The organism is Pectobacterium carotovorum (assembly GCF_900129615.1).
Taxonomy (GTDB): domain Bacteria; phylum Pseudomonadota; class Gammaproteobacteria; order Enterobacterales; family Enterobacteriaceae; genus Pectobacterium; species Pectobacterium carotovorum.
The window spans coordinates 57,672-115,342 of sequence record NZ_FQWI01000011.1; the positions used below are offsets into that span (position 1 = coordinate 57,672).

Below are 57,671 nucleotides of genomic sequence, written 5' to 3' on the forward strand. Positions count from 1 at the left end.
TGGACAGATCGGCAGTGTTAGGCAGAACAGTAGAATGAGCGGGAACCAGGAGGACGTCATCAAACGTCAGTGCTTCTTTAGCGATACGTAGCATGGGCAATATCTCACCAAGGTGGATGTAAGAATAGATAAAATATTGCCGTGGCATTATACAGAGCGTAATCGGTTGCCTCCAGCATTATTTTACTAAAATGCTTGATTACCTGTTTCAGGTAGGTAGTATCGATCAATTAAGTGACTGTTTTAAAATTTGATCTGGCTCACAATGTCTCAATTTCCCTCCTCTGCAATTTTTACCGTTAGCCGCCTGAATCAGACGGTTAGACAACTGTTGGAAATGGAAATGGGCCAGATTTGGCTCTCCGGCGAAATCTCCAACCTTTCTCAGCCCTCATCCGGCCATTGGTATTTCACGCTGAAAGACGAACGTGCACAGGTGCGCTGCGCGATGTTTCGTACCAGCAACCGTAAAGTAACGTTCCGCCCGCAAAACGGTCAGCAAGTGCTGATTCGGGCGAGCATTACGCTCTACGAACCCCGTGGTGACTATCAGCTGCTGGCGGAAAGCATGCAGCCCGCTGGCGATGGCCTGCTACAGCAGCAGTTTGAGCAGCTCAAACAGCGTCTCGCCGCCGAAGGGCTGTTCGACCAACAGTTTAAGCAAGTACTCCCCTCTCCTGCCAAACAGGTCGGCGTGATTACATCAGCCAGCGGTGCCGCCCTGCACGATATCTTGCAGGTGTTACAGCGCCGCGATCCGTCACTGCCGGTGATCGTGTATCCCACGTCGGTGCAAGGTGCGGAAGCACCGCTACAGATTGTTCGCGCTATTGAGCTGGCTAACCAGCGGGATGAGTGTGACGTGTTAATCGTCGGGCGCGGCGGCGGTTCGCTGGAAGATCTGTGGAGCTTTAATGACGAACGGGTAGCCCGCGCGATTTTCGCCAGCCGCATTCCTATCGTCAGCGCCGTCGGCCATGAAACCGATGTCACCATCGCCGATTTCGTGGGTGACCTGCGCGCGCCAACGCCGTCCGCTGCTGCCGAGTTAGTAAGTCGTAACCAACTTGAGCTATTGCGTCAGATACAGTCCCAGCGTCAGCGTCTGGAAATGGCGATGGATTATTACCTTGCCCAGCGCAATCGGGACTTTACCCGTCTGCACCACCGCTTACAGCAGCAGCATCCGCAGCTGCGGCTGGCGCGTCAGCAGGCACAGCTGGTTAAACTGCGTCAGCGGCTGGATGATGCTATGCAGCAGCAGCTACGGCAGACCTCGCGCCGAAGTGAACGCTTACAACAGCGCCTGATGCAACAGCAGCCGCAGACCCGGATTCATCGTGCACAGCAGCGTTTGCAACAGCTTAGCTATCAGATGCAGAGCGCGGTGGAACGTCAGTTGAATCAGAACAAGCAGAAGCTAGGCATCGCCTGTTCAAGGCTGGAAGGCGTTAGCCCGCTGGCGACGCTGGCGCGCGGCTATAACGTCACCACAGCCCCGGACGGTAAGGTGCTGAAAAACGTCGCACAAATCACCCCCGGTGAAACACTGAAAACCCGCTTGCAGGACGGCTGGGTGGAAAGCCAGGTCACGACGCTGGTTCCAAATCCAGATTCCGCGAAAAAGCAGCGAAAACCCTCATCCCGGACGCCAAAATAACGCGATCGGCATAAAATGCGTGAATGGGGATTTGTCCTAAAACAACGGCGATCCCCCATTCTTGCCCCCGGCATCTGAACTATACTCATTCCCAGCTCACTAATTTATATTCACCGTTTTCACTGCATGGGTTACCAGCCTCCACGTGGTGAAATGAAGTGGATAAAGACAGTGAGCTTTGTTGATCGTCTGTGTTACCCCTGATGAGCGTTTTCAAGGAGATGAGGTATGAAGTCCAGACCGATTTGTAGTGTGATCCCCCCTTACATTTTGCATCGTATTATCGCAAACGGCACAGACGAGCAGCGCCACTGCGCGCAACAGACGCTGATGCACGTTCAGTCATTAATGGTCAGCCACAATCCGCGCCCGGAACCTCATGAGAAATTACCCGCCGGGCAGGCAAATCGCAGCATTCATGATGCCGAACAGCAACAACAATTGCCCGGAAAGCTGGTACGCGCTGAAGGTCAACCCAGCAACGGTGATATCGCCGTCGATGAGGCCTATAACTATCTGGGCGTCACTTACGACTTCTTCTGGAAGATTTTTCAACGTAACTCACTGGACGCCGAAGGGCTGCCGCTGGCTGGCACAGTCCATTACGGTCAGGATTACCAAAATGCCTTCTGGAACGGGCAGCAGATGGTGTTCGGAGATGGCGACGGCAAAATCTTTAATCGCTTCACGATTGCGCTTGATGTGGTCGCACATGAACTCACTCACGGCATCACCGAAAACGAAGCGGGACTGATCTATTTCCGCCAGTCCGGTGCGCTCAATGAATCGCTGTCCGATGTCTTTGGCTCCATGGTCAAGCAGTATCATTTGGGGCAAACCGCTGAGCAGGCCGATTGGCTTATCGGTGCCGAGCTTCTGGCTGACGGTATTCACGGCATGGGGCTGCGGTCGATGTCCCATCCTGGCACAGCGTATGATGATGAACTGCTCGGTATCGACCCCCAGCCCTCTCACATGAACGAGTATGTGAACACGCGTGAAGACAACGGCGGCGTACACTTGAATTCAGGCATCCCCAACCGGGCATTCTATTTGGCGGCCATTGCGCTGAGCGGCCATTCATGGGAAAAAGCGGGTCGCATCTGGTACGACACACTGTGTGATAAAACGCTGCCGCAAAATGCGGATTTCGAAATCTTCGCGCGCCATACCATTCAACATGCCGCTAAGCGTTTTAACCACACTGTTGCTGACATCGTCATGCAGTCGTGGGAAACCGTGGGCGTGGAGGTTCGGCAGGAGTTCCTATGAAGACGCTGCCGGCGCTCAACGACGATGCCATCATTGAGCTAGCGCGTGAAGGGGGATTTGCCTTTATCCCTAAGCTGGCGGGGCCGCGACGCTTCGCGCTCGCCAGCGTACCGCCATCCGAACGGGAGCGGATTTGTAACGCGATCCGCAATGCCTTTCCTCAGGCTCGCGAACCCGGCCAACCAGACGGCCCCGGGCGCGGCGACCAGTTCTATTACCGCATCCACATCAGCTACTGCCAACCGCAGCAGAATCACTATACCGATGTCATCCTGCTGATCCCCGAAGACCGCGCGCCACCGGAGCTGACCGAGCTATGGCGCAACGGCGTACAGGACTCATAACGAATTTAATCGGCAGGCGCGTAGCTGAACACGACTTGCCGTTTGGAAATCATCCCGTGCTGCTGACAGAAGTAATCCACCGCACCACAGGCTTTCAATTCCTGAAGCAAGTGCTTACATTCAGGGCACGCAGCCTCACGCAGATAATCCTGCTGGCAGGCAGTACACTGAAACCGCGCACCGCTTTTCCAGGCCAGAGGATGACCACAGTTCAGGCAATTTGCTTCCATATTTATCCTCTCGTTTCACCACGTTCAGACAACACATTTCTGTCCAATTCCGGCAGCATAACCACACTTTCCTGCTCGTTGGCGTCAGTGCGGGAAATCACCAACACGGCAACCTCATCACTGGGATTATAGGGCAAATGCGGGACGTTCTCAGGGATATAGAGGAAATTGCCTTCGGGTAATTCAATCATGTTTTCAAGCTGTTCCCCGTAATACACACAGGAAATACCGCTTAGCGCGTAAATTGCTGTTTCATGATGTTCGTGCTTATGCGCCTTTCCTTGCGAACGCGGCGGAATCCAGGCCAACTGCATATGAAGATGTTGGGCACCCACCGTCTCGCGTGAAATTCCAACCGAGTAAACCAATCCTTGCTTGCCCTGATGCTGGGTCTGCGGGGCAATCCGCTGGCAATATACGCCCCGTTCAGAATGATTTGTTTTCATCACTGCACCTCTGGCAAAAGACTGTCCAAGAGTACGCTAGCAAATTCTTGTTCTGTCAGCCAAAAGGCAAGACGTAAGACTCTGTCACTTACTGCAACAGGAGCCAACAGCGCTAAATCACGCCCAGTGAACGTAAACCATAGAGCCCCAGCGCGATCATAAAGAATGCCCCCACCGTAGTCAGCCCGATAATATTGGCGGCCAGCGTGGCGTTTCCCCCCATGGCTCTCGTCATTGCATAGCTGCCAGCTGCGGTGGGCGTTGAGGAAAATAGAAAAATAATTCCCAGCTCAACGCCGCGGAAACCAACAAGCCATCCACCCAGCGTGAGCAACCCCGGTACAACGAATATTTTCGCCACAGAAGAAAGCACAGCCACATTGGACGAGCGGAACATGCTGCGCCACTCCAGGCTGGCTCCAGCACAGAGTAACGCCAGCGGCAGTGCCATTGAGGAAATAAAGCCACCGGTTTGCTTAATAACGTTCGGCATCGGCAGTTGGCTTTGCCCATAGGCCGCACCAAGAAGCAGGCCAATAATCAGCGGGTTTGTCACAATCCCCCGCAACAGTTGGCTTACTGGGATCTTCTGTTCGGGCGATTGCCGCTGCAAGCTGCGCGTCAAGGTAATGACAGACAGCGCGTTAAACATAATGACCGTCACCATCAGATATAATGAGCCAACAGCAATGCCTTCATCGCCATAGGCACTCATCGCAAAAGCCAGCCCCATCACGCCAGTATTCGACCGGAACCCGCCTTGTACGAAGATGCCACGCTCCTTCGGATCCTTGACTAGCCTCGTCGCCGCAATCTCCAAAAGCAGAAACGTTGCCAATGTTCCGACTGTGCCATAAACCACCAGCGGCCACTGGCTTGCAAAAGATTGCTGATTACCTGCAACACTAAAAAACAGCAGACAGGGAAGAGAAACGTTGAATACGACCCGCATTGCCGTATCACAAAATGCATCATTAAGCAGATTGAGCTTGCGCAACGCAACGCCCATAAACAACATCAGCAAATTGGGCATCGTGACGTTGAACGCAAAACTCCAGGTTTCCCAGGACATGGCTTTCCTTGGTTATTATTGGTTTCTTCTCTGACAAAACGGGGCGAATATCGCTATTCGCCCCGTTAATACATCACTTACTTTTTTTAAGGTGTGACATCAAACGCTTACGCTTGCGTAGCTGGTTTGGCGTCAGCGTGTTGCGCTTGTCCGCAAAGGGGTTTTCCCCTTCTTTAAACTGAATACGAATCGGCGTACCCATCACTTCCAGCGAACGACGATAGTAGTTCATCAGGTAGCGCTTGTAGGAATCCGGCAGGTCTTTCACCTGATTCCCGTGGATCACCACAATCGGCGGGTTATAACCACCGGCGTGCGCATATTTCAGCTTCACGCGGCGACCGCGCACCAGCGGCGGCTGGTGATCGTCTGATGCCATTTGCATGATACGGGTCAACATCGCCGTACTGACGCGACGAGTCGCGCACGAATAGGCTTCGGTTACCGACTCAAACAGGTTACCCACGCCGCTACCGTGTAGCGCAGAAATAAAGTGAATGCGGGCAAAATCGATAAAGCCGAGGCGCATATCCAGCGTTTCTTTCACCTGCTCACGCGCTTCCTGCGACATGCCATCCCACTTGTTCACCACAATCACCAGTGAGCGCCCACTATTGAGGATAAAGCCCAACAGCGAGAGATCCTGATCGGAAATGCCTTCGCGCGCATCAATAACCAGCAGCACTACGTTGGCATCTTCAATCGCCTGCAATGTCTTGATAACAGAGAATTTTTCTACCGTTTCCGTTACTTTGCCGCGCTTACGCACCCCGGCGGTATCAATCAGAACGTATTCACGTTCGTCACGCACCATCGGGATGTAGATACTGTCACGCGTCGTACCGGGCATGTCGAACACCACTACGCGCTCTTCACCCAAAATACGGTTAGTCAGCGTGGATTTACCCACATTCGGACGCCCGACAATCGCCAGTTTGATCGGCAAATCTTCAGGATTAAAATCGTCCTCTGCTTCTTCTTCGCTGGCCTGCTCTTCCGCTTCTAACGCTGCCCAGTAAGCCGCGTTCTCTTCTTCTTCGGTTAGTTCGACCGGCTCTTCTGTTTCATCCTGTACAAACGGCAGCAGAACCGTTTCCAGCAGCGATGTTACGCCACGGCCATGAGACGCCGCGATCGCGTACACTTCGCCCATTCCGAGCGAGTAGAAATCCGCCGTGACCATATCCGGGTCAAGGCCATCGGTTTTGTTAGCGACCAGCACGGTCGTCTTTTCGCGGCTGCGCAAATGTTTAGCAATGCCTTCATCCGCAGGCATCAGCCCCGCGCGTGCATCCACCATGAACAGCACGATATCCGCTTCTTCAATCGCGACCAGCGATTGACCCGCCATGCGCGTTTCCACGCCGTCTTCTGTACCGTCGATCCCACCAGTATCGACGATAATAAATTCATGCCCTTCCACTTCTGCACGACCATACTTGCGGTCACGAGTCAGCCCAGGGAAATCCGCCACTAATGCATCACGGGTGCGCGTTAAGCGGTTAAATAGCGTGGATTTCCCCACATTCGGGCGCCCGACCAGCGCGACGACAGGTATCATTGTTACAACCTCATTACTTATATTTCAATACGTTACAGCGAAATACTCGCTGACGATAAAAAGACGAAACGGCCCCTGATAGTGTCAGGAGCCGTTATACGAGCACACCCAAAAATGCCGTGCTCCAAATCAATACGGTTACTTAGCGAGTGAACGCGTAGACATCACCGTTTTTCGCCTGAATCAGCAGCTTGTCGCTGGCAACCACAGGTTTGCTCAGGAAGCCCGAGCTATCCACTTTTTGCTGCGCCACGAAGCGACCATCCGCCGTATTCAGCCAATGCAGATACCCTTCGGTATCGCCGACAACCAAATAACCATTATACAGCGCCGGAGCCGTTAAGTTACGGTGCAACAGATCGCTTTGACGCCACAGGCTCACGCCGCCGTTGGTGTTCAACGCAACAACGCGATCGTCCTGATCGACCAGATAGATGCGGTCGCCGTCAATGATGAAATCATGCACTGAACCCAGTTCACGCTTCCACAGAACCTGACCAGAACGCAGATCCAGCGCGGTCATGTTGCCATTATAACCCAGCGCATAAACCACTTCGCCCGCTACTACTGGCGTGGTGTCGACGTCGTTCAGACGATCGATTTCAGTGGCGCCACTCGGCTGTGAAATACGCTGTTGCCAAATGAGCTGGCCCTGATTGATCATCACGGCGTTCACACGGCCGTTATCACCACCCACAATCGCCGCACCAAATGCGGTTGTCGGGGCAGATTCGCCGCGCAGAGACAGCGTCGGCATATCCAGATTGACGCTCCACTTGATTGCGCCATCCGCTTCATTCAATGCCTGCAACATGCCGTTGCTGGTGTGAATCAGCACCACGCCGTCGCTGACGACAGGGCGAGACAACGCTTCACCAGCCACTTTAGTCTGCCATACCGGCGCACCATCTTCCGCATTCAGCGCATAGACCTGCGCCCTTTCGCTGCCGACATAGACATGGTTACCAGAAACCGTTACGCCGCCAGACAGCAGCGCTGGATTATTGCGGGAGAAGAAATTGGTCTTCTCTGACAGATCCGCGCGCCAAATTTCTTTGCCGTCACTCAGATCCATCGCTTTTACGGTACCGCGACGATCAGCCGCAAAAACGCGGTTATCCTGCCATGCGGGGTGAAGATTGGAATAAAACTCGCCAATACCACTCCCAACCGAGCTGTTCCACACCTTGGTTGGCGTGAACTGGTTTTCCACCTGCGGCAGTGGAGACATAGTGACAACATCTTCTTCGCTGTTAAACAGCGAGCATCCGCTCAGCAGGGCAACAGAAACCAGTCCTACCAAAAGTGTTTTACGCAATTGCATGGAATTCCTCTTAGCTGGACAGGTTATTCAGTTTCATACGCAGTAACGCTTGCTGTGCCTGCGATGGATTGGAAGACAACCCTTTGTTGTAGGCATCACGCGCAGCCTGATTATCCCCTTTGCTTACCAGAATATCACCACGCACTTCCGCAGCCTGTGACGCCCAGCCTTCCAGCTTGATGGCATCCAACGTTTTCAGCGCGTCATCCGCTTTGTTTTCCTGTAGCTGAACCCGCGCCAGACGCAGATTCACCACGGCCAGCAGATCGGCATCTTTAGTCTGAGACTGCGCCTGTACCAGCTGCTGTGCTGCTTTAGCAAAATCTTTCTGATCAACGTAATGACGAGCCAGTTCCAGAGAAGCCAGCGCGCCATAGGTATTCTTATTCTCAGCCGTAAATTTCTCGGTTGCCGTAATCGCGTCGGCTTTGCCTTCGGCCAATTGCTCCGTCACCTGCTGATAAGATGAAGATGCCGCCATCACGCTGTCATTTTGGTGGCTTTGCCAGAAACGCCAGCCAACCAGTGCGCCAACGCCTAACACAACACCGACAACTAACGCCTTTCCGTTCTCCGCGAGGAAACGACGTAGTGCATCAACCTGTTCATTCTCTGTGGTATAGACTTCCACGGTGTCTCTCTCCTCAATCCAGTAACGTTGCCAGCCGCGATGCGACGTCGGCCTGTGCCAATGTATCCTGCTCGCCATTGCTCAGGTTTTTAACCACAACCTGACCGGCCGCCACTTCATTTTCGCCTAATACCAATGCGACGCGTGCGCCCCATTTATCAGCACGGGCGAATTGTTTCTTAAAGTTGCCACCGCCGTAGTTGGTCATCAGTTTCAACTGCGGCAGCGCGTCACGTAATTTCTCCGCCAGCTGCATTGCCGCAACCTGCGTTCCTGTACCGGAAGAAATCAGATAAACATCCACATTCGGCTGTGCTTTGAAATCTGGATTGACAGACTGCACCAGCAGCACCAAACGCTCCAAACCCATCGCAAAACCAACCGCTGGCGTCGCGTGCCCGCCAAGCTGTTCCACCATACCATCATAACGCCCACCGGCACAGACCGTGCCCTGCGCGCCCAGACTGGTCGTCACCCACTCAAATACGGTGCGGTTATAGTAATCCAAACCGCGAACCAGACGTGGATTAACGGTATATGGGATACCGGACTGCGTTAAAAGTTCACCCAGCGCTTCAAAGTGTGCACGCGATTCGTCATCCAGGTAGTCCGTCAGCACTGGCGCGTCATTCAGCAACACCTGAATCTGCGGATTTTTTGTATCCAGAACGCGCAGCGGGTTGGTGTACATCCGACGCAGGCAGTCTTCATCCAGCTGATCTTTATGCTGTTCGAGGAACGCCACCAGCGCTTCGCGATAGCGCGCACGCGCGTCTAATGAACCAATCGAGTTCAGTTCCAGCTTGACATGATCGGCGATGCCCAGCACACGCCACCAGCGGGCCGTCATCAGGATCAGTTCGGCATCAATATCTGGCCCTTGCAGACCAAACACTTCACAGCCCAACTGATGGAACTGACGATAGCGCCCTTTCTGCGGACGCTCGTAGCGGAACATCGGGCCGACATACCACAGCCGCTGTTCCTGATTATAGAGAATACCGTGCTCAATACCGGCGCGGACACAGCCTGCCGTCCCTTCCGGGCGCAGAGTCAGGCTATCGCCATTGCGATCGTCAAAGGTATACATCTCTTTTTCGACGACATCGGTCACTTCACCGATAGCGCGCTTAAACAGCGGCGTTTGCTCGACAATCGGCAAACGAATTTCATTATAGCCGTAGCCGCTGAGCACCTGTTTCAGGCTGTTTTCAATACGCTGCCACAATGCCGTTTCGGCTGGCAGGTAATCGTTCATGCCACGGATGGCTTGAATATTTTTTGCCACGTCAGTTCTCTATGCGTTTTTCAAAAAATAAACCCGATTATAGAGGGATTGTCGTCGCATCTTCAATGCAGGGCCTCCCCATCGGGTTCAGGAATCGTGAATTAGTCGGGTGACGGCAGACCGTCACGCCGTCAGAGTTACTTATCTACCAGATTGACGGTAATACGCTGATTTTCGTCCATCATGGAGGCTTTCGCGCGGATCTTGGCTTCTAACTGATCGATCATCTGTTCGTTATCGAAGCGCTCTCTCTGCCGCACGCCGTCTTCATAGAAGCCGCTCTTATTGTGTCCACCCGTGACACCAATGGTCGACACCAGCGCTTCACCGGGGCCATTCACCACGCAGCCAATAATCGAGACATCCATCGGCGTGATAAGATCTTCCAGCCGTTGTTCCAGTGCGTTCACCGTACCGATCACGTCAAATTCCTGGCGAGAGCAGGTCGGGCAAGCAATGAAGTTGATTCCGCGCGCACGAATGCGCAGTGACTTCAGGATATCGAAGCCAACTTTCACTTCTTCAACCGGATCGGCCGCCAGCGAGATGCGCAGCGTGTCGCCAATACCTTCAGACAGCAGCAGACCGAGGCCGATAGCAGATTTCACCGCACCGCTACGTGCACCACCCGCTTCGGTGATGCCGAGGTGCAACGGCTGATCGATACGCGCAGCCAGCAGACGATAGGATTGCACCGCGAGAAAAACATCCGAAGCTTTGACGCTGACTTTAAACTGATCGAAGTTCAGGCGGTCAAGAATATCGACATGGCGCATCGCTGATTCCAGCAGCGCTTCCGGCGTTGGTTCACCGTATTTTTCCTGCAAATCTTTTTCCAGCGAACCGCCGTTAACGCCAATGCGGATCGGGATATTATTGTAACGCGCACAGTCGACAACCGAGCGAATACGCTCTTCATTACCAATATTGCCGGGGTTGATGCGCAGACAGTCGACGCCGTATTCTGCGACTTTCAGCGCAATGCGGTAGTCAAAATGAATGTCGGCGACGAGCGGGACATTCACCTGCTGTTTGATAAGCTTAAAGGCTTCGGCCGCGTCCATTGTTGGCACAGAAACGCGGACGATATCGACGCCAACGCGTTCCAGTGCTCTGATTTGGTTGACGGTAGCTTCAACGTCGGTGGTTCGGGTGTTGGTCATAGATTGCACCGCAATCGGTGCGCCATCACCAACAGGCACCTTGCCGACGTAAATCCGTGTTGATTTTCGACGGGTTATGGGTGCAGCGTTATGCATTACTTCATCTCCAACATTGCAGTCTTACTTAAACAACACGTTATTCGGCCGTTAGCGTCAGGCGTGCAACCTGACTGCTGCGCACGAATTGGCTTAAATCGACTGGCTTGCCTTGAAATTGAATTTGTACCGCAGCAGGCGCACCAATTTTGAGTTTATAGGGTGACTGACCATCAAGGTTCAGTGTGCCGCCATTGCGCTGCATGCCGCTGAACAGTTTCTTACCGCTGGCATCCGTGACTTCCAGCCAGCAATCGGCCGTGAAGGTCATCGCCAATGCATGAGCCGCAGAGACGGGATTAGCTTCCGCTACCGTACCCGCAGCGGGTGCGACAGCCCCAGCCCCCAACAGAACATTACCCGCAGTTTGTGGCTGTGCGGCGTTCGCGTGTGAAGGTGATTGGCTGGACGGTGCAGCAGACGGTGTAGAAACAGAAGAAGGTGTTGAAGGTGTCTCTGTTCCAGTGGCAGAAAGGTCGACTGGCGTAGAAGCCGGAGCCGGAGCAGAACCCGGTGTCGCCGTTTCCTGCGCGGTGCCGTTCTCCATTAGCGGAACGGACTGCCCTTCCGTTTGTGCCTGTATCGAGCTGGCGTGATCGACCATGCTGTTGATTTCCGCCTGCTGAGCCTGATGGTTTTGCCACCACCATGCGCCCGTTAGCCCCAGAACAACCAGCACAACCAGCCAGGTGATTGTCATCAACCATCCATCACGCTTTTTGCGGCTTTTTTTCAGCGAAAAACTCTGCATCGGCGAAACTGAGATCGTTTTAGGTATGGCCTGCTTATCCACAGAGGGAAGCAGTTCATCTTCGGGTAAATGAACCAGCTTGGCATAAGAACGGATATAGCCGCGCAGAAAAGTCGGCGCTAAATCGGCAGGCGTCGTACCGTCTTCAATATCGCGAACGGTGGTGATTTTAAGGCACAAACGCTCAGCAATAGTTTGCTGAGTTAGCCCAAGGCGTTCACGCGCCTCACGCAGACGTTCGCCGGGTAGTTTTGCTTCTGTTGTATCTTGGGTGGCTTCAGTATTCATTAGCTAAGAAATGCTGGTACTGTTTAGATTGTGGAAAACTTCGCGCCAGCACGTTGCCATAACGTTCTTTATCGCCATCATGGCCCGCTAACGCGGCGAAACGAATCTGTAACCATAAGCTTTCGGCACTGGCCGGAAGAATATGCTGATAAACATCAAGCAGCAGCCGCGCTTGCTCATTTTTCCCGGCAGCAAACTGTTTGTTTGCTTCCGCCAGCAAGGCACTGCCTTTCGTCGGGTCATACTTCAGCGCCCGACTTAATAAATTGCGCGCGTCTTCAGTCTGTCCGGCATTGAAAAAGCAGTATCCCGCATTTTCCAACGCATCAGCAACCTGACTGTAATCAGGAAGTTGTGCAGCCGCACTAAACTGTCGCTGAGCCGCTACATACTGCCCTAAACTACACAGAAACGCACCGTAATTATTCATGACGCTGCCATTTTCCGGCGCCATGTTCAACACATGCTGATAACGCTGTTCAGCCAGACGGTTTTCACCTATCCGCTGCTCGTAAAGCGCCATCCCCAATTGTGTTCGATAATCCTGCGGAGCAATCGCTACCGCCTTCTCAAGATTCTGCCGAGCCGAATCCAGATTATTGTGCGCCAGATAGGTCAACCCCAACTGCAAGCGGGTTTGGGCGACCGCTGGATTTGTCGTCTCTTGAGGCGATTTCACACACCCCACCAGCAACAACACCGCGAACAGGCCACTCAGCCAATGCGTTCCCTGTGATAAAGACATTCCCTGCACTAAAGAAAATCTCTGTGATAGTGGCTTTGCCATCCCTGTTCCCTCGCCTTGTCGTCTTTGCCAGACATCCTGACCAGCGAGGTTACCTGAATATGAACAGGGTGGCAGTTGGACCTGACAACAACGCGGCGCGCCTCGCAATTTGCTTACTTTTGCCCTGCAAATTAGCCCAGCGGATGACGTCGGGCTAGCGCTTCCACGTTAACCCGCGACCATTTGCTATCAGACCGCTTTCACCGTGATAGGTTCACCGGCCATTTTCTTCTTCAGCGTACGTTTGGTTCTGTCTACGACTTCACCCGCCAACTGACCGCAGGCAGCATCAATGTCATCCCCACGGGTTTTACGTACGATCGTCGTGAAGCCATACTCCATCAGTACCTTGGAGAAACGGTCAACGCGGCTGTTTGAGCTGCGGCCATACGGTGCGCCCGGGAACGGGTTCCACGGAATCAGGTTGATCTTGCACGGCGTATCTTTCAGACACTCAGCCAGTTGATGCGCATGTTCGGTGCCGTCATTGATATGATCCAACATCACATACTCAACGGTAACACGTCCCTGATTTGCATTGGATTTCTCCAGATAGCGACGTACCGCGCTCAGGAACGTCTCGATATTGTACTTTTTGTTGATCGGCATGATTTCGTTGCGGATGTCGTCGGTCGGCGCATGCAGAGAAATCGCCAGCGCAACATCGATCATATCGCCCAGTTTATCCAACGCAGGCACCACGCCTGACGTGGACAGCGTCACACGGCGCTTGGATAAACCAAAGCCGAAGTCATCCAGCATGATTTCCATCGCTGGCACCACGTTAGTCAGGTTCAGCAGCGGTTCGCCCATACCCATCATCACGACGTTAGTGATTGGACGCTGGCCGGTAACTTTAAACGCACCGATAATCTTCGCCGCACGCCACACCTGACCGATGATTTCCGATACGCGCAGGTTACGGTTAAAGCCCTGCTGCGCTGTTGAACAGAATTTGCACTCCAGCGCACAGCCTACCTGAGACGACACACACAGCGTGGCGCGATCTTCTTCTGGAATATAAACCGTTTCAACCCGTTGACCGCCCACCAGAATCGCCCACTTGATGGTGCCATCGGAAGAGCGCTGCTCGTCCACCACTTCAGGGGCGCGAATTTCAGCGATCTCCTGCAATTTGCTGCGGAAGACTTTGTTAATATCCGTCATCTGTTTGAAGTCATCACAGCAGTAGTGATAAATCCACTTCATGACCTGATCGGCGCGGAACGGTTTCTCTCCCATCGACATGAAGAGGTCACGCATTTGCTGGCGGTTAAGATCCAACAGGTTGATTTTTTCCGCACTGGCTTTGACGGATTGAGAGGCATCAGCAGACGCCGGAGAGAATTCGGACACGGTTTGCTCGGATACGGTAGTTTTAGATGCGGTAGTGTTAGATGCCGTCGTTTCAGACACGACGGTTTCAGACGCGATTTGCTTAGACATTGTCAATCCTGGCCTCGTTATTACACGTTATGGCGCTAAAAAGAAGGTTGAATTCGATGGTTATGACCAAAGAAACGCCCCGGATAAGTGCAGGCTCATCCGGGGCGCAGCATTGTACAAAGTTTAAAACAGGTAAGCTACCATCACCGCTTTTTTTCTGTGTCATTACTTCGACACTGCACACTCACGCAACGAAAAAGAAGCAACATCACACGCGCTAACCTGTTTATCACACGCAACATTACGCGCGCGCGCAGATTTCGTCATCGCTGAAGAAATAAGCGATTTCACGCTGAGCGGATTCGATAGAATCAGAACCGTGTACCGCGTTCGCCGTGAAGCTGTCCGCGTAATCAGCACGCAGCGTTCCCGCCAATGCGTTTGCTGGGTTAGTAGCACCCATGATGTCACGGTTACGTTGGACGGCGTTTTCACTTTCCAGCACCTGCACCATGATCGGGCCAGACATCATGAATTCGACCAGGCCATCAAAGAACGGCTTGCCTTTATGCTCAGCGTAAAAGCCTTCCGCTTGCTCACGGCTCAGACGCAGCATTTTAGCCGCAACAATGGTAAAACCTGCGCTTTCAAAGCGTGCGTAAATCGCACCGATGGCATTTTTAGCAACCGCATTAGGTTTTACGATGGAGAAGGTACGTTCTATCGTCATATTGACCTCATTAACTAAACTGTCAGATTACAGCCGGATTATAAGAATTGTATCAACCCTAAATAATTCGAGTTGCAGGCAGGCGGCAACCGCAGGACAAATTCGTCAGGAACGAATTTGACCAGCCACCGGCTGGCCTTCGGTGAGAGACAGGATGTCTCTCATTTCATCCCAGGGAGCTTACACCAGTAAGTGACTGGGGTGAGTAAGAGAAGCCAACGCACATGCAGCTTGAAGTATGACGGGTATACCCGGCCAGTGAAAGTGGCGCAGATTATAAGGGTAGCGGCCTTTGTTGCCTACCAAGGAGATAACATTTTATTAAAAAAAACATTACCTCTCCCCTTCTCTTCATTAACGATTACGCCTCGTACTTTTTCGTTTCCCACCGCCCAGTACTGAATGTAACAAATCATCGGCGATCACAGTTCTGAAGGTTACTTGTAACGTTATAGGTTATTTGTTTTTAAAACAATAAGATAACTGGAATCTCTTTGTCATTCACTGCTAGCCTTGCTGCTGTACCCACCATAATGGCCAGTAAGAGGGCTGATAATGAAAAGAGCGGTCAATGCATTGCAAAATTTCGGCAAGTCCCTGTATGGGCCGGTGCTGATACTCCCGATTGTCGGGTTATTCATCGCATTTGGGAATGTGTTCGGTAACGGCAATTTAGCGGGCTATGTCCCTTTACTTAATCACCCCTTGATTCAGGATTTTGGCCAACTGGTTTCAAAATCTGCCGTGGCGATTCTGGCTAATTTGGCGCTGGTGTTCGCTGTCGGGATCCCGATCGGACTGGCGAAACGCGATAAGGGCTATGCTGCGCTGATTGGTCTGGTGATGTTTATCATCTTTATTAATGCCATGAACATCACGCTGCAATTGCAGGGCAAGCTCGTGCCTGCCGCAGAAATGCGTCCCGCCGGGCAAGGCATGGTGCTGGGCGTTCAGGTGCTCGAAATGGGCGTTTTCGCCGGTATCCTGATCGGTGGATTCGCAGGCTATCTTTATAACCGCTATTCCAGTAAACAGTTTAACGGCGTGATGGCGATCTATTCCGGCCACTGCTTCGTCGCCATTCTGGTGATTCCGCTGGCGATTGCGCTGGGCTTTGCGATGAGCACCCTGTGGCCGTTTGCTCAGCACGGCATTACCTGGCTGGCCTTCGCTATCAAAGGCGCGGGCCCTGTTGGCATCGCGATATATGGATTTCTCGAACGCGTGCTGATCCCCACCGGGCTGCATCATCTGGTCTATACCCCGTTCCTGTACACCGAACTGGGCGGAACCGCAGAGGTGTGCGGCAAGCTGTATCAGGGCGCACGCAACATCTATTTTGCTGAAATGGCCTGTCAGGACGTCAAACAGCTGAGTTCCACCGTGGTCTGGGATGCGCGCGGTATCAGTAAAATGTTTGGTCTGACGGCCGCTGCGCTGGCGATGTACGTGACAGCAAAGCCAGAAAAACGGCTGGCCGCCAAAGCCATTCTGATTCCGGCCGCGTTTACCTCTTTCTTACTGGGCGTCACCGAACCGCTGGAGTTTTCCTTCCTGTTCGTCGCGCCCATGCTGTTTGCCGTCCACGCCGTACTGACCGGCATAGGGATGATGCTGTTCTCCATCATGGGCGTGCATGCGATTGGTGCCAACGGCGTCATCGACTTCTTGCTTTATAACCTGCCGCTGGGCATCGAGAAATCCAACTGGCCGATGTACATCGTGGTTGGGCTGACGATGTCGGTGATTTACTTCTTCGTCTTCCGCTTCCTGATTCTGTACTTCGACATGCCAACACCAGGGCGTGAAACCGATGAGGAAGAGACGCGGCTTTATTCCAAAACCGAATATCAGTCCAAGACAGAGAATCCGGCAAAAACGCAGGACGCGGTGAAAGGCGATGCCCAACTTGTTGGCGCCACCATCATCGCCGGGCTGGGTGGTAAACCCAATATCGAGGTGGTGGATAACTGCTACACCCGCCTGCGGGTCACGCTCATCGACCCCGCTTTGGTAGACGAACAACAGCTTAAGAACACCGGTGCGAAAGCCGTTATCCGACAGGGTAACAACGTACAGGTGGTTTACGGACTTCACGTCAAAACGATACGCGAAGCAGTTGAAAACGCGCTTTAACAGGAGACTGACCATGACGAAACCCCCATTTATTCTGACGATTGCCGGTGGCGGCAGCACCTATACCCCAGGCATCGTAAAAAGTCTGATGGTACGTCTTGCGGATTTCCCGCTGGCAGAGATTCGTTTGTATGACATCGACGGCCAGCGGCAGGACACCATCGCACCGGTGGTGGAAAAGGTGATTCGCGACCACAGTGACAGCATTGTCTTTACCGTCACAACCGACGCAGAAACCGCATTTACCGGCGCTCACTTTGTCTTTGCCCAGATGCGCGTCGGCCAGTACAAAATGCGCGAGCAGGATGAAAAAATCCCATTACGCCACGGCGTCGTCGGGCAGGAAACCTGTGGTCCCGGCGGGCTGGCCTACGGCCTGCGTACCATTCTGCCGATGGCTGAGTTGATCGATCTGGTTGAGCGCTATGCGCATAAAGAAGCGTGGATCGTCAATTACTCCAACCCCGCCGCAATTGTTGCCGAAGGCGTGCGCCGTCTGCGTCCTAACGCCCGCGTGCTGAATATCTGCGACATGCCGGTTGCCGCGATGCGTAACATTGCGGCCGTGCTCGGTGTCGATCGTCACGACATCACGGTGGACTATTTCGGGCTGAATCACTTCGGCTGGTTTACCCGCGTGCTGGTCGATGGCGTCGATCGTATGCCAGAGCTGCGCGAGCACATCGCCCGCTACGGCCTGTTGACCGCCGATGCTGCCGATACCGATCCGCAGCACGCTGATCCGTCATGGGTGAAAACCTGGCGCAACATCAAACCGATCATGGATCATTTCCCGGAATTCGTGCCGAATCCGTATTTGCAGTACTACCTGATGCCGAACCAGATCGTCGAGCATCAGGATCCTGACTACACGCGCGCCAATGAAGTGATGGACGGGCGTGAGAAGAAGCTGTTTGCGGCGGCGGCCAGCTACAAGGAAACCGGTATTCTGTCGGATGCGTTCCACGTTGGCGTGCACGGCTCGTTCATCGTTGATGTCGCCTGCTCGCTGGCGTTCGATCTGCGCCAGCGCCATCTGGTCATCGTCGAAAACCAAGGCGCTATCGCCAATCTGCCTTACGATGCGATGGTGGAAGTCCCGGCTTATATCACCGCCCAAGGGCCAGAGCCGGTGCGGATGGGGAATGTTCCGCAGTTCCATCGCGCCTTGCTGGAACAGCAGTTAGCGTCTGAGCAATTACTGGTTGAAGCCACGCTGGAAGGTAGCTACGAGAAGGCCTTACAGGCATTTACCCTGAACCGTACCGTGCCAACCATGCAGCACGCCAAAGCCATTCTGGACGAGATGATTGAAGCCAATCAGGATTACTGGCCGCAATTAAAACAAGCATATAGAGACGGTATCGCCCAATAATCCGCTACTTGTCGGATTAGGGAAAATCGCTGACAATGAATCTATCATTGCACATCAATGATAGATTCTGGGTCGAATTCGTCGGCCCCAACGTGGAGGATCTATGTCAGCATCGTCTTCTGATTTGCCCGTTTCTCATGAGCGGTTTGTCTCCGCAGACTGGCTTGCCAGCCACCTGAATGACAGCAGCATCACGCTCATTGACGCCCGCATGCTGCCTCCGGGCAACAGCACCCGTGATATTCACGCTGAATACCGCGCCGGTCATCTGCCTGGCGCGGTTTTTTTTGATATTGAAACGCTATCCGATCACAGCACCGACCTGCCACATATGATGCCAACGCGCGAAGACTTCGCACGCGCAATGGGCGAGTTGGGGATCGATAACCAGCAGCATCTGGTGATTTACGATGAAGGCAACCTCTTCTCCGCACCGCGTGCGTGGTGGATGCTGCACACCTTCGGCGCGACATCCCTTTCAATCCTGAGCGGGGGTCTGGCGGGCTGGACAGCACAGAACCTACCGCTGGAACAGGGCGATGTGACACCAAAGCCAACGACGTTCCACGCTACGCTGGATGAAAACGCCATTCGCTCACGCGATGAAGTGCTTTCCATCTGTCGGGATAAATCAGAACAGATTGTCGATGCCCGCCCCGCTCCGCGTTTTAATGCTGAAGTGGATGAACCGCGCCCCGGCCTGCATCGCGGCCATATTCCCAACAGCCTGAACGTGCCGTGGACCGATTTAGTGAGTCATGGGGCGTTAAAGCCCAATACCGAATTGGCAACCATTCTTCATAAACACGGCGTGGATTTCACTCGTCCCATCGTCGCCAGCTGCGGCTCCGGCGTAACGGCATCTGTCGTCGTGCTGGCTCTGACGCAGTTAAATGTCCCGAATGTGACGCTGTACGATGGTTCGTGGAGCGATTGGGGTAGCCGCGATGATGTCCCTATTGCGCGTGATTAATCCCGCTCGGTGTTTTACCGCCTGTTGGTCAGGAGTAGTGGGTGGATAATCGGCTGGCATCCTTAATGCAGCACGGTCAGGCGCTGACGCGCGCGGAATACCGCGTGCTGGCTTTTATCGCCGACCATTCATCGCTGATAGGCAAAATCACGGTGCGGGAGTTGGCGCAGAAAACCTATGTGTCCACGGCAACGATCATGCGGCTATGCCAGAAAATCGGCTTTAGCGGCTACAGTGAATTCATTTATCACTGCAAAACGCTGCTCACGGATAATCCGCGTCTTGCCCCCTCGCCTGTCGTTACGCCCAATGACGCTTCGCTTCCTGATGCTTTCCAGCATTTTATCGACAATTATCAGCGCACATTTGCCTACATTAGCCATCAGGATAGAGCCGCTTTCAGCGCTATCCTGCGGCAGGAAAGCCACTTTTTCCTGTACGGCGCGGGGTTTTCCCATCTGTTTGCCGAATATTTGGCGAAGAAACTGCAGGTGCTGGGGAAAGATGCCTTCTCCTCTGGGTTAGGAGATAGCCGAGGCATTTTTCTCAATAACGCGCCGAAATATCAGGTGTTTATCGCCATCTCTCGCAGTGGGGAAACTGAACAGGTATTGGATAAGGCGCGTATCGCCAAAAACATTGGCATGAAGGTGATCGCATTTACCCGCGCGTCGTTGAATTCGTTAGGCGAGTTAGCCGATTTGCACTTCCGGCTCTACGATGATGCGGTTCACTATGCGGCAGAAGCCGGTGAGATTAGCTCATTTGAATCGAATCTGGTGATGCTGATTGATTTACTGCTGTTGCAGGCAACAGCGGAAAAATCGTAATCCGCCGTTGCCTATATCAAATTGCCACCCGGTATCAGGCGTTGCCAGTGGCCTTAAACTCCCTCAGGAAACTCCCCCACTTGCGCTCGTAGAACGGCGTGGTGTGCTTAATCATGTAGTGGCTGATTCCCGACTCACCTTCTTTCACCAGACACAGGTCGACAGGACGCTCGTCCGGCAATGTATCGCTGGCGACGCTGCCCGCTTCACGGATGATGGTTTCTTCATCCTGATCGGCATCAATACCAATCAGCAGGTGCGGTTGCTCTTCACCCGGCTCCTGAATCTGTGCCAAAAACGCCCGTTTTACATGGCGATGTTTGGTAAACAGCTGCGTTAGAGAATCAATCATCTGCGCGGGCATCTCGGCTGGCTGACTCAGTATGACCTGCATTTCTTCTTCAACAACGCGTTGCTGAACAAAGCCGTTACCTTCACCAGACAGAATATGTTCAATTTCCTGTGGCAAAAACTCTTTACCGTACGGCAGCTTAGGATTGAGGAACAGCGTGACGCCCTGCGTCATTTCAAACAGCGAACGCGTCGGTAGCGCCAGAAAAGGCGCTTCTTCCGTAATCACGCTCTGTAATGCTTCCAGAGAAGAGAAGAAAGGAATAGCGGATGAACCATCGTCTTTTTCCCAGTGTTGGATGTTCACATTACTGCCCGCATGCAACACCACCTCACCGGATTCATCCCCGTCATCGGTAGTGCCCAGCACAAACACCGTGGCTTCCATCAGTTCACTGAAAAACTCAGGACGATGCGCGGGTTCCGTTGCAGCCAGAATCAACACTTCTTCCAGTTTATTACGTGGCGAAAACTCCATACTTCCCTCAACATGATTACGTTAAAAACCGACGCTTTAAGACCTGAACCGACTATTTGGCGTTGCTCAGCAGGAGGTTAGCCAGCGTGCGTACGCCGAGCCCCGTTGCGCCCGTCGCCCACTGATCTACCGCGCCTTTACGGTACGTCGCGGAACAGTCAATGTGCAGCCAGCCCTGCTGGTAATTTTTCACAAAGTGCGACAGGAAAGCCGCTGCCGTACTGGCACCAGCAGTGTGTGCACCACTGGCAATATTGTTCAGATCCGCAAAGCTGGACGGCAGATGGCTGCGATGGAACTCTTCCAACGGCAGACGCCAGAACGGTTCGTTTTCTTCTTTCGCACTTTCCTGCAATGCTGCCACCAGCTCATCATCGAAGCTGAACAGCGCGTGATAGTCATTGCCCAGTGCCGTTTTTGCCGCGCCCGTCAGCGTTGCGCAGTCGATGATCCACTGTGGATTCTGCTCGGAAGCATCGATCAGGCCATCCGCCAGCACCAAACGCCCTTCCGCGTCGGTGTTCATGACTTCAACCGTTTTACCGTTGCGGTAGCGAATGATGTCGCCCAGTCGGAATGCATTGCCGCTCACCATGTTGTCCGCGCAGCACAGGTACAGCTTCACACGCTGTTGCAAACCACGCGCCGCCGCCAGCGCCAGTGCGCCCGTCAGGGTGGCCGCACCACCCATGTCCGATTTCATGGAATCCATAGAGCTGCTGGGTTTCAGGCTGTAGCCGCCGGTATCAAACGTAATACCTTTACCTACCAGACAGGCGAACACTGGCGCATCCGGGTTGCCCGTTGGGTTATAGTCCAGCGCCAGCAGCACCGGCTGACGTTCAGAACCGCGCCCCACCGTGTGCAGACCGGCATAATTCTGTTCACGCAGATCTTCACCTTTGGTGATGCGGTAGCTGACGGCATCACAGGCTACATCACACAGCAGGTCGACTGCGCGGGTCGCCAGTTGCTCTGGCCCCAAATCTTCAGCAGGCAGGTTGATGGTGTCACGCACCCAGTCCACAATCTTCAGGCGAGCGTTCAGCTCTTGCTTGTCGGCGTCGTTCAGTTCCGCCCATTCAACCGTTCTTTGCCCTTTCGGCCCGCGATATCCCTGCCAGAATGCCCAGCTGTTTGCCAGATCCCAGCCTTCACCCGCTAACTTAACGTGTTTAATCCCCTGCCCATCAATTTTACGGGCAGCACGTTGGATCACCGCTAGTGCAGCTTTGCCATTCAGGGACGCCCCTGCATGAATGGTAAAACCCTGCTCATTCACACTCAGCGTCGCTTTTTCTCCCCAGCGCGCGTCAGCAGGTTGAGTGGAGAGTGAAATCAGCATGGTATTGTTCGTCATAGTGCTTCTCCGATAATAGGTATTCCTGCCACTTTTCATGTTTGCAGGTGATGTTCATATTTGCAGACATTCTGCTTATCAATGCGTGTTTATAAACGCTCTCGCTTATAAATACTCAGTTTGCAGATAAATAAACGGTGCATCATGACATGCAAATGTTACGAATTTTGGCACGAGAATAAAACGGGCCACCAAAGGCAGCCCCGTAATCTTTCTATTCTGCTTCATCTAACCAGACCAACAGGATCGCTTCCAGAATTTTTTCATTGGAAGCGTCCGGCCGATCGTCAAATTCATCCAATTCGCAGATCCACTGGTGCATGTCCGTGAAACGTACGGTTTTCGGATCGAGATCGGGAAACTGGTCGTAAAGCGCTTCACCGATAGCCCGGCTGTCTGTCCATTTTAATCCCATCGCGGTTTCTCCTTATTCAGATCAATGCTCGCGTGCGTGGTTGATCGTATAGCGCGGGATCTCGACAACCAGATCGTCCCCGGCGATACGCGCCTGACAGCCCAGACGGCTTTCCGGCTCCAGACCCCAGGCCTTATCCAGCATGTCGTCTTCTTCTTCCGTACTTTCCACCAACGAATCAAAACCTTCGCGCACGATGCAGTGGCAAGTGGTGCAGGCACAGGATTTCTCGCAGGCGTGTTCAACGTCAATACCGTTACGCAGGGCGACTTCCAAAATGCTTTCACCGCGTTCCGCTTCCAAAACCGCCCCTTCAGGGCACAGATCCTGATGCGGTAAAAAAACTATTTTAGGCATGTTACACCTCATCCACAGAATGGCCTGCCAACGCGCGACGGATAGAGGCATCCATGCGACGAGCGGCGAATTCCTGGGTTTGTTGATCGACTGTTTTAATCGCGGCTTCAATTGCCACGGGATCGCTTCCCTGCATCATCGTATGCAGGTGTTCAGATGCCGCGACAATGATGCCTTTTTCGTCATGGTTCAATAATTCTGCGTCGGCCATCAGCGCACTTTGCAAGCTTTCCAGCACGCGTGCCGCCTCCACTTTTTGCTCTGCCAGCCGACGCGCGCCGACATCTTCCTTCGCATTCAGCATCGAGTCGGTGATCATCGTGGCAATTTCCGTATCGCTCAAACCGTATGACGGTTTAACCTGAATGGATGCCTCAACGCCCGTCGATTTCTCCATCGCCGTCACGCTCAGCAAGCCATCCGCATCGACCTGAAAGGTCACGCGAATGTGAGCCCCACCAGCCGGCAGCGGCGGCAGGCCGCGCAGTGAGAAGCGTGCAAGCGAGCGGCAATCCGCCACCATTTCGCGTTCGCCCTGCAAGACGTGGATCATCATGCCGCTCTGGCCGTCTTTGAAGGTGGTGAATTCCTGTGCGCGGGCAACCGGGATCGTGGTATTGCGCGGAATGATTTTTTCCACCAGCCCCCCCATCGTCTCCAGCCCCAGCGACAAGGGGATCACATCCAGCAGCAGCATGTCGCTGTCTGGCTTGTTACCCACCAGAATATCCGCCTGAATCGCCGCGCCAATAGCCACAACCTTGTCCGGATCGATCGACGTCAGCGGCGTGCGGCCAAAAAACGTTCCTACTTGATCACGCACCAGCGGAACACGCGTCGATCCGCCCACCATCACGACTTCCAGCACGTCTTCTGCCGTCAGCCCTGCATCTTTCAGCGTACGACGGCAGGACAACAGTGTGCGTTTCACCAGCGGAGCAATCAGTGCATCAAGATGTTCACGGGTGATATCTCCCTGCCAGCCTGCGATATCCACGCGTACCGTCTCGGCGCTGCTTAGCGCAATCTTGGCTTTCACCGCCGCATCACGAAAGGCATGATCCAACTGGTGATCGTCACGATCGTGAATGCCCGCCTGCTCACGCAGCCACTCCGCCAGCAAATGATCGAAATCATCACCGCCCAGCGCAGAATCGCCGCCCGTCGCCAGCACTTCAAAGACGCCACGGCTCAGGCGCAGAATGGAAATATCAAAGGTACCGCCGCCCAGATCGTAAATGGCGATCACACCCTCTTTACCGGAATCCAGCCCATAGGCAATCGCGGCCGCAGTCGGCTCGTTCAGTAGGCGTAAGACGTGCAGCCCAGCAAGACGTGCCGCATCTTTGGTGCCCTGACGCTGTGCGTCATCGAAATAAGCGGGAACGGTAATCACCACGCCATCAGGCACGCCGCCTAACGCCGCTTCCGCACGCGCAGCCAGCGCAGACAAAATATCCGCCGATACCTGTACAGGATTGAGGTTGCCAGCCGACGTCTGAATCAGCGGCAGGCCATTATCGCTGGCATGAAAGCGATAGGGTAAATGCGGGTAACGCTGCTGAATATCGTCCAGAGAACGCCCCATCAGGCGTTTAACTGAACTGACGGTATTTTCCAGATCGTGGGCAGCATTGTCGCGCGCGTGCCAGCCGACGCTGTGGCCATCGTGACGATAGTGGACAACCGACGGCAGCAGGTCGCGTCCGTCGCTATCCGCCAGCGTCTGCGCTTCGCCGCTGCGTACGGTAGCAACAAGAGAATGGGTCGTGCCTAAATCAATACCGACAGCCAGACGGCGCTGATGCGGTGCGGCGCTAAGGCCAGGCTCACTAATTTGTAATAAGGCCATATTGAGCTTCCATCAATTGGCTGGCGAAAAAACCGGCATGGTAATCACCATCGGGTTTCCCGCCGGATTAACCAGTTATCTGTCCAGCAATTGTTCTTCGAGTTCTTCAACCTGTTGCTGGAGCTTGTCTAAAAAGCGTAGCTTGCGCACGGTATCCGCAGCGTCTGTCCACGTCTCATTATCGAGTTCATCACGCATATGCGAACGGCGCTTAACGATCGTTGCCTGCAACCGCTCCGCGAAGGCCGTCAGCGCATCATCCGCATCGGATCGCTGAGAGATCGCCTCCAGTTCTTCACGCAGTTCCAGCTGTTCCATCAGGAAAGCCGTGTCCTTCATCGTATGCTGTTCGTTGTTCACATCAAAACCGTGCAGCGACAGCATATACTCCGCGCGTTTCAGCGGATGCTTGAGCGACTGATAGGCATTATTGATCGTCGCCGCCTGCTGCACCGCCAGCATGCGCTCGCGCTCTGGGCTGGCAGCATAACGGTCAGGATGGAACTGCCGCTGCAAATCCTGAAAACGGGATGCAAGCAGGCCGCCATCCACATCATAGCGAATGGGCAGCCCGAATAACGTAAAGTAATCCATAGTGGTACTCTGGGAGTTCTGGGTAGCAACGCAGGCCATTAACCGATCGCACGTTCACTACCCAAGAGGGGTCAGACGTTGAAACTTTCGCCGCAACCACATTCGCCGGAAATGTTCGGATTATTGAACTTAAAGCCTTCGTTCAGCCCTTCTTTGACGAAATCCAATTCTGTTCCGTCAAGATAGACCAGACTTTTGCCGTCCACGATGACCTTGACGCCTTTGTCTTCAAAGACCGTATCACCGTCGTTCAAATCATCAACAAACTCCAGCACATACGCCATACCGGAACAGCCGGATGTCCGTACGCCAAGACGCAGCCCAAGGCCTTTGCCCCGGTTTGCGATGAAAGCGCTCACGCGTTGTGCCGCGCTTTCGCTCAGAGAAATCGACATACTGTTACCTCGATCGTTCGCCACCTCGACGGAATCAGGCACCCAGAGAAACGGTGCCCCGACGAGTTCAGCCGCAGAGATTACTGCGCGTCGCGTTTACTTTTGTAATCCGCAATCGCTGCCTTGATAGCGTCTTCCGCCAGAATGGAGCAGTGAATCTTCACTGGCGGTAACTCAAGCTCTTCGGCAATCTGCGTGTTCTTAATCGCTTCAGCTTCATTCAGCGATTTGCCTTTTACCCACTCAGTGACCAGCGAGCTGGAGGCAATGGCAGAACCACAACCGTATGTCTTGAAGCGGGCATCTTCGATGATACCCTCATTGTTGACTTTTATCTGCAACTTCATCACATCGCCGCACGCTGGCGCGCCGACCATGCCGCTACCGATAGACGGATCGGCGTTGTCAAACGAACCCACATTGCGTGGATTTTCATAGTGATCAATTACTTTTTCGCTGTAAGCCATGATAGTCGTCCCCGAACTGGTGAATTAATGATGCGCCCACTCGATGCTGCTGATATCCACGCCCTGCTTGAACATTTCCCACAGCGGAGAAAGATCGCGCAGACGGCCAATAGATTTACGTACCAGCTCGATGGTGTAGTCGATCTCTTCTTCGGTGGTGAAACGCCCCAGCGAGAAACGGATCGAGCTATGTGCCAGCTCATCATTCATACCCAGCGCACGTAACACGTAGGAGGGCTCCAGACTAGCCGACGTACAGGCAGAACCGGACGACACAGCCAGATCCTTGAGCGCCATAATCAACGATTCACCTTCAACATAGTTGAAGCTGACGTTCAGGATGTTAGGCACGCCCTGTTCAATGTCACCATTCAGGTAGACTTCTTCAATATCATTAATACCGTTCCACAGACGATCGCGCAGCGTACGCAGGCGCTCCATTTCTGCGGTCATCTCTTCTTTCGCAATACGGTAGGCTTCACCCATACCGACAATTTGGTGCACAGGCAGAGTGCCAGAACGCATACCGCGCTCATGGCCGCCGCCGTGCATCTGCGCTTCGAGACGAATACGGGGTTTACGACGAACATACAGTGCCCCGATTCCCTTCGGCCCATAGATTTTATGGCCGGAGAAAGACATCAGATCCACTTTTAACTGGTTGAGATCGATAGGCAGCTTGCCTACGCTCTGCGTGGCATCGACATGGAACACAATACCGCGGCTACGGCACATGTCACCGATAGCAGCGATATCCTGCACAACGCCGATTTCATTGTTGACGTGCATGATGGAAACCAGAATGGTGTCCTCACGCATTGCCGCTTCGAGTTCAGCCAGATCGATAATACCGTTACGCTGCGGGGCCAGATAAGTCACCTCAAAGCCTTCGCGTTCGAGTTGACGACAGGTATCCAGCACGGCTTTGTGTTCGGTCTTACTGGTGATAATGTGCTTGCCCTTCTTCTGATAGAAGTTGGCAACACCTTTAATGGCGAGGTTATCGGCTTCGGTCGCGCCTGACGTGAAGACGATCTCACGCGGGTCGGCACCAACCAGTTCAGCAATTTGGTTACGGGCGATATCAACCGCCTCTTCCGCCTGCCAGCCAAAACGGTGGGAACGGGAAGCCGGATTACCGAACGTACCGTCCAACGTCAAACATTGCATCATTTTCTCAGCGACGCGCGGGTCAACCGGCGTGGTAGCTGAGTAGTCGAGATAGATAGGTAACTTCATTGCTCATAAACTCCGTACATCACTTCAAAACGTACAATGCGTTTTGTTTTATTGACAGGCTGTTTATACCCGCAACCTCTCGGGCCAATGCAAAAAATCTGACGATGTTATAGTCGGAACACATTATCGTCAGAACACGCCGTGATAGTCGGACTAACGCCAACGCCACATTGGGTAATGTGGTCAGGATTATGCGGCTATCGGAAAGGCAAAACGTGACGAGTAAGGGTGCTCGTCACGTTGAAGGTGTATCAGGCGCGCAGGTTAACGTTAATCGTTTCCTGGATACGTCCATTGGCGGTGCGGCGCGTGTCAGCATCCTGACGATCCGCCACATCCAGCACTTCCTTATTGTTCACCAGCTCATCCAGCGTGATGTTATTCAGGAAGTCGGTAATACGGTCACTCAGATCGCGCCACAGCGTGTGCGTCAGGCAGCGATCGCCACCCTGGCAGCCTTCGCGGCCCTGGCAACGCGTTGCATCAACGGATTCATCGACGGCCGAAATGACCATACCAACAGCGATTTCATTCGCATTTTTACCCAGCAGGTAACCGCCGCCTGGGCCACGAACGCTGGCAACCAGTCCGTTCTTGCGCAGACGCGAAAACAGCTGCTCCAGGTAAGACAGTGAAATACCCTGGCGTTCAGAAATATCCGCCAATGGAACGGGTCCTTCCTGGGAGTGCAGAGCCACATCGAGCATGGCGGTAACGGCGTAACGGCCTTTGGATGTCAGTCTCATGATAGTGGTACCTGTAGATAAAACATGTATTATGAAAACATGTATTGGCAGAACATACCGCGAGTCTGACATTCCTGAGTGTTTTAGTCAACTATTTAACCAAGTAAAACACTCAAGTATTATTCATCGTGTGTTTTCTGTACCGAGCTCAGTATCCCACGCAAGATATTCAGTTCCTGACTTTCAGGCCTGGCACGGGTAAACAGGCGGCGCAGTTTGTTCATCACCTGCCCTTGATGTGCTGGTCGGATAAATCCGGTTTGCAGCAGCGTCTGTTCAAGATGCTGATAAAACCGCTCCAGATCGTCGACCAGCGGGTACGGCGACTCTTCGTGTTCCGGCTGCCCAGCTTGTAAGCGATCCAAATGTGCGATGCGTACTTCATAAGCAATGATCTGTACCGCCATCGCCAGATTGAGCGAGCTGTATTCCGGGTTCGCAGGAATCGCCACGTGATAATGGCATTTCTGAAGCTCTTCATTCGTCAGCCCCACACGTTCACGCCCAAACACCAACGCGACCGGCGCGTGTTCTGCTTCCTGCGCGCTACGAACGCCGCACTCACGCGGTTCCAGCATCGGCCAGGGTAAGGTTCGAGAACGTGCGCTGGTGCCAACGACCAGACCACACCCTTCGAGCGCCTGATCGAACGAATCCACAATGGTGGCATTGCCGATAACATCGCTGGCGCCTGCCGCCAACGCAATTGCCTGCGAATCAGGCTTCACCAATGGGTTGACCAAATAAAGTTTGCTTAATCCCATGGTTTTCATCGCCCTGGCCACTGACCCCATATTGCCAGTGTGCGACGTTTCAACCAGAACAATGCGAATATTGTCTAACATATGTACTCTATTGTGCGAAAGGAAGTCGTGCGAAAAGGAAACCGCCGTACTCTAACACAAACTTCGCTATTTGACTTTTCTCCTGCTATACTCTGCGCCGCTTTCCGTTCTTTAACATTCCAGTGGACCGATACCATGCATCCGATGCTCAACATCGCTATACGCGCTGCGCGTAAAGCCGGTAATTTAATTGCCAAAAACTATGAAACGCCAGACGCCGTCGAAGCTAGCCAGAAAGGCAGCAACGATTTTGTGACCAACGTTGATCGGGATGCAGAACGTCTGATCGTTGAAGTCATCCGTAAGTCTTACCCACAGCACACCATTATTGGTGAAGAGTGTGGCGAGCTGGTTGGCGAAGATCCGGCAGTACAATGGGTTATCGATCCTCTGGATGGCACCACCAACTTCATCAAACGTTTACCCCACTTCGCTGTTTCTATCGCGGTCCGCATTAAAGGCCGTACCGAAGTTGCCGTCGTTTACGATCCTATGCGTAATGAACTGTTTACCGCGACCCGTGGTCAAGGCGCACAGCTGAACGGCTACCGTCTGCGCAGCAGCACTGCCCGCGATCTGGAAGGCACCGTACTGGCAACAGGTTTCCCTTTCAAATTAAAACAACACAGCAAAAGCTATATCAACGTCATCGGTGCGCTGTTCACCCACTGTGCGGATTTCCGCCGTACGGGTTCTGCTGCACTGGATCTGGCCTATGTGGCCGCGGGTCGCGTTGACGGTTTCTTTGAAATCGGCCTGAAGCCATGGGATTTTGCCGGTGGCGAACTGCTGGTACGTGAAGCTGGCGGGATCGTGACGGACTTCGTTGGCGGCCATAACTATCTGACATCCGGCAATCTGGTTGCAGGTAACCCGCGCGTGGTGAAATCCATTCTGGGCACCATCCGTGAAGAACTGAGCGACGCGCTGAAACGCTAATTCCGACCCACTCCGGCCCACCCCCATAAAAACGACATTGGGCCGGAGTTGTTATTTTTCTTTACATATGAATCCTGTATACGCATTGTTTATCCTTATACGATAATAATTATCAAACTCATTACACCGATAAATCGTGAATTAGGATCGCCACCATGTTAAGAAAATCAGTAAGATCACTCTTTCTGACCGCACTACTCACCACCCCGCTTTTCAGCTACGCCACCCAATATCCTCTTACTGTCACCGATTTCGACGGAAGAAGTGTCACCATTAAACAAGAGCCACAGCGCATCATTCTGCAAGATGGGCGCGATATTATGACGATGGCATTGCTTGATCGCGATAATCCCTTTCAGCGTCTGGTCGCCTGGAACAATCTGGCGAAAAAACAGGACACCGCAACCTGGGATATGCTGAAAGGAAAATGGCCTCAGTCCGTTGGCATTCTGGATATGGGCTTCAGTGACAAAGGCAATGTCGATCTGGAAAGCGTACTGTCAAAACAGCCGGATCTGATGATTGCCCAGCTGCGAGCAAAAGCAGCACTGAAGGAAAGCGGTGTGATCGACAAGCTCAGCGCGCTGAATATTCCCGTGCTGTTCGTCGATTATGAAGTGAATCCGGCTAAAGATACCGCTCCCAGCGTCGACCTGTTGGGAAAAGTTCTGAACCGTGAAGCCAATGCCAAAGCGTATACCGATTTCTATCGTCAACACTTCGATGCTATTCAGCAGAAAACCGCTGCAATCACTCCGAAACCTAACGTCTTTATTGAACCGATTGCTGGCAACTCAGACTCCTGCTGCTTCACACACAGCAACAGCGGCTGGGGCGGATTGATTGAAGCGGTCGGCGCGAAAAATATTGGTTCGGATTTACTGCCAGGCGCGTCAGGCTTTGTCTCGCTGGAAAAAATTATCAGCATGAAACCTGATGTCTACATTATGACAGGCTCTAAGCGTGGTAACAGTCAGGTACTGCCGTTAGGCTATGGTGCCAGCGTAGAAGACGTTCGTAATCAGGCCACTACGCTGCTAAACCGCACTGGCATCAGCCAAATTCCGGCGGTTCAGGCGAAACACGTTTACGGCGTTTACCACCATTTCTACAACCATCCTTACAACATTGTTGGTATGGAATATCTGGCAAAGGACATTTATCCTCAGGCGTTTTCCAGCTTGAATCCTGATGACACGTATCACCATATCATTCAGAATTTTACCTCGCTGCCTGACAGTGACTTTATCTTTGCCTGGAAACAAGGTGAGTAATTTTTCATGAGTACAACCACTGAACCGGGTATCCGCAATACTGCCGCGGATGCCAACACCATTATGGACAACTATCGCGGCATTATTCGACGCCGCGTGGGTGTTATGGCGATACTGCTGTTGATCATCATCGGCTCGTTGTTGCTGGATTTCACGATGGGGCCTTCAGGGCTGACGCTTGATGTGCTTTGGCAGACGCTGACCGATCCGGCCAGCGCCGATGCCGGTACGCGCGTGATCGTCTGGGATATTCGTCTGCCTTACGCACTGATGGCTATCGTGGTCGGACTGTCACTTGGTCTGGCCGGTGCAGAAATGCAAACGATCCTGAACAACCCGCTGGCCAGTCCGTTTACGCTCGGCGTTTCTTCCGCCGCCGCATTCGGCGCCGCGCTGGCTATCGTCCTTGGTATCGGCATCCCCGGTATTCCGGCTCAGTGGTTTATCTCTGCAAACGCCTTTATCTTTGCGCTGCTGGCAGCGTTGCTGCTTGATGGCATTACGCGCTGGACGCAGGTCGCGACCTCCGGCGTCGTGCTGTTCGGTATCGCGCTGGTGTTCACCTTCAACGCGCTGGTATCCATGCTCCAGTTCATCGCCAACGAAGACACGCTGCAAGGTCTGGTGTTCTGGACGATGGGCAGTCTGGCTCGTGCCTCGTGGGAAAAATTAGGCATCCTGCTGCTGGTGCTGGCTATCGTGATGCCAATTTCACTGATGAGCTCATGGAAGCTGACCGCCCTGCGGTTGGGTGAAGATCGCGCCGTTAGTTTTGGCATTAACGTCCGCCGCCTGCGTCTGGCGACGCTGCTGCGCATCAGTATTTTGTCCGCCATTTCGGTCGCGTTTGTTGGCCCCATCGGCTTTATCGGTCTGGTTGCTCCGCATATCGCACGTATGATCTTCGGTGAAGACCACCGCTTCTATCTGCCTGCCAGTGCGTTAACTGGCGCGCTGGTGCTGTCGATGGCATCCGTTGCCTCGAAAAATCTCATCCCCGGCGTCATTATCCCGGTCGGGATCGTCACATCACTGGTTGGCGTCCCCTTCTTCCTGAGTATCATCCTGCGCCACAGAGGAAACGTATGAACCAGCAAACCTCTTCTGGATTACGCCTTTCCCATTTTCGCGCCGGTTACCCCAAGCGTCAGGTGATTCGCGATCTGTCCGTCCCGCAGCTACCGCGCGGGAAAATTACCGTGCTGCTCGGCCCCAACGGCAGCGGTAAATCAACGCTGTTGCGTGCAATGGCAGGTCTGAATGCTTCCGAAGGCGAGCTGTGGTTGGATGACACCAATCTGATGACATTGCCTTTTGCTCAGCGGGCGGAAAAAGTCGTTTATTTGCCGCAATCCCTGCCTGCGGGCGTTCACCTGCACGTGCTGGAATCGATTATCGTCGCACAGCGCGCGTCCGGCGGCATGCACAACGCCGAAAAGCAGGATGAAGTGATGAGCCTGCTGCGTCAGTTAGGCATTGAACATCTGGCGTTGAGCTATCTCGATCAGCTCTCCGGCGGACAGAAACAGCTGGTGGGGTTAGCACAATCGCTGATCCGCCAACCTTCGCTGCTCCTGTTGGACGAACCGCTTAGCGCACTCGATCTGAACTATCAGTTCCACGTGATGGATTTGGTACGCAAGGAAACGCGCAAGCGCAACATCATCACCGTCGTGGTGGTGCATGACATCAATATCGCGCTGCGTCATGGCGACCATGTATTGATGCTGCAAAACGGTAATTTGATTGCCAATGGCGCACCGGCCGAGGTGATTAGCCCTGAAAGCCTGTCAGCGGTCTATGGCGTACGCGGACGCATCGAGCGCTGTTCGCAGGGCGTGCCGCAGGTGATTATCGACGGGCTGGTCAGCGAACCGACCATCTAAGTCTTTCTCTATACGACTAGACGGTGAGTCCCCTCACCGTCTTACCTTACCAAACGCGACAACGCGGATTCACCACGCCAGAACCCTTTTCACGCCGTACGCACAGCGCTTAATATTGCCGTTATTCAACACAAACGCTCAGAGGCAAGCATATCGCGCATGTTCGTCAGCATGTTCTCGAACAAACGCAATGCCAAACCCACGCTGTTTACGTTGTAGTAGAGCGCTGCGTCATAATGCTTCAGATAATGTTCAAACTCTGGTTTATCGAGCAGTTTATAAATTGCAGTAAATCGCAAAATAAGGTGACTGCAATTATTGAGATAGAGATCAAGCGTGCGGTAATCGCTTTTCATTAGCTGAGTAAGCAACGCGGTCATATGCTCGAATTCCGTCAGTAGCGACGCATAATCCCCCAGGTTTTCCGCACTGTGCTCAGTCGATTCCATACCGTATCTCCCTTGGCTTTCGCCACTGGTCAATCGAGCCTATAGCCGCATGCCGCCTCACTGCGCAGCACGCGGCGCGATAGGTTAGAAACGCTGCCAGTCCCCTTCATCCTGAGCAACAGCGCTTTTTTTCCTCACGGGAGCAAGACGCGGCGCGGATATTCCAGGTAGCGCGGATACAGAAGCGGAAGCCAGCGCCAGAGGAGTAACCTGCCCCACAATGAACTGCCCCACCAGTTGGCTCAGCGTACTTGCCTGTTCCTGCAACGACTGCGACGCCGCAGACGCCTCTTCCACCAATGAAGCATTTTGCTGAGTCACATCATCCATCTGGTTAACGGCCTGATGCACCTGGCTGATACCCTGGCTTTGTTCCTCAGTCGCCGCCGCGATTTCATTGACTAAATCCGTCACCTGCTGGATCGCATCCTTCATCGCTGACATGTTTTTCCCTACATCGCTGGCTTGATCAACACCCGCCGACACCAGCGAGTTTGAGGCATCAATCAAATCCTTGATTTCACGCGCCGCCGTAGACGACCGCTGTGCCAGCGTGCGCACCTCTCCCGCGACCACCGCAAAACCACGCCCCTGCTCACCGGCACGAGCGGCTTCTACTGCCGCATTCAAGGCAAGGATATTGGTCTGAAACGCGATGCCTTCGATGAGCGCAATGATCTCGGTGATCTTGCCAGAGCTGGTGCGAATGTGTTCCATCGTATTCAGCATCGTATTGACGGAATCGGCACTATTGATGGAGATCTTGCTGGCATTGCCTGCCAGCAGACTCGCCTGTTGCGTGTTCTCCGCATTCTGGCGCACTGTCTCACTGATTTCCGTCATACTGGCCGCCGTTTGTTCCAGCGAAGCAGCCTGTTCCTCGGTGCGGGATGACAGATCTTCATTCCCCGCCGCAATTTGCGTCGCCGCGCTGCTCACCGACTGCGATGAAGCACTCACCGAAGCCAGCGCTGAGGATACCCGCTGCATCAAGCTGTTAAAGGCACGGGCGGTATTTCCCACTTCATCCTTACGTCGATCGTCCGCTTGAATCGTCAGGTCGAGATGGGTACTCACGCTTTCCATCGTTTGACTCATGTTATTCAAACTTTTTCTAATGCCCAGAATGGTTCTCACCGCGAAAAAGCCGATCAGCAACACGATCAATAACGTACCGGACAACAGGCCAAACCACGTTTGTTCATAGATCTGTTTATTCACCTGACGTAGATCGTCGCCCATTTTAACATTCAGATCGAATTGCTTACGGTAATTGGCGAGCAGATCACGAACGACCTTTCCCGGACCGTCCATTCCCTGAAGCAGGCCGAGTGCAACGTCATTCTGGTTCGCTCTTGATGCGTTCAGAAAAATGGGCAGAGAGGTCTGTAGTTTTTTGGTCAGGTCAATCGCTGTATTGGTCAGTTGGCGATCTTCCTCACTGGAAGCATTATTTTTCAGGTAATACTCATTGAGTGCCTGCATCTCTTCGATATTTTTACTAATGTCTTGCTCAATTGCAGGTAATTTACGGTCATCATCCGTCGTCTGATGACGATACAAAAACATCACCAGCGAATTGCTTTTATCTACTAAGTTGTTCAAATCTTTGATGCTCGGAATCGCATTATCCTGAACATATTCGAAACGAGACTGGAACCCTGATAACAATGATAAAGTAACAATAACTAATGAAATAAGTGCCAGCGACATTAGCGAAAACGTCAACAGCAGGCGTTGCGTGATATTCATAACCGCTCCATTTTTTGAATTTTTATACCGTATTTTTTTCCTGATTCCGGTATGTCAAATAAACCGAATCTCCCTCCATACATGGCGTTTTGCATAAAAATCAGACATACCTTTACCACGTTCAATTATCGCCACAGAAGCGGGTAGCTTGATAGCATCGATCATTAAAATCACTTAATAATCTCAAAACAATAGCCAAAAACTATCAAAGTAAGATAATCGATCGTCATAAACATCTAACGATCCTGTAATGAGGTTGTAGGAAGGGAAACGTTTGCTTTGTTTTCCGGCAGGACAAAGAATGCGGTGAAATAAACATCGCCAGTGCTGATGTTGATAGACGATAGAATCAGCGAAAAAAGCACAAAAAAAAGCACTGACCGATGAGATTCAGTGCTTTTCTATTATCTGGTTTACTGCATTATCTGGTTTACTGTCCGACAGAATTATTTCTTCGCTGGCAGGGTAACCCAATAACCTGGCTGATAAGGCAGCGGCAGGAACTTCTCATGGAAGGTACGGAACGTTGCATCAGGATCGATATCCTTAAACAGTTCCGGGTGCATCCATTTTGCTAATACCTGAATCGCCACAAACTGATACGGGCTGTCATAGAACTGATGCCAGATGGCATGCGCATTGCCATCGGTTGCTACCGGCAAGGTTTTGAATGCTGAGCGTTCCATCAGTTTTTGCAAGCGTTGCAGCGCTTCCTTCTGATCGGCTCCCGGTCCAACGCCAACCCAGCCATTCGCCGTGTTGTAGTTTTTCCAGTTAGCTCCAGTCACCACCACCACATCCGGGCGAGAGCTGATAATCTGCTCGGGATTCAGCGTACCAAACGTGCCGGGGATGATGTTCTTGGCAATGTTGTCACCGCCAGCGGCCTCAACCATGCGGCCAAAGTTCTCATCACCAAATGACATACAGCACTCTTCGTCATAGCCGCCAGCACGGTCAATCATCACTTTCGGACGTGGCCCCTGATAGTTCTTCAACCGATCGGTGACAAGCTCAATCTGCTCACGACGGAACTTAATGATCTCTTCCGCACGCTGTGGTTTGCCGACCAGTTGGCCCATGATGTGAATGCTTTTTTCTGCGTTCTCAAACGGCTTCTCGCGGAAATCGATGAACACCACCGGAATACCCAGCGAACTGAGCTTCTCAATCAACTTGCCTTCATCCGTCGCCGCTTTTGATTCCAGATTCATCAGTACCAAATCCGGCTTCAGCGTCAATGCCTGCTCGACGTTGAAAGTGCCGTCTTTCGCTCCGCCAAAGGTCGGCAGCTTTTTGATTTCCGGGTATTGCTTTTCGTAAGCCAGATAGCCGTCGTAATCCGCTTTTGGCAGATCGTCACGCCAGCCAACTACGCGCTGGAACGGTGCCTCGGTATCAAAGGCAGCCAGCAGATAAATCTGTCGACCTTCCCCTAAGATAATCCGCTTCACTTCGGATTTGATTTCTACCTTCCTGCCACTAACGTCTTCAATAACAATCGGGTTAGCGCTGGCGACAACGCTCGCACTCAGCCCCAACAGAGCAACGACTGAAAACAGCCATTTCTTCATTATTATTCCCTTCTGCGATTATGGTTATAAATGATAATAGTTATCATTACTGAAATAATATCCTGCCGTGATTAACAGAAGCAATGGGTTTTTAACGCAGCGTTAATAAAAGGTAAAATTAGCCGGAGAATGGCCGAATGCCGCCCATCATCGCGGGCTGTGCACTGAGATAAAGCAGGACGCCGGAGCCAACTAAAATCAGCCCACCAGCAAAAGCCAGAAGAGAAAAAGCCGCACGTTGCCACACGGGCGAGGCACGGTTTGCACCTAAGCGCTCAACCACGCGACGGCAGTAAAAAACCAACACGGCCAGTGCCGAGATCGTGATTGCCGTTCCGGCAGCCATCACCAGCGCAGAGGCCACGCCCCACCAATACACGCCGATCACTTTAGAGAAAAGCAGCACCAGAATAGCACCTGAGCACGGGCGCATCCCCATCGCCAGCACAATCATCAGCCGCGTACGCCAGCTGCTATCGCGCTCAAGTTCCTCATTGCTCGGGAGATGGCGGTGCCCGCAGCCACAGTCGGCATCGTGCTGATGAGGAGAAGAGGAAAGCATAGGCATCGGGCGAAGCGCCATACGTCTATCGGTCGGTACGTTAAGCTGGGTTGCATTCAAAGAATCTACGTGCAAAGGCGTCACGCGCAAAATCGTCGCGGGCTTAGGCTGCCGAACAAGGACGATATACAGCTGTTTCAACGCGCGGAAACAGAGCAGTAGCCCCAGTCCCGCAACGAGCACGAAGCTCCCCTTTTCCATCCAGAAACTGCTGTTATGCAACGTTCGACTCGACAGTTGCAAAATCCCTAATACCACGGTCACCAGCGCGACTGCCATCAGCCCCTGAACCAGCGACGCGGCAAGCGTCAACTTCAGGCTGCTTTTCAGCTTCGACGGATGTGTCACCAGATAGGTCATGATGACGACTTTACCGTGCCCCGGCCCGACGGCATGAAGCACGCCATAGACCAGACTGAACATCATCAGGCTCAGCCCCGCCTGATGCGGCTGCTGTTCCACCATCTGCAACAGATGCGACATCTGCTGATGCAGCGATTTCTGCCAGATCGCGCTTTGCAGCACGATTTGCGGCCAGTATCCGACGATGTAATGCAGCGCTGAGGCCAGCAGTGCCAAAAACAGCCACAGCGGCCACAGATCGCGCAATCGGCTCAACAACGGGCGCTGACGCGGCAGCGAGCCGAGGTTCACTGACATTGCAACGTCACCCGCTGTGCAAACTGTTTCCCCAGCTCCATGTCTTCATCCGGCGCATCGTTCTTATCCAACGACAGCGCATAGGATTGCAGTTCAGCATTAGGTTCCGGCGTGACGAGCGAGGTTTTACAACGTGAAGCCAGCGCAGGTGCGAGCGTAACGGCCTTGTCATTCTGGTAGGACATATCGACAAAGTAGGTAGGGTCATAAGTAGAAATCAGCAAAGGCTTGCCGGCCAGCGGCTGTGGATGCGCCAGCGGCAGCACAAACTCCAGTACCGCCTGATTGCCTTTGCGGGAAAGATGATACTCCGTTGGCATCGGTGCATATTTCACGGGCTGACCATCACGATAAATATCGGTGAAATAGTGCTGCCCTAACACATTCGCCATCACTTCCGCCGCCAGCTTTTTCCAGACTTCAGAGTCCTTCTTCGCCTTCCCTGCGTCATACAACAGGTCGGCAGACGTGATGGGATCCATCGTCCACAGCATACGTAAACCGGTGATGTTGTCGTTCTTGCTCTCAACTGTCGTCTGCATATCAATAAAACTGTGTGGGTGAGCGAAAACGGGCTGGCCGAATGCCAAACCTGTCATCAGCAACGTTATCCGTCCGCACCACCGTTTCAAAGCGTTATAATGTAACATTATTTTTACCACACTACGTTATCTTGACAGTACACGCCATTTCTTACGCCTTTTCGACAGCAGTATGGTGGCTGACAGAAGGCCGAATAAACAGGGCCGGAACCGCCAGCAGCGCCATCACCCAGAACGTACCGCCCTGTAGGTGTTCGAACAGGAAACCGGACACCATCGTCATCACCGCGATACTCCCGCCCATTGCCAGAGCAGAATACACCGCCTGTAGCCGCAGAATGTCACCACCGGTACGTGCAGCGATAAAGCGCATGGCCGCCAGATGGCACACGGTGAACGTACCGCAGTGCAATATCTGTATCACAATCAGCCACGGCAGAGCCACTGTCGCGCCCATCAAGCCCCAGCGCACCACGCCACATGCGGCCGAGAGCAAAAGAAGCTGTCTCGCACTCCAGCGTCGGAACAGGCGCTGGCTGAAAGTAAAGATGACAATCTCCGCAACCACGCCTAACGACCAGAGATAGCCGATAATCGAGGCGGAATAGCCCGAATCCTGCCAATAAATGACGCTGAAACCATAGTAAGCCGCGTGTGCCCCTTGCAGCAGCGACACGCAAAGCAGGAAGCGCCATACCGCCGGTTCGGCCAGCAATCGTTTCCACGGCGTGACGCTAACCGACTGGGCTGTCGACGTTGCCGCTTGCGGCATCACGCTGGGACGAAGCAGCATGCCTAATAGCATCACAACCAGCCCTGCGCTGAGGATTGCCAGAATCGCCGGATGTCCCCAGATAGCGACCAGTTCACCCGTTGCAGCAGAAGCGATAACAAACGCTATCGAGCCCCAGACACGCACCTTGCCATAATCCATCACGACCTGCCGCTGCCAGGTCGCGGCCAATGCATCGGTCAGCGGCACCAGCGGTGCGAAAAACAGGTTAAACCCGATCATCACTATCATCAGCCACAGCCAGGCATTCCCCAGCCAGAAACCGACGGCCAGCGCCAGTGACAGCAACGCCAGCCCACGTAATACCGTAATTAATTTGGACGGATCTTTCACGCTGGGCGTGATGACCAGACTGCCGACGAAGCGCGCCACCAGCCCCGCTCCCAACAGCATGCCGATCGACTCAGCGGACAGCCCCTCGCCTTTCAGCCATCCGCCCCAAAACGGCAGGAAAACACCATAGCAAAAAAAGTAGGTGAAATAGCTCAGCGCCAACCAGCGCGTCGATTGCAAAACCATGATTCCTCCCTTTCGGTGACGAACTCCCCTAGCTTCGGCACTTTTTTGCCGGTTACTGTGTCAGAGTGCACACGGCGGCGCAACGCGTTATTCGTCATTAAACGCGAACGGAGATACCAGCCCGATCGACAGGCATAAAAAATTTCCGGGAGAAATTTTTAACGTTGCGTCAGCAACGGCCCGCAGGGATAGCCGCCATAAAAAACGCCAGCACTCAGGCTGGCGTTTGGGAAGTGTTCCGACAGTGATGTCAGAGAAAATGCCGAATTATGCGTAAACCGGGAAGCGGGCGCAGATATCCAGAACTTTCTGTTTCACGCGTTCAATGGTCGCCTCGTCGTTGATGTTGTCTAACACATCACAGATCCAGCCAGCCAGTTCACGTACTTCCGCTTCTTTAAAGCCACGACGGGTTGCCGCTGGTGTACCGATACGGATACCGGAAGTCACAAACGGGCTCTTCGGATCGTTAGGCACGCTGTTTTTGTTCACGGTGATGTTTGCACGGCCCAGCGCAGCATCAGCTTCTTTACCGGTCAGATTTTTGCTCACCAGATCCAGCAGGAACAGGTGGTTGCTGGTTGCACCAGAAACGACGTTAAAACCACGTGACAGGAAAACTTCAACCATTGCTTTGGCGTTTTTCGCGACCTGCTGCTGATAAACCTTGAATTCAGGCTCCATCGCTTCTTTCAGCGCAACCGCTTTACCCGCGATAACGTGCATCAACGGGCCGCCCTGACCGCCAGGGAAAACAGCTGAGTTCAGTTTTTTGTACAGCTCTTCGTCGCCGCCTTTCGCCAGAATCAGGCCACCGCGTGGGCCAGCCAGCGTTTTGTGCGTGGTGGTGGTCACGATGTGAGCATGAGGAACCGGGTTAGGGTAAACATCTGCGGCAATCAGACCGGCAACGTGTGCCATATCAACAAACAGGTAAGCACCGATGCTGTCAGCGATTTCACGCATCTTCGCCCAGTCAACCACGCCAGAGTAAGCAGAGAAACCGCCAACGATCATTTTTGGCTTATGCGTACGCGCCAGTTCAGCCATTTCGTCGTAATCGATCTTGCCGCTTTCGTCGATGCCGTAAGGAATGACGTTATACAGTTTGCCCGACAGGTTAACCGGAGAACCGTGCGTCAGGTGACCACCATGTGCCAGGTTCATACCCAGAATGGTGTCGCCCGGCTGCAGCAGCGCGGTGTAAACGGCAAAGTTCGCCTGAGAGCCGGAGTGCGGCTGCACGTTGGCATAATCTGCACCGAACAGCGCTTTCGCACGGTCGATCGCCAGTTGCTCAACGATATCAACATACTCACAGCCGCCGTAGTAACGTTTGCCCGGATAACCTTCAGCATACTTGTTCGTCAGCTGAGACCCTTGAGCCTGCATAACGCGTGGGCTGGTGTAGTTTTCTGACGCAATCAGTTCAATGTGCTCTTCCTGACGCACCACTTCTTGCTCCATTGCTTGCCACAGGTCGGCATCATAATCGGCAATGTTCATTTCACGCTTTAACATCCGGATCTCCTGACTCAGCTAACATAAATATACTGGGAATTAATGGCCCATTTGGGAATTGGGCTACCCTTTTGGGGAATGGCGTATAGTGTAAACCGTTTTTCCCTAATGAAGATAGGTCTTGACAGAGGTTTTTACGCAAACGATTAGCTACAGGCAGCACAAGGCTTCAGCAAATATCTGTTGCGCAGTGGTAAACGGATTTTTCTTCATTCTCAACCTGCTATTTCTTCATGTTATTCCCTTTGGCTCCGCCTAAAAACCCCTACCACCAAAAAGGTAATTTACAGCAGCGGACAAACCCAATAAGATGCATATAAAATACAACTTATAAGTCATGCCAATAAATAAGGAGTCACCATGCTGGATAACCAAACTATCGCCATCGTTAAATCGACCATTCCTCTGCTGGCGGAAACCGGCCCGAAACTGACCGCGCATTTTTACGATCGCATGTTTACGCATAACCCTGAGCTCAAAGATATTTTTAACATGAGCAACCAGCGCAATGGCGATCAGCGTGAAGCGCTGTTCAATGCCATCTGTGCTTATGCAACGAATATTGAAAACCTGGCCGCGCTGCTGCCTGCGGTTGAGCGCATCGCCCAGAAGCACGCTAGCTTTAACATTCAGGCCGATCAGTATCAGATCGTGGGTAATCACTTATTGGCCACGCTGGATGAACTGTTTAGCCCAGGGCAAGAAGTACTGGATGCCTGGGGTAAAGCCTATGGCGTGCTGGCGAATGTCTTCATTCAGCGCGAAGGCGATATCTACCGCAGCACAGAAGCGAAAAACGGCGGCTGGAGCGGTGTGCGACCTTTCCGTATCGTGAACAAGCAGCCACAAAGCTCGGTGATTACCAGCTTCACACTGGAACCCACCGACGGCCAGCCTATTGCTGATTTTCAGCCGGGCCAATATCTGGCGGTTTACATCAAGCATGACAGTTTTGCCAATCAGGAGATTCGCCAATACTCTCTGACTCATGCGCCGAATGGAAAGTCCTACCGAATTGCGGTTAAACGCGAAGCACAAGGCACCGTTTCCGGCTATCTGCATGATACCGCTCGCGAAGGCGATATCATTCATCTGGCGGCTCCGCACGGCGATTTCTTCCTTGATATCCCAACCGACACACCCGTTGCCCTGATTTCCGGTGGCGTGGGGCAAACCCCGATGCTGGGCATGCTGCATACGCTCAAGCAGCAGGGTCATCAGGCGAAGGTGCTATGGCTGCACGCGGCAGAAAACGGCACAGCGCATGCATTTGCGGATGAAATCGAACAAACAGGCCAGTCACTGCCACAGTTCCAGCATCATATTTGGTATCGCGAACCGCAGCAGGCCGATCGTCCGGGTGAGGATTATCATCACAGCGGGCTGATGCAATTGGCCTCGTTAAAAGAGGAATTAACCACGCCTGATATGCACTATTACCTGTGCGGCCCTGTCGTTTTCATGCAGTTTATCGCACAGCAGTTGCTGGCTATGGGTATCCCCGCTGAGCAACTGCATTACGAATGTTTTGGTCCGCATAAAGTTGTCTAACCCTCATTGATAACGGATCAAACCCAAAGGTCGCTTTTGCGGCCTTTTTTTCATCTTTCAGAAAGCCACCGCCTGTAAAACACCTTATTGATCACAAATCTATATGCCAGTACGGCAGTGCTCCGCTAAAAAAGAGGTGGGTCACAAAAAACAAGACATTATTAAAATAACATTTCACTTTTAATGAATAGTTATTTCACCGATGGAGCTTCGTTTATAGCCTAAATAATTCGAGTTGCAAGAAGGCAGCAAGCGAGGGAGTCCCGATGAGCTTACTCAGGTAAGTGATTCGGGTGAGCGAACGCAGCTAACGCACATGCAACTTGAAGAATGACGGATATAGGCATCGCCCTTGAATCGGCTTGGGTGCACAATAAAATCCCGACGTTCTCGCTAAAGGCCGTGACAAGAGCGATAAAAAACAGCGACCTTCCTTTGATAACGCCTGGGTTCATTAACCGTTTTCGACTAACCAACAAGGGATATGTCTGACCATGGCAAAACGTTTTTCAGAAAGTGTAGCTTTAGCGCTGATACTTTCCGCCCCTTTCACACTGGTACACGCTAAAACGCTCGCCGCGCCGGACAGCGTTAACTTACTGTCGGGTTCAACGCTGGGTGAAAAAACCGGCTTATCCGGTCATGTTACCGTACGGGATATTCATCTGCCTGCCACCATCATTATCAGAGACCAGCAGGGTCAGAAGCGGCAGACACAGACCGATGAGCAAGGAAAATATCACCTCGATATCTCTGGCCTCACACCGCCATTACGTCTTTTAGCCGTCGAATCTGGCGGCAATAACTGCCTGCTGAATAATATCTCCCGTGCAATCTGCCTGTCCGCTGTCGCCCCGTCATTGCATGACGGTAAAGAGAATATTGCCAATATCAACCCGCTGACTGACCGCATTACTTCAGATATCGCAGTGGCGGCAGGCTACATTGGTCCACAGCAGCTAACAGACGATACGGCATCACCGAAACTGGACGCCGCCGCATGGAAAAAAGCCTACGCTGATTTTCATGCAGGCTTTAATGACGCGCTAAAACAGGTAGGCGTCAGTGCGCCCAAGAGTTTCGATCCTCTGACTTACCCCGCGACTCAGCAGGATGCGGTCACCAAAATCGTCAGCGTCATAAACCATAACCGCAACTATCACAACAATACGGGTTACTCCGGCCACACCGTGCTGACTGACAGCACATTTCACCCAATTGTTGGCCTGAACGACAAAGGCGACTATGAACCGCTGGATTATCGCGCTGCACGTCAAAATCTAGATGCGATTAAGAAAGCACAAACTCGAATCTTTATCGTCGGCGACTCAACTGCAGCCACCTATGAAAAGGGGCGCTTCCCACGTATGGGTTGGGGACAGGTTTTTGAACAACAGTTCAGTAAAAATAGCGGCGTAAAAGTCGTCAATGGCGCACGTTCAGGCCGTAGCTCACGCGACTATTTCTACGAAGGCTGGTTCCGCCAGATGCAGCCGCTGATGAAGGAAGGTGATTTCCTGTTTATCCAAATGGGACACAACGATCAAAACTGCAACGGGGCGAAGGCGGTACGTGGCCCAGCGGATGTCGCTAACCTCTGTACTTACCCGAACGATGCGGCAGGGAAAAAACAGGCCCCGCAGGGGAAAGCCGATATGTCGTTCCAGACATCGCTGGAGCGCTACATCACTTTTGCCCGCCAGCACAAACTCACACCGGTTCTGCTTACCCCAACCACCCGAGTGAAAACAGCTGAAGGCAAAGATGGCACGCCTGCCGTACATAGCCATTTCACCAAGCAAAATGCAGATAACGGCTACGCGTTCATCGGCGATTACAGCCAGACCATCAAGAATACGGCAGCAGATAACAAGGTGATTTTACTGGACGTTGAGCCAGCCACTATCGCGCTGGCGAATCAGGGTAACAGCGACAACTGGAAACAGTACTGGCTGGTGATCGATCCCAAAAAATATCCTTTTTATCGCGATCAGGCGGGTAGCCTGAGCAAACCAGATACCACCCACTTTCAGAAAAAAGGCGCTATCGCCGTGGCAGGGATTGTCGCTGATGCCATTCGGCAGGAACCCGCTTTAGCGTCGCTGGCGGAAAAAACGGCCAGCAAACACAAGTAGTTATCAGTCAGGTAAAACGATAAGACCGAATCGCGCGCGGTGTACTTCACCGCCGCGCGTTATGTACCCTTCCCTATACCAATTAAAGGACTATGGACATGATAGACACCTCACACCTCTGCAAGACGCTGACCTTAGCCATGTTAATTTCTGCCCCTTTATCACTAGCACAGGCAGCCGACTACAATGCACTGGTTTCCGCCCAATCAGGGGACGCCAAAGCCTACAAAACCATTACTGAAGCGATTGCCAGCGCTCCGGCAGACAGCTCGCCATTTGTTATCTATGTGAAAAATGGTGTCTATCATGAGCGCCTGACGATTACGCGCCCCAACATTCATCTAAAGGGGGAAAGCCGTAACGGTACCGTGATCACCGCGACCACAGCAGCCGGGACGCTCAAACCCGATGGCAGCAAATGGGGAACTTATGGCAGCAACACGGTGAAAGTCGATGCGCCTGATTTCAGTGCCCGTTCGCTGACCATTCGTAATGATTTCGATTACCCCGCCAATCAGGCTAAAGCCAGCGACGATCCGACCAAACTAAAAGATTCGCAGGCCGTTGCGCTGCTGGTTGCCGAAAATAGCGATCGTGCGTGGTTTCATGATGTCAGTCTGGTCGGGTATCAGGACACGTTATATGTGAAAGGCGGGCGCAGCTTCTTCTCACAATGTCGAATCAGCGGCACCGTTGACTTCATCTTTGGTGACGGCACTGCATTATTTGACAATTGCGACATCGTCTCACGCAACCGTACCGACGTGAAAGGTCAGCCGCTTGGCTATCTCACTGCACCCAGCACGGATATTAAGCAAAAATATGGATTGGTCATTACCAATAGCCGGGTGATTAAAGAGAAAGGCGTCCCCGCGAAAAGTTATGGACTGGGTCGACCTTGGCACCCAACAACGACCTTTCCAGATGGACGTTATGCCAACCCTAATGCCATCGGGCAAACGGTGTTCCTGAACACCAGCATGGATGATCACATCTACGGCTGGGACAAAATGTCCGGTAAAGATAAACAAGGTGCGACAATCTGGTTCTATCCACAAGATTCGCGCTTTTTCGAGTATAAATCCAAAGGCGCAGGTGCAGAGAAAAACGATCAGCGCCGTCAGCTAAGCAACGCGGAAGCAGCAGAATATACGGCAGACAAGGTGTTGGCGGGTTGGGTTCCCACTGCGCCTAAAGGGAAGTAAGTGTGACGAAGCCAGCCCTCATCAGGCTGGCTTCTAGTGACGGGGAGAGCGAGACGATTAAATCGCTTCTTCGTCTTCTTCACCGGTACGGATACGGACAACGCGTGCCACATCAAAGACGAAGATTTTACCGTCGCCGATTTTACCCGTCTGCGCGGTCTGCGTGATGGTTTCCACGCAGGTGTCGACGATGTCATCTGACACGACAATTTCGATTTTTACTTTTGGCAGAAAATCGACCATGTATTCTGCGCCACGATACAGCTCGGTGTGACCTTTCTGACGACCAAAGCCTTTAACTTCCGTTACCGTCATCCCTGTGATGCCCACTTCAGCTAACGCTTCACGTACATCGTCCAGTTTGAACGGCTTAATAATCGCATCAATTTTCTTCATGGAGGAACCTTTGTGTTATCTATGTTGCGGCCAAAGCCGAGCATCAGCAAGTGAACAGCATGTCAGAACTCAGGCGGACAATCCATCCATATCCACCCGGCATCACGCTGCAGGCGTGCTACCCGCTCTCTCAGCGCTAGTCTTTAAAATCGTTGGCATCCAACTCGTGGCGACCCAACAGTTTATAAAATTCCGTTCGGTTACGCCCAGCCATTCGCGCGGCCTGCGTCACGTTACCTTTTGCGATCTGTAATAGTTTTCGCAAATAGTTAAGCTCAAACTGATGACGTGCTTCAACAAACGTTGGCAGCGCGGTGTTTTCACCTTCCAGCGCCTGTTCAACCAACGCATCGCTGATCACTGGTGCACTGGTCAGTGCCACACACTGTTCGATAACATTCACCAGTTGACGCACGTTACCCGGCCAGCTTGCCGTCATCAAGCGCTTCATCGCATCGGTTGAAAAGGTGCGCACAAAAGGCTTGTGGCGATTGGCGGATTCGCGCAGTAGATGGTTTGCCAGCATTGGGATATCTTCAGCACGTTCATGCAGCGCTGGCAGTTTCATATTCACCACATTGAGCCGATAATAGAGATCTTCGCGAAATTCGTTCTTCTCCATCGCCTTCGGCAAATCACGGTGCGTGGCGGAAATAATCCGCACATTAATGTCCAAATCGCGGTTGCTCCCCAGCGGGCGGACTTTTCGCTCCTGCAGAACGCGCAACAGCTTAACCTGTAAAGACAGCGGCATATCGCCGATTTCATCTAAAAACAGCGTGCCACCTTCCGCCGCCTGAAAAAGCCCTTCACGGCTGCTGACCGCACCGGTAAAAGCCCCTTTCGCATGGCCGAACAGCTCCGATTCCAGCAATGGTTCCGGCAGCGCGCCGCAGTTAATCGCAATAAAGGCTTTCTTCGCACGCGGGCTCGCCGCATGAATCGCCTGAGCCAGCACCTCTTTCCCGGTGCCGCTCTGACCATTAATCAGCACACTGACGTCCGACTGCGCGACCATTCTGGCCTGCTCCAGCAGACGCAGCATAATTGGGCTGCGCGTCACGATGGTTTCACGCCAGCTTTCATCACCCGCCGGGGCGGACAATGCCAGCGCTTCGTCTATCGCTTTGTAGAGCGCATCACGGTCGACGGGCTTCGTCAGAAAGCTAAATACGCCCTGCTGCGTAGCCGCAACCGCATCGGGAATGGAACCGTGAGCGGTTAAAATGATCACAGGCATCCCCGGCTGATAGCGCTGAATTTCGGAAAACAGCGCCATGCCATCCATTTCGTCCATTCGGAGATCGCTGATCACCAAATCGAACGTCTCGCGTGTTAACAGCCGTAGCGCCTCCTGGCCGCTCTCCGCCGTCATCACGCTAAATCCTTCACTGGTCAGACGCATACCCAACAGTTTCAGCAGGCTGGGGTCATCATCCACGAGCAATAAATTCGCCGTTTTTCGGGCTGTCATTGTCTTGTTGACTCCTTCTTCCTCGTCGCGTTGTCCGTATGTGATTCCATCGGCGGCGTATAGGTATCATCCGCATCAACTGGCTCATTTCTGGATTTCGTTGCCGAATTGCGCGAACCATCTTTGTTTCCGCTACCGCTATTCGCACCGGAACTACCGCGGCGATCGCCGTCGCTATCCGGCATTTCCCCTGACAGCTGCTTACGAGACGACAGTTGACGCTCAATATCCGTCAAATTTTCCAGTTTCTGCGTGGTCGTTTCTAACTGATATTGCAGGTGACTTTGCTGCACACGCAGGGCATCTAGCTGTTTGTCGCTGGATTCCTGCAAACGCTTATAACGCAGGCGCTCATCCGATAGCGCCAGAAACAGCGTTTGTCTGTCACGCCAGGTTTGCATCAGCGGGCGCAGCGCAGCAGGGAAAGCCAGACGGTATAAATTGATCTGTTCCAGCACCTGACGGCGCTCAGCCTGAGTAATACCAGCGTTATCCAGCAGGATGCCCTGCTTAAACACGCTGTCCCAGCTATCTCCCGCAACCTGCCCGGCTTCCTCACGGGCCTGGAACTGCGTCAAACGCCCGGCGCAGTCCATCGCCCGCAGCCAATAAAGCGCGTTGTTCATGGATTCACGATCGTCTATCTGCCACAGATGCTCGCATTGCGCGATGCGAAAATCGGCAACCTGCTCTTTCGGCGGTGTAGCCTCTGCCTCAAGCAACGCCGTGCCGCTGCTCACATGGCTATTACACGCAGCCAAAACGAGCGGCGACGACACAATCGCCGCCGTCAAAAGGCGGGAAAATACGCTATTCGCAAGCCATCCCTTCATAAACCCTGCATTCATTATTTATTCATTCTCGGACTATTCGTTATCAGACAATAAGGGCAGCTCGATGCGGAAACACACATCAGCATAGTCCACGGTGATTAGGCTAAGCTCACCACGCATACGGCGAATGCAATCACGCGCAATACTCAGCCCCAACCCGCTTCCTTTGACGGCACCACGGCGCTGATGGCTTCCCTGATAAAAGGGCTCAAAAATCATGCTCCGCTCGGCATCGGGAATAGGCGTACCATTGTTGGCGACATCAATCTGAACGCGATTGCCAATCTGACGGCTATAAATCCAAATGTTACCGGATTCCTTACCGTAGTGCACCGCATTGGAATAGAGATTATCGATCACTCGCATCAGCAGTGTCGTCTCCGCCCAACAGTGCTCAACGGCCAGCGTCACATCGGTATGAATCATTTTGGCGCGGGCAGGCAAGCTGTGAGAGGCCACGACAATATCGACGATCTCTTCAATTTCGACCCGCTCCAGCTCGGTCGGTGTATCCGCCAGCTTGCGATTATAGTCCAACAGTTGATCGATCAGCTGTAGCAGATGGCGGCTGCTGCTATCAAGAATAGTGACCACCTCTTTCTGATCGGCAGTCAGCGGGCCGACCACCTCATCGGCCAGCAATTCGGTGCCTTCCCGCAGACTAGCCAGCGGTGTTTTCAGTTCGTGGGAGATATGGCGTAAAAACTCATGTCGCTGTGATTCGAGCCAGGACAGACGCTCGCTCAGCCAGATAATGCGCTGCGCCAGCGTCCGGATCTCACGCGGCCCTTTAAACGTGCTGGTGTTACCCAACGATCGCCCTTCTCCAAGGCGGTTGATCATCCGCTCGACGCCATTAACGGGGCCGATAATCATCCGAGTAAAGAGAACTACCAGCAGCACGCTGACCAGAAACAAGAGCAGCGCCTGCCAGCCAAAGAACTGGCCGCGTTCAGAAATAGCCTGCTGGAGCTGTTGCCCACGGGAGAAAACGACGTCGCGCGTTACCTGTACCATTTGTCCGTTGGCACGGGAGAATCCTTCCAGCAGGCTGGACGCCGTTTGTTCCGGGCCGCTGTTATGGCAGCGAATTTCGCCGAGCTGAGTAAGGAGTTGACGTAACGTCTGGTAATAGCGGGGATCGGGCAGTACCTGCGCGTGAGAATCCAGCATTTGCAAATACTGTTTACGTTGGTTCTGATAGAGCGTTGCCAGCGTCTGATCGTCCAATACGCAGTATTGCCGGTAGCTACGCTCCATTGCCAGCGCGACGCTGGTCATCGCCTCACTGCGTCGGGCATCCGTCAGCGTTGTCCGGTTAATCTCCGCAGCCTGTTCGCTCAGCATGTTCAGGCTTTGATAAGCCTGATAGGCCAGCACCAACAGCGGCAGCAACACCAGCAAGAACGCCATAATTACTAATTGCCGCAGGGAACGCGGGAATAAACGCCATCGTTTCAAAGAAATCATCTCGTTACCTATCGAATCCGCTCTGATGCTAACTGAGTCTTATAAAACTTCAACGTTTTCCCTTACGACATGCGTAACGCTTCGCAATGTGGCATGAATACCCATGTAAGGACGTCAAAAAATAACGTCGTAAAAAATAGCGCCGTAAAAACAATCAGGAAGGATTCTCTGGGGGAGGTGGCGGGTTAAAACGTCACGCGGCCAGAAGAATCGCTCCCTCTGGCCGCGTAACTGAATAGGCGGTGCCTCACTCAACGTGTCGCCCGATGCTTGATAACGTTCGTTTTCACGCCCGATTATCGGTCTGGTGGACGATAGGCACCCTTTCTTTTGGCATCATTCCAGATGTTATGAGCGAAAATGTTTGCCAGTTAGCAACGCAATCATAACCAGTTGAATGAGCAACTCTTATTAAAATGCACTTAGCATGCCAAGTTTGAAATAATTAAATCAACACACTGATTATTAATGATTTTTAATTTAAATTTCGCTAAAAAACACATAATCCAGAGTTCGAATAACGAAAACACACGCCAAAGAGACGATTTATGTCGCTAAAAACAGACAGCTTTATGATGCCATCATACCATTCATATAAATCAAACAGTTAAATGTCACCAATTAGAGACACCAAAAAACCGGTCCGTCGCAAAAAAACGACAAACTGAGAAAACAGACGTAAAAAAGGGGCCGAAGCCCCTTTCTCTCACTGACCTTAACTTAGCCCAGCTGTCTACGCGCATTGCGGAACATACGCATCCACGGACCATCCTCGCCCCATTCTTCTGGGTGCCAGGAGTTACTGACGGTACGGAACACACGCTCAGGGTGCGGCATCATGACGGTTGCCCGGCCGCTGGTGCTGGTTACTGCCGTAATACCGTTTGGCGAGCCATTCGGGTTAGCCGGATAGTTCTCGGTTACCTGACCGTAGTGGTTGATATAACGTAGCGCCACCAGACCGTGCTCTTCAATCGCTGCCAGATGCGCACCATCGCGGACTTCAACTTGACCTTCACCGTGTGAAACCGCAATCGGCATGCGCGATCCTGCCATGTCATTCATGAACAGCGACGGGCTTTTCTCCACCTCGACCAGGCTGAAGCGCGCTTCAAAGCGATCGGATTTATTGCGGACAAAACGCGGCCAGAGATCGGCACCCGGAATCAGTTCACGCAGGTTAGACATCATCTGGCAGCCGTTACACACGCCCAGCGCCAGCGTCTGTGGACGCAGGAAGAATTCAGCAAATTCATCACGTACGCGAGAGTTGAACAGAATGGATTTAGCCCAGCCCTCACCCGCGCCCAGCACGTCACCATAAGAGAAGCCGCCACACGCCACCAGCGCCTGGAAATCCTTCAAATTACGGCGATTCGCCAGCAGGTCACTCATATGGATGTCGATGGCATCAAAGCCTGCACGGTGGAACGCCGCCGCCATTTCGACGTGAGAGTTCACACCCTGCTCACGCAGGACTGCCACTTTAGGGCAGACATTCTTAGCGATATAAGGTGCGGCGATATCTTCCTGCGGATCGAAGGTCAGCGACACGTTCAGGCCAGGATCGTTATCATCCTGTCTGGCGATGTGTTCCTGATCGGCACACTGCGGGTTATCACGCAGGCGCTGCATTTGCCAGCTGGTTTCAGCCCACCAGCGACGCAGCGTTGAACGGCTTTCCTGATAGACGGCTTCTGCACCCTGATTGATGGTGAAACGCGTGCCTTCTTCAGCATGACCGAGGTAATGCACGCAGTCCACCAAACCGTGCAGCGCCAGAACGGCTTCCACTTCCGCACGACGGGCAGCAGGAATCTGAATGACCGCGCCAAGCTCTTCGTTAAACAGCGTCGCCAGCGTATCCTCGCCCTGAGACGCGATATCAACAGTCACGCCGCAATGGCCAGCAAACGCCATCTCTGCCAGCGTAACCAGTAGGCCACCGTCAGAACGGTCGTGGTAGGCCAGAAGCGCTTTGTCCGCGACCAGTTGCTGTATGGCGTTAAAGAAGCCTGCCAGCTGTTCTGGGCTATGAACATCTGCCGTCTTACGACCCAACTGACGATAAACCTGCGCCAGCGCTGTCGCGCCCAGTGCTTTATTGCCTGCACCCAGATCGATGAGCAGCAACGCATTATCCTGTCCGGTACGCAGCTGTGGCGTTACCGTGTTACGCACGTCTTCCACGCGGGCAAACGCAGAGATCACCAGCGACATCGGCGAGGTTACCGCGCGATCTTCGCCCTCTTCCTGCCAGCGGGTTTTCATCGACATGGAATCTTTACCCACCGGAATCGTCAGACCCAGCGCCGGGCACAGTTCTTCACCCACGGCTTTCACCGCATCGTACAGTCCGGCATCTTCGCCCGGGTGGCCTGCTGCTGCCATCCAGTTAGCAGACAGCTTCACGCGAGTCAGCGGACCGATATGCGTAGCCGCAATGTTCGTCAGCGCCTCACCCACGGCCAAACGTGCGGAGGCCGCGAAGTTACGCAGCGCGACTGGCGCACGTTCACCGATAGACATCGCCTCGCCGTAATAGCTATCAAGGCTGGCGGTAGTCACCGCACAGTCAGCCACCGGCACCTGCCACGGACCGACCATCTGATCGCGTGCCACCATACCGGTAACAGAGCGGTCACCAATGGTGATCAGGAAGGTTTTTTCGGCGACAACAGGCAAATGCAGCACGCGCTCGACCGCTTCAGCCAGATAGATTTCATCACGCTGTAGCGGCGTGCCTTCAACCTGTTTGCGCTCAACGTCACGCAGCATCTTCGGCGTTTTACCCAGCAGCACATCCAGCGGTAAGTCGATAGGTTGGTTGTTGAAGTGACGATCGTTCATCGTCAGATGCAGTTCTTCCGTCGCCTCACCAATCACCGCATAAGGCGCACGTTCACGGCGGCAAATTTCATCAAACTGTGCCAACTGCTCTGGCGCAACGGCCAGAACGTAACGTTCCTGCGACTCATTACACCAGACTTCCAGCGGGCTCATGCCAGGTTCGTCGTTCAGAATATCACGCAGTTCAAAGCGACCACCGCGACCACCGTCGCTCACCAGTTCCGGCATGGCGTTGGACAAACCGCCAGCGCCAACATCGTGGATAAACAGAATCGGGTTGGCTTCACCCAATTGCCAGCAGCGGTCGATCACTTCCTGACAGCGACGTTCCATTTCCGGGTTATCGCGTTGTACAGAAGCAAAATCCAGATCCGCATCGGACTGACCCGATGCCATAGAAGAGGCTGCACCGCCGCCCAGACCGATATTCATGGACGGTCCGCCCAGTACAATCAGTTTGGCCCCGACGCTAATTTCGCCTTTTTTGACGTGATCGGCGCGGATGTTACCAATGCCGCCCGCCAGCATGATCGGTTTATGGTAGCCGCGCAGCTCTGTGCCATTGTGGCTATCGACACGCTCTTCATAAGTACGGAAATAGCCCGTCAGTGCAGGACGACCGAATTCGTTGTTGAATGCCGCGCCGCCCAATGGGCCTTCGGTCATGATATCCAGCGCACTGACAATACGCTCTGGCTTGCCGAACTCTTCTTCTTCCCACGGCTGAACAAAGCCAGGAATGCGCAGGTTCGATACAGAGAAGCCCACCAGACCCGCTTTCGGTTTGGAACCACGGCCTGTCGCGCCTTCGTCACGGATTTCACCGCCGGATCCTGTTGCTGCGCCCGGCCACGGTGAAATGGCGGTTGGGTGGTTATGCGTTTCAACCTTCATCAGGATATGGGCGTCTTCCTGATGGTAAGTATATTGTCCGTTGGGATCGGTGTAGAAACGGCCGACGGCGGAGCCTTCCATGACGGCGGCGTTATCTTTATAGGCGGAGAGAACGTGATCAGGGGTGTGTTCAAAGGTGTTTTTGATCATTTTGAACAGTGACTTAGGCTGAGTAACGCCGTCAATCACCCAATCAGCGTTGAAAATCTTGTGCCGGCAGTGCTCAGAGTTCGCCTGGGCGAACATATACAGTTCGATATCGTTAGGATTGCGGCCCAGTTTGGTGAAGGCTTCCAGCAGATAATCAATTTCATCTTCTGCCAATGCCAGCCCCAGACGGACGTTCGCCTCTTCCAGAGCCTGGCGCCCTTGCAGCAGAATTTCGATGCGCTTGAAAGGTGCAGGTTGATGATGAGAGAACAGCGCTTCGGCCTGTTTCAGGTCGCTAAATACGCTTTCCATCATCCGGTCATGCAGCAGTGCCCCCAGTTGCTGCCACTGTTCATCGCTCAGCGTCGGCGCATGAATATAGAAAGCCAGACCGCGTTCCAGACGCAGTACTTTGCTTAACCCACAGTTATGGGCGATATCCGTTGCTTTGGAAGACCACGGTGAAATCGTGCCGGGACGCGGCGTGACCAGTAACAGATGGCCTTGCGGCTCGTGCTCCGCGAGAGAAGGACCATACTTCAGCAAACGTGTCAGTTTGGCCTGTTCATCGTTGTTCAGCGGGGCGCTGACATCGGCGAAATGTACGTATTCAGCATAGATATCACTGACCGGCAAAACGTGCTCTTTGCAGCGGACCAGCAATTTATTAATACGAAAAGCCGATAAAGCAGGTGAACCACGCAGTATTTCCATAATCTAAAGTTCTCTCGTCTTCGATGCACTGGCTGCGATACAGCCATGGGGCACAACAGGGGGGAAACGCGCATATTATAGAGAATCCTTCCCTCGGACGAAACCGTTTGCGTGGCGATAATTTCACTTCGCGTCCGACGAATGATTAATCGGTGACCAAATCAATAAAAGTTGCACACTGGCGCTTTGTTAAGCAAAATGCCCCCACTCTGGGAAATGACGTATAAAAAAACTGCCGTTACAGACAGCCTGGCCACACGGCCGCCGAGAGATAACTATTTGAAGCCGTTAAAATTAAATTATTTTTTCATCGGGATTATCACGTTACTGCTGGCGTTAGCGCTATGGCCTAGTATTCCCTGGCGCAGTAGTCAGGATGTACAGCTCAGGCAAATCCTCTCACGCGGTGAGTTGCGTATCAGCACGGTCAACTCACCGCTGACCTATGCAATGAGCAACGGATCCCCGACAGGTCTGGACTATGAACTGGCAAAACGGTTCGCCGATTACCTCGGCGTCAAGCTGGTGGTCTCGTCACGCAAGAATCTTGACGAACTGTTCGACGATCTGGACGGTGACGATGCAGACCTGCTGGCAGCCGGGCTGATCTATAACCACGAGCGTCTGGAACGCTTCCGTGCCGGCCCAACCTACTATTCCATTTCACAACAGATGGTGTACCGCCTCGGTTCACCTCGCCCAAAAACGCTGGATAAACTGCAAGGCCGCCTCGTTGTGACGTCAGGTTCGGCTCATGCCGCTACCCTGCGCGATCTAAAAGCAGAAAAATACCCGCAGCTAAGCTGGGAATCGGCTTCCGATCAGAGCACACAGGACTTACTGAAGCAGGTTGCCGACGGCAAACTGGACTATACGCTGGGTGATTCGGTCACCATCGGCTTAATGCAGCGAATTCATCCGCAGCTCGCCGTCGCCTTCGATCTCAGCGACGAAGAGCCGGTTACCTGGTATATGCGCCGTTCACACGATGACAGCCTGTCCGCCGCGCTGCTGGATTTCTTCAGCCAGATTGTCGAAGACGGGACGCTCGCCCGTCTGGAGGAGAAATACCTCGGTCATGTTGGCGAATTTGACTATGTCGATACCACCACGTTCCTGAGCGCGATCGATGAAACGCTGCCAGATCTGCGACCGCTGTTTGAAAAATACGCCACCGATATCGACTGGAAGCTGCTGGCCGCCATCTCCTATCAGGAATCACACTGGAACCCGCTGGCGACTTCCCCTACCGGCGTGCGCGGGCTGATGATGCTCACGCGTAACACGGCAGAAAGCCTGAACGTCACCGATCGAGTCGACCCTGAGCAAAGTATCCGCGGCGGTGCGCAATATATGTCGCACATGATGCAGAAAATGCCGGACACCATACCGGAAGATGAAAAAATCTGGTTTGCGCTGGCGTCCTACAACATGGGATACGCCCATCTGCTTGATGCACGTAAATTGACCGAAAAACAGAAGGGTAACCCCGACAGCTGGGTCGATGTGAAAATGCGCCTGCCGATGCTGAGCCAGAAGCGCTATTACACTCAAACCACCTACGGCTACGCGCGCGGACATGAAGCCTATAACTACGTGGAAAACATTCGGCGTTATATGGTGAGTCTGGAAGGCTATCTGATAGAAAAAGAGGCCAAAGTGCAGCAGCAAACCCAGATCGCACAAGGCTATCCGGCCGTGCCTCTCAGCAAGGTACCGGAATAATCGTACCTTAATAGGACTATCCCCTAAATAATTCGAGTTGCGTGAAGGCGGCAACTGAGTGAATCCCCAGGAGCTTACACAAGTAAGTGACTGGGGTGAGCAAGGGCAGCCAACGCACAAGCAGCTTGAAGTATGACGGGGATACGCTACTCCTGCGCGGCGTTTTTCTCGGCTGCCCGACGGGCTTTATGCTGTTCACGACGCAGGCGAAAGAACGCGCTGAGCGTGGCAGAACATTCATCAGCCAGAATGCCGGATTCAATCACGATCTGATGATTCATGCCGGGATGGCGCAGAATATCCACCAGCGATCCCGCCGCCCCTGTTTTCTCATCTGACGCGCCGTAAACCAGACGGCCAA

Annotated in this window: 52 protein-coding genes (2 of these 52 cut by a window edge); 15 read left to right on the top strand and 37 right to left on the bottom strand. The window is 53.1% G+C overall.

The genetic code is table 11. From position 1 onward, the window contains the following. A protein-coding gene (gene guaB, locus BUB06_RS18785) for an IMP dehydrogenase (protein ID WP_005970134.1) crosses the window boundary here: on the bottom strand, positions 1 to 94 show its 5' portion. Its footprint begins 1,373 nt before the window's first position; the window shows 94 of its 1,467 coding nt (coding positions 1-94); its start codon is at positions 92 to 94; its stop codon lies beyond the left edge, outside the window. Between the two features lie 171 nt (positions 95 to 265). Here guaB and xseA point away from each other — a divergent pair, with 171 nt between their 5' ends. The 3 genes from xseA (at position 266) to BUB06_RS18800 (ending at position 3,276) form a co-directional block, all read left to right on the top strand. Then, entirely contained in the window at positions 266 to 1,660 is a 1,395-nt protein-coding gene (gene xseA / locus BUB06_RS18790) for an exodeoxyribonuclease VII large subunit (protein WP_010302803.1), read from the top strand. A gap of 228 nt (positions 1,661 to 1,888) precedes the next feature. After that, positions 1,889 to 2,932: a M4 family metallopeptidase gene (locus BUB06_RS18795; protein ID WP_039475067.1), complete on the top strand. Its 1,044-nt coding sequence runs from the start codon at positions 1,889 to 1,891 to the stop codon at positions 2,930 to 2,932. Then, complete coding sequence (locus BUB06_RS18800; protein ID WP_039475069.1) at positions 2,929 to 3,276, top strand: protealysin inhibitor emfourin; 348 nt, start codon at positions 2,929 to 2,931, stop codon at positions 3,274 to 3,276. The genes BUB06_RS18795 and BUB06_RS18800 overlap by 4 nt, the downstream gene beginning before the upstream one ends. A gap of 5 nt (positions 3,277 to 3,281) precedes the next feature. Here the strand turns inward: BUB06_RS18800 and BUB06_RS18805 are convergent, their stop codons facing one another. The 12 genes from BUB06_RS18805 to ndk form a co-directional block, all read right to left on the bottom strand. Continuing rightward, positions 3,282 to 3,506, bottom strand: coding sequence for a zinc ribbon domain-containing protein (locus BUB06_RS18805; protein WP_010302808.1), 225 nt, complete (start codon positions 3,504 to 3,506; stop codon positions 3,282 to 3,284). Positions 3,507 to 3,508: 2 nt separating this feature from the next. Further along, positions 3,509 to 3,952: a cupin domain-containing protein gene (locus tag BUB06_RS18810; RefSeq protein ID WP_010302811.1), complete on the bottom strand. Its 444-nt coding sequence runs from the start codon at positions 3,950 to 3,952 to the stop codon at positions 3,509 to 3,511. A 112-nt stretch (positions 3,953 to 4,064) separates the two neighbouring features. Next, positions 4,065 to 5,024 (bottom strand): AEC family transporter, encoded by a 960-nt coding sequence (locus BUB06_RS18815; RefSeq protein ID WP_010302814.1) that lies wholly within the window; start codon positions 5,022 to 5,024, stop codon positions 4,065 to 4,067. A 73-nt stretch (positions 5,025 to 5,097) separates the two neighbouring features. Then, positions 5,098 to 6,585, bottom strand: a complete 1,488-nt coding sequence (gene der, locus BUB06_RS18820; protein WP_010302818.1) for a ribosome biogenesis GTPase Der — start codon at positions 6,583 to 6,585, stop codon at positions 5,098 to 5,100. Between the two features lie 142 nt (positions 6,586 to 6,727). Next, a complete protein-coding gene (bamB, locus tag BUB06_RS18825; RefSeq protein WP_039475073.1) occupies positions 6,728 to 7,909 on the bottom strand; it encodes an outer membrane protein assembly factor BamB in 1,182 nt (393 codons plus the stop codon). A 10-nt stretch (positions 7,910 to 7,919) separates the two neighbouring features. Continuing rightward, positions 7,920 to 8,540: a YfgM family protein gene (locus BUB06_RS18830; protein ID WP_010280046.1), complete on the bottom strand. Its 621-nt coding sequence runs from the start codon at positions 8,538 to 8,540 to the stop codon at positions 7,920 to 7,922. A 13-nt stretch (positions 8,541 to 8,553) separates the two neighbouring features. Beyond that, positions 8,554 to 9,828, bottom strand: a complete 1,275-nt coding sequence (hisS, locus tag BUB06_RS18835; RefSeq protein WP_010302831.1) for a histidine--tRNA ligase — start codon at positions 9,826 to 9,828, stop codon at positions 8,554 to 8,556. A 137-nt stretch (positions 9,829 to 9,965) separates the two neighbouring features. Continuing rightward, positions 9,966 to 11,087, bottom strand: coding sequence for a flavodoxin-dependent (E)-4-hydroxy-3-methylbut-2-enyl-diphosphate synthase (ispG, locus tag BUB06_RS18840; RefSeq protein ID WP_039274788.1), 1,122 nt, complete (start codon positions 11,085 to 11,087; stop codon positions 9,966 to 9,968). Positions 11,088 to 11,127: 40 nt separating this feature from the next. Then, entirely contained in the window at positions 11,128 to 12,126 is a 999-nt protein-coding gene (rodZ, locus tag BUB06_RS18845; protein ID WP_039475078.1) for a cytoskeleton protein RodZ, read from the bottom strand. Continuing rightward, a complete protein-coding gene (gene pilW, locus BUB06_RS18850; RefSeq protein WP_039475081.1) occupies positions 12,116 to 12,871 on the bottom strand; it encodes a type IV pilus biogenesis/stability protein PilW in 756 nt (251 codons plus the stop codon). Before pilW ends, rodZ begins: the two co-directional genes overlap by 11 nt. Before the next feature lie 231 nt (positions 12,872 to 13,102). After that, positions 13,103 to 14,359, bottom strand: a complete 1,257-nt coding sequence (gene rlmN, locus BUB06_RS18855; RefSeq protein WP_080726802.1) for a dual-specificity RNA methyltransferase RlmN — start codon at positions 14,357 to 14,359, stop codon at positions 13,103 to 13,105. Positions 14,360 to 14,600: 241 nt separating this feature from the next. After that, entirely contained in the window at positions 14,601 to 15,029 is a 429-nt protein-coding gene (gene ndk, locus BUB06_RS18860) for a nucleoside-diphosphate kinase (RefSeq protein ID WP_010280064.1), read from the bottom strand. Positions 15,030 to 15,584: 555 nt separating this feature from the next. Between ndk and BUB06_RS18865 the strand changes: the two genes are divergently transcribed. The 4 genes from BUB06_RS18865 (at position 15,585) to BUB06_RS18880 (ending at position 20,343) form a co-directional block, all read left to right on the top strand. Continuing rightward, on the top strand, positions 15,585 to 17,165 hold the full coding sequence (locus BUB06_RS18865) for a PTS transporter subunit EIIC (RefSeq protein ID WP_039475083.1): 1,581 nt from the start codon (positions 15,585 to 15,587) through the stop codon (positions 17,163 to 17,165). Between the two features lie 13 nt (positions 17,166 to 17,178). After that, positions 17,179 to 18,540, top strand: coding sequence for a 6-phospho-alpha-glucosidase (locus BUB06_RS18870; RefSeq protein ID WP_039475086.1), 1,362 nt, complete (start codon positions 17,179 to 17,181; stop codon positions 18,538 to 18,540). Positions 18,541 to 18,643: 103 nt separating this feature from the next. Continuing rightward, the gene (sseA, locus tag BUB06_RS18875) at positions 18,644 to 19,513 is read left to right on the top strand and encodes a 3-mercaptopyruvate sulfurtransferase (protein ID WP_039475089.1); all 870 of its coding nucleotides are present in this window, start codon (positions 18,644 to 18,646) and stop codon (positions 19,511 to 19,513) included. Between the two features lie 41 nt (positions 19,514 to 19,554). Next, positions 19,555 to 20,343 (top strand): MurR/RpiR family transcriptional regulator, encoded by a 789-nt coding sequence (locus BUB06_RS18880; protein ID WP_039475094.1) that lies wholly within the window; start codon positions 19,555 to 19,557, stop codon positions 20,341 to 20,343. 34 nt (positions 20,344 to 20,377) lie between these two features. Here the strand turns inward: BUB06_RS18880 and sseB are convergent, their stop codons facing one another. The 11 genes from sseB to trmJ form a co-directional block, all read right to left on the bottom strand. Then, entirely contained in the window at positions 20,378 to 21,172 is a 795-nt protein-coding gene (gene sseB, locus BUB06_RS18885) for an enhanced serine sensitivity protein SseB (protein WP_039475096.1), read from the bottom strand. A gap of 52 nt (positions 21,173 to 21,224) precedes the next feature. Then, entirely contained in the window at positions 21,225 to 22,532 is a 1,308-nt protein-coding gene (gene pepB, locus BUB06_RS18890) for an aminopeptidase PepB (RefSeq protein ID WP_039475097.1), read from the bottom strand. A 214-nt stretch (positions 22,533 to 22,746) separates the two neighbouring features. Continuing rightward, positions 22,747 to 22,947: a Fe-S cluster assembly protein IscX gene (gene iscX, locus BUB06_RS18895; protein ID WP_010280073.1), complete on the bottom strand. Its 201-nt coding sequence runs from the start codon at positions 22,945 to 22,947 to the stop codon at positions 22,747 to 22,749. Positions 22,948 to 22,968: 21 nt separating this feature from the next. Further along, on the bottom strand, positions 22,969 to 23,304 hold the full coding sequence (gene fdx / locus BUB06_RS18900; protein WP_039475101.1) for an ISC system 2Fe-2S type ferredoxin: 336 nt from the start codon (positions 23,302 to 23,304) through the stop codon (positions 22,969 to 22,971). A 1-nt stretch (position 23,305) separates the two neighbouring features. After that, positions 23,306 to 25,156: a Fe-S protein assembly chaperone HscA gene (gene hscA, locus BUB06_RS18905; RefSeq protein WP_039475103.1), complete on the bottom strand. Its 1,851-nt coding sequence runs from the start codon at positions 25,154 to 25,156 to the stop codon at positions 23,306 to 23,308. Between the two features lie 75 nt (positions 25,157 to 25,231). Beyond that, positions 25,232 to 25,750 carry a co-chaperone HscB gene (gene hscB, locus BUB06_RS18910; protein WP_039475106.1) on the bottom strand — a complete coding sequence of 173 codons (519 nt, stop codon included), beginning with the start codon at positions 25,748 to 25,750 and terminating at the stop codon, positions 25,232 to 25,234. Between the two features lie 71 nt (positions 25,751 to 25,821). Further along, complete coding sequence (gene iscA / locus BUB06_RS18915) at positions 25,822 to 26,145, bottom strand: iron-sulfur cluster assembly protein IscA (protein ID WP_010307854.1); 324 nt, start codon at positions 26,143 to 26,145, stop codon at positions 25,822 to 25,824. An 80-nt stretch (positions 26,146 to 26,225) separates the two neighbouring features. Then, the gene (gene iscU, locus BUB06_RS18920; RefSeq protein ID WP_005970177.1) at positions 26,226 to 26,612 is read right to left on the bottom strand and encodes a Fe-S cluster assembly scaffold IscU; all 387 of its coding nucleotides are present in this window, start codon (positions 26,610 to 26,612) and stop codon (positions 26,226 to 26,228) included. Between the two features lie 24 nt (positions 26,613 to 26,636). Then, complete coding sequence (locus BUB06_RS18925) at positions 26,637 to 27,851, bottom strand: IscS subfamily cysteine desulfurase (protein ID WP_039475108.1); 1,215 nt, start codon at positions 27,849 to 27,851, stop codon at positions 26,637 to 26,639. 251 nt (positions 27,852 to 28,102) lie between these two features. After that, on the bottom strand, positions 28,103 to 28,597 hold the full coding sequence (iscR, locus tag BUB06_RS18930) for a Fe-S cluster assembly transcriptional regulator IscR (RefSeq protein ID WP_010280087.1): 495 nt from the start codon (positions 28,595 to 28,597) through the stop codon (positions 28,103 to 28,105). Between the two features lie 119 nt (positions 28,598 to 28,716). Further along, entirely contained in the window at positions 28,717 to 29,442 is a 726-nt protein-coding gene (trmJ, locus tag BUB06_RS18935; RefSeq protein WP_039360702.1) for a tRNA (cytosine(32)/uridine(32)-2'-O)-methyltransferase TrmJ, read from the bottom strand. A gap of 135 nt (positions 29,443 to 29,577) precedes the next feature. On the opposite strand from trmJ, the gene suhB reads away from it, so the two are divergent. From suhB to BUB06_RS18955, 4 genes are all read left to right on the top strand, one after another. Continuing rightward, positions 29,578 to 30,381, top strand: coding sequence for an inositol-1-monophosphatase (suhB, locus tag BUB06_RS18940; RefSeq protein WP_039360703.1), 804 nt, complete (start codon positions 29,578 to 29,580; stop codon positions 30,379 to 30,381). 155 nt (positions 30,382 to 30,536) lie between these two features. After that, positions 30,537 to 31,655, top strand: coding sequence for an ABC transporter substrate-binding protein (locus tag BUB06_RS18945; protein WP_039475115.1), 1,119 nt, complete (start codon positions 30,537 to 30,539; stop codon positions 31,653 to 31,655). 105 nt (positions 31,656 to 31,760) lie between these two features. Then, positions 31,761 to 32,744: a FecCD family ABC transporter permease gene (locus BUB06_RS18950; protein WP_370529541.1), complete on the top strand. Its 984-nt coding sequence runs from the start codon at positions 31,761 to 31,763 to the stop codon at positions 32,742 to 32,744. Then, positions 32,741 to 33,541, top strand: coding sequence for an ABC transporter ATP-binding protein (locus tag BUB06_RS18955; RefSeq protein ID WP_010301120.1), 801 nt, complete (start codon positions 32,741 to 32,743; stop codon positions 33,539 to 33,541). Before BUB06_RS18950 ends, BUB06_RS18955 begins: the two co-directional genes overlap by 4 nt. Before the next feature lie 125 nt (positions 33,542 to 33,666). On the opposite strand, the gene BUB06_RS18960 is transcribed toward BUB06_RS18955, so the two are convergent. The 7 genes from BUB06_RS18960 to glyA all read right to left on the bottom strand — a co-directional run bounded on the left by BUB06_RS18960 (position 33,667) and on the right by glyA (position 41,913). Further along, the gene (locus BUB06_RS18960; RefSeq protein WP_010301123.1) at positions 33,667 to 33,990 is read right to left on the bottom strand and encodes a hypothetical protein; all 324 of its coding nucleotides are present in this window, start codon (positions 33,988 to 33,990) and stop codon (positions 33,667 to 33,669) included. An 84-nt stretch (positions 33,991 to 34,074) separates the two neighbouring features. Beyond that, positions 34,075 to 35,742 carry a methyl-accepting chemotaxis protein gene (locus BUB06_RS18965; RefSeq protein WP_039475121.1) on the bottom strand — a complete coding sequence of 556 codons (1,668 nt, stop codon included), beginning with the start codon at positions 35,740 to 35,742 and terminating at the stop codon, positions 34,075 to 34,077. A gap of 446 nt (positions 35,743 to 36,188) precedes the next feature. Continuing rightward, positions 36,189 to 37,316 (bottom strand): ABC transporter substrate-binding protein, encoded by a 1,128-nt coding sequence (locus BUB06_RS18970; protein WP_010301130.1) that lies wholly within the window; start codon positions 37,314 to 37,316, stop codon positions 36,189 to 36,191. 118 nt (positions 37,317 to 37,434) lie between these two features. Beyond that, complete coding sequence (locus BUB06_RS18975) at positions 37,435 to 38,538, bottom strand: nickel/cobalt transporter (RefSeq protein ID WP_039475124.1); 1,104 nt, start codon at positions 38,536 to 38,538, stop codon at positions 37,435 to 37,437. Next, positions 38,529 to 39,188 carry a DUF1007 family protein gene (locus BUB06_RS18980; RefSeq protein WP_029368353.1) on the bottom strand — a complete coding sequence of 220 codons (660 nt, stop codon included), beginning with the start codon at positions 39,186 to 39,188 and terminating at the stop codon, positions 38,529 to 38,531. The genes BUB06_RS18975 and BUB06_RS18980 overlap by 10 nt, the downstream gene beginning before the upstream one ends. Positions 39,189 to 39,231: 43 nt before the next feature. Next, a complete protein-coding gene (locus BUB06_RS18985) occupies positions 39,232 to 40,392 on the bottom strand; it encodes a 3-phenylpropionate MFS transporter (RefSeq protein ID WP_039475127.1) in 1,161 nt (386 codons plus the stop codon). Positions 40,393 to 40,659: 267 nt separating this feature from the next. Further along, positions 40,660 to 41,913 (bottom strand): serine hydroxymethyltransferase, encoded by a 1,254-nt coding sequence (gene glyA / locus BUB06_RS18990; protein WP_010301142.1) that lies wholly within the window; start codon positions 41,911 to 41,913, stop codon positions 40,660 to 40,662. A 360-nt stretch (positions 41,914 to 42,273) separates the two neighbouring features. Between glyA and hmpA the strand changes: the two genes are divergently transcribed. From hmpA to pemA, 3 genes are all read left to right on the top strand, one after another. Continuing rightward, complete coding sequence (gene hmpA, locus BUB06_RS18995) at positions 42,274 to 43,464, top strand: NO-inducible flavohemoprotein (RefSeq protein ID WP_039475129.1); 1,191 nt, start codon at positions 42,274 to 42,276, stop codon at positions 43,462 to 43,464. Positions 43,465 to 43,958: 494 nt separating this feature from the next. After that, positions 43,959 to 45,599, top strand: coding sequence for a pectin acetylesterase PaeY (paeY, locus tag BUB06_RS19005; protein ID WP_039475132.1), 1,641 nt, complete (start codon positions 43,959 to 43,961; stop codon positions 45,597 to 45,599). A gap of 98 nt (positions 45,600 to 45,697) precedes the next feature. After that, complete coding sequence (gene pemA / locus BUB06_RS19010) at positions 45,698 to 46,804, top strand: pectinesterase PemA (protein WP_039475135.1); 1,107 nt, start codon at positions 45,698 to 45,700, stop codon at positions 46,802 to 46,804. Between the two features lie 57 nt (positions 46,805 to 46,861). Here pemA and glnB read toward each other — a convergent pair whose 3' ends face one another. The 5 genes from glnB to purL form a co-directional block, all read right to left on the bottom strand. Beyond that, entirely contained in the window at positions 46,862 to 47,200 is a 339-nt protein-coding gene (gene glnB, locus BUB06_RS19015; RefSeq protein ID WP_005970202.1) for a nitrogen regulatory protein P-II, read from the bottom strand. Positions 47,201 to 47,336: 136 nt separating this feature from the next. After that, positions 47,337 to 48,674, bottom strand: coding sequence for a two-component system response regulator GlrR (gene glrR / locus BUB06_RS19020; RefSeq protein ID WP_010301154.1), 1,338 nt, complete (start codon positions 48,672 to 48,674; stop codon positions 47,337 to 47,339). Beyond that, complete coding sequence (qseG, locus tag BUB06_RS19025) at positions 48,671 to 49,522, bottom strand: two-component system QseEF-associated lipoprotein QseG (protein ID WP_039475137.1); 852 nt, start codon at positions 49,520 to 49,522, stop codon at positions 48,671 to 48,673. Before qseG ends, glrR begins: the two co-directional genes overlap by 4 nt. 18 nt (positions 49,523 to 49,540) lie before the next feature. After that, complete coding sequence (locus BUB06_RS19030) at positions 49,541 to 50,977, bottom strand: sensor histidine kinase (RefSeq protein ID WP_039475140.1); 1,437 nt, start codon at positions 50,975 to 50,977, stop codon at positions 49,541 to 49,543. A gap of 720 nt (positions 50,978 to 51,697) precedes the next feature. Next, positions 51,698 to 55,585 (bottom strand): phosphoribosylformylglycinamidine synthase, encoded by a 3,888-nt coding sequence (gene purL / locus BUB06_RS19035; RefSeq protein ID WP_039475143.1) that lies wholly within the window; start codon positions 55,583 to 55,585, stop codon positions 51,698 to 51,700. 216 nt (positions 55,586 to 55,801) lie between these two features. Here purL and mltF point away from each other — a divergent pair, with 216 nt between their 5' ends. Next, positions 55,802 to 57,310: a membrane-bound lytic murein transglycosylase MltF gene (gene mltF, locus BUB06_RS19040; protein WP_039475145.1), complete on the top strand. Its 1,509-nt coding sequence runs from the start codon at positions 55,802 to 55,804 to the stop codon at positions 57,308 to 57,310. A 146-nt stretch (positions 57,311 to 57,456) separates the two neighbouring features. On the opposite strand, the gene tadA is transcribed toward mltF, so the two are convergent. Beyond that, positions 57,457 to 57,671, bottom strand: the 3' end of a protein-coding gene (tadA, locus tag BUB06_RS19050; RefSeq protein WP_039475148.1) for a tRNA adenosine(34) deaminase TadA. The gene runs 310 nt beyond the window's last position; 215 of the gene's 525 nt are visible here — the last part of the coding sequence; its start codon lies off the right edge, out of view; the stop codon is at positions 57,457 to 57,459.

Bases quoted from the DNA above. Each gene is read 5' to 3' on its own strand.
- xseA (WP_010302803.1), top strand. From the start codon at position 266: ATGTCTCAATTTCCCTCCTCTGCAATTTTTACCGTTAGCCGCCTGAAT.
- BUB06_RS18795 (WP_039475067.1), top strand. From the start codon at position 1,889: ATGAAGTCCAGACCGATTTGTAGTGTGATCCCCCCTTACATTTTGCAT.
- BUB06_RS18800 (WP_039475069.1), top strand. From the start codon at position 2,929: ATGAAGACGCTGCCGGCGCTCAACGACGATGCCATCATTGAGCTAGCG.
- BUB06_RS18805 (WP_010302808.1), bottom strand. From the start codon at position 3,506: ATGGAAGCAAATTGCCTGAACTGTGGTCATCCTCTGGCCTGGAAAAGC.
- BUB06_RS18810 (WP_010302811.1), bottom strand. From the start codon at position 3,952: ATGAAAACAAATCATTCTGAACGGGGCGTATATTGCCAGCGGATTGCC.
- BUB06_RS18815 (WP_010302814.1), bottom strand. From the start codon at position 5,024: ATGTCCTGGGAAACCTGGAGTTTTGCGTTCAACGTCACGATGCCCAAT.
- der (WP_010302818.1), bottom strand. From the start codon at position 6,585: ATGATACCTGTCGTCGCGCTGGTCGGGCGCCCGAATGTGGGGAAATCC.
- bamB (WP_039475073.1), bottom strand. From the start codon at position 7,909: ATGCAATTGCGTAAAACACTTTTGGTAGGACTGGTTTCTGTTGCCCTG.
- ispG (WP_039274788.1), bottom strand. From the start codon at position 11,087: ATGCATAACGCTGCACCCATAACCCGTCGAAAATCAACACGGATTTAC.
- rodZ (WP_039475078.1), bottom strand. From the start codon at position 12,126: ATGAATACTGAAGCCACCCAAGATACAACAGAAGCAAAACTACCCGGC.
- pilW (WP_039475081.1), bottom strand. From the start codon at position 12,871: ATGTCTTTATCACAGGGAACGCATTGGCTGAGTGGCCTGTTCGCGGTG.
- rlmN (WP_080726802.1), bottom strand. From the start codon at position 14,359: ATGTCTAAGCAAATCGCGTCTGAAACCGTCGTGTCTGAAACGACGGCA.
- ndk (WP_010280064.1), bottom strand. From the start codon at position 15,029: ATGACGATAGAACGTACCTTCTCCATCGTAAAACCTAATGCGGTTGCT.
- BUB06_RS18865 (WP_039475083.1), top strand. From the start codon at position 15,585: ATGAAAAGAGCGGTCAATGCATTGCAAAATTTCGGCAAGTCCCTGTAT.
- BUB06_RS18870 (WP_039475086.1), top strand. From the start codon at position 17,179: ATGACGAAACCCCCATTTATTCTGACGATTGCCGGTGGCGGCAGCACC.
- sseA (WP_039475089.1), top strand. From the start codon at position 18,644: ATGTCAGCATCGTCTTCTGATTTGCCCGTTTCTCATGAGCGGTTTGTC.
- sseB (WP_039475096.1), bottom strand. From the start codon at position 21,172: ATGGAGTTTTCGCCACGTAATAAACTGGAAGAAGTGTTGATTCTGGCT.
- pepB (WP_039475097.1), bottom strand. From the start codon at position 22,532: ATGACGAACAATACCATGCTGATTTCACTCTCCACTCAACCTGCTGAC.
- iscX (WP_010280073.1), bottom strand. From the start codon at position 22,947: ATGGGATTAAAATGGACAGACAGCCGGGCTATCGGTGAAGCGCTTTAC.
- fdx (WP_039475101.1), bottom strand. From the start codon at position 23,304: ATGCCTAAAATAGTTTTTTTACCGCATCAGGATCTGTGCCCTGAAGGG.
- hscA (WP_039475103.1), bottom strand. From the start codon at position 25,156: ATGGCCTTATTACAAATTAGTGAGCCTGGCCTTAGCGCCGCACCGCAT.
- hscB (WP_039475106.1), bottom strand. From the start codon at position 25,750: ATGGATTACTTTACGTTATTCGGGCTGCCCATTCGCTATGATGTGGAT.
- iscA (WP_010307854.1), bottom strand. From the start codon at position 26,145: ATGTCGATTTCTCTGAGCGAAAGCGCGGCACAACGCGTGAGCGCTTTC.
- iscU (WP_005970177.1), bottom strand. From the start codon at position 26,612: ATGGCTTACAGCGAAAAAGTAATTGATCACTATGAAAATCCACGCAAT.
- BUB06_RS18925 (WP_039475108.1), bottom strand. From the start codon at position 27,851: ATGAAGTTACCTATCTATCTCGACTACTCAGCTACCACGCCGGTTGAC.
- iscR (WP_010280087.1), bottom strand. From the start codon at position 28,597: ATGAGACTGACATCCAAAGGCCGTTACGCCGTTACCGCCATGCTCGAT.
- trmJ (WP_039360702.1), bottom strand. From the start codon at position 29,442: ATGTTAGACAATATTCGCATTGTTCTGGTTGAAACGTCGCACACTGGC.
- suhB (WP_039360703.1), top strand. From the start codon at position 29,578: ATGCATCCGATGCTCAACATCGCTATACGCGCTGCGCGTAAAGCCGGT.
- BUB06_RS18945 (WP_039475115.1), top strand. From the start codon at position 30,537: ATGTTAAGAAAATCAGTAAGATCACTCTTTCTGACCGCACTACTCACC.
- BUB06_RS18950 (WP_370529541.1), top strand. From the start codon at position 31,761: ATGGCGATACTGCTGTTGATCATCATCGGCTCGTTGTTGCTGGATTTC.
- BUB06_RS18955 (WP_010301120.1), top strand. From the start codon at position 32,741: ATGAACCAGCAAACCTCTTCTGGATTACGCCTTTCCCATTTTCGCGCC.
- BUB06_RS18960 (WP_010301123.1), bottom strand. From the start codon at position 33,990: ATGGAATCGACTGAGCACAGTGCGGAAAACCTGGGGGATTATGCGTCG.
- BUB06_RS18965 (WP_039475121.1), bottom strand. From the start codon at position 35,742: ATGAATATCACGCAACGCCTGCTGTTGACGTTTTCGCTAATGTCGCTG.
- BUB06_RS18970 (WP_010301130.1), bottom strand. From the start codon at position 37,316: ATGAAGAAATGGCTGTTTTCAGTCGTTGCTCTGTTGGGGCTGAGTGCG.
- BUB06_RS18975 (WP_039475124.1), bottom strand. From the start codon at position 38,538: ATGTCAGTGAACCTCGGCTCGCTGCCGCGTCAGCGCCCGTTGTTGAGC.
- BUB06_RS18980 (WP_029368353.1), bottom strand. From the start codon at position 39,188: ATGTTACATTATAACGCTTTGAAACGGTGGTGCGGACGGATAACGTTG.
- BUB06_RS18985 (WP_039475127.1), bottom strand. From the start codon at position 40,392: ATGGTTTTGCAATCGACGCGCTGGTTGGCGCTGAGCTATTTCACCTAC.
- glyA (WP_010301142.1), bottom strand. From the start codon at position 41,913: ATGTTAAAGCGTGAAATGAACATTGCCGATTATGATGCCGACCTGTGG.
- hmpA (WP_039475129.1), top strand. From the start codon at position 42,274: ATGCTGGATAACCAAACTATCGCCATCGTTAAATCGACCATTCCTCTG.
- paeY (WP_039475132.1), top strand. From the start codon at position 43,959: ATGGCAAAACGTTTTTCAGAAAGTGTAGCTTTAGCGCTGATACTTTCC.
- pemA (WP_039475135.1), top strand. From the start codon at position 45,698: ATGATAGACACCTCACACCTCTGCAAGACGCTGACCTTAGCCATGTTA.
- glnB (WP_005970202.1), bottom strand. From the start codon at position 47,200: ATGAAGAAAATTGATGCGATTATTAAGCCGTTCAAACTGGACGATGTA.
- glrR (WP_010301154.1), bottom strand. From the start codon at position 48,674: ATGACAGCCCGAAAAACGGCGAATTTATTGCTCGTGGATGATGACCCC.
- qseG (WP_039475137.1), bottom strand. From the start codon at position 49,522: ATGAATGCAGGGTTTATGAAGGGATGGCTTGCGAATAGCGTATTTTCC.
- BUB06_RS19030 (WP_039475140.1), bottom strand. From the start codon at position 50,977: ATGATTTCTTTGAAACGATGGCGTTTATTCCCGCGTTCCCTGCGGCAA.
- purL (WP_039475143.1), bottom strand. From the start codon at position 55,585: ATGGAAATACTGCGTGGTTCACCTGCTTTATCGGCTTTTCGTATTAAT.
- mltF (WP_039475145.1), top strand. From the start codon at position 55,802: ATGACGTATAAAAAAACTGCCGTTACAGACAGCCTGGCCACACGGCCG.